The organism is Microbacterium sp. dk485 (genome assembly GCF_004570445.1).
GTDB lineage: Bacteria > Actinomycetota > Actinomycetes > Actinomycetales > Microbacteriaceae > Microbacterium > Microbacterium wangchenii.
In genome coordinates this window covers 721,887-779,557 of the sequence record NZ_SPQW01000001.1, presented here as the reverse complement: position 1 = coordinate 779,557, position 57,671 = coordinate 721,887, and the positions used below count along the sequence as shown (strand labels likewise).

At 67.4% G+C, this 57,671-nt stretch carries 48 protein-coding genes (2 of these 48 cut by a window edge); 18 read left to right on the top strand and 30 right to left on the bottom strand.

Features of this window, described 5'->3' with window-relative positions; translation table 11 throughout:
• Both E4V99_RS18690 and E4V99_RS03555 read right to left on the bottom strand, forming a co-directional pair.
• Nucleotides 1-20: the 5' portion of a hypothetical protein gene (locus tag E4V99_RS18690; RefSeq protein WP_280790766.1), read on the bottom strand. The gene continues 112 nt to the left of window position 1, outside the view; 20 of the gene's 132 nt are visible here — the first part of the coding sequence; it begins with the start codon at nt 18-20; the stop codon falls past the left edge of the window.
• Between the two features lie 125 nt (nt 21-145).
• Nucleotides 146-922 (bottom strand): helix-turn-helix domain-containing protein, encoded by a 777-nt coding sequence (locus tag E4V99_RS03555; RefSeq protein WP_209305583.1) that lies wholly within the window; start codon nt 920-922, stop codon nt 146-148.
• Nucleotides 923-1,033: 111 nt separating this feature from the next.
• Here E4V99_RS03555 and E4V99_RS03550 point away from each other — a divergent pair, with 111 nt between their 5' ends.
• Entirely contained in the window at nt 1,034-1,384 is a 351-nt protein-coding gene (locus E4V99_RS03550; RefSeq protein ID WP_135116465.1) for a nuclear transport factor 2 family protein, read from the top strand.
• Nucleotides 1,385-1,393: 9 nt separating this feature from the next.
• Here E4V99_RS03550 and E4V99_RS03545 read toward each other — a convergent pair whose 3' ends face one another.
• Genes E4V99_RS03545 through E4V99_RS03530 form a run of 4 tightly spaced genes read right to left on the bottom strand, consistent with a single transcriptional unit; the run spans nt 1,394 to nt 6,397 of the window.
• The gene (locus tag E4V99_RS03545) at nt 1,394-3,007 is read right to left on the bottom strand and encodes an ABC transporter ATP-binding protein (protein WP_135116464.1); all 1,614 of its coding nucleotides are present in this window, start codon (nt 3,005-3,007) and stop codon (nt 1,394-1,396) included.
• Nucleotides 3,004-3,906 (bottom strand): ABC transporter permease, encoded by a 903-nt coding sequence (locus E4V99_RS03540; protein WP_245233111.1) that lies wholly within the window; start codon nt 3,904-3,906, stop codon nt 3,004-3,006. Before E4V99_RS03540 ends, E4V99_RS03545 begins: the two co-directional genes overlap by 4 nt.
• Nucleotides 3,903-4,868, bottom strand: coding sequence for an ABC transporter permease (locus E4V99_RS03535; protein WP_209305582.1), 966 nt, complete (start codon nt 4,866-4,868; stop codon nt 3,903-3,905). Before E4V99_RS03535 ends, E4V99_RS03540 begins: the two co-directional genes overlap by 4 nt.
• Before the next feature lie 5 nt (nt 4,869-4,873).
• Nucleotides 4,874-6,397 (bottom strand): ABC transporter substrate-binding protein, encoded by a 1,524-nt coding sequence (locus E4V99_RS03530; RefSeq protein ID WP_167758066.1) that lies wholly within the window; start codon nt 6,395-6,397, stop codon nt 4,874-4,876.
• A gap of 137 nt (nt 6,398-6,534) precedes the next feature.
• Between E4V99_RS03530 and E4V99_RS03525 the strand changes: the two genes are divergently transcribed.
• The gene (locus tag E4V99_RS03525; RefSeq protein ID WP_135116462.1) at nt 6,535-7,194 is read left to right on the top strand and encodes a DUF1028 domain-containing protein; all 660 of its coding nucleotides are present in this window, start codon (nt 6,535-6,537) and stop codon (nt 7,192-7,194) included.
• On the opposite strand, the gene E4V99_RS03520 is transcribed toward E4V99_RS03525, so the two are convergent.
• A complete protein-coding gene (locus E4V99_RS03520) occupies nt 7,191-7,784 on the bottom strand; it encodes an XRE family transcriptional regulator (protein WP_135116461.1) in 594 nt (197 codons plus the stop codon). The two genes, E4V99_RS03525 and E4V99_RS03520, sit on opposite strands and share 4 nt — an antisense overlap.
• Nucleotides 7,785-7,941: 157 nt before the next feature.
• Here E4V99_RS03520 and E4V99_RS03515 point away from each other — a divergent pair, with 157 nt between their 5' ends.
• Nucleotides 7,942-10,197 carry a serine hydrolase gene (locus E4V99_RS03515; RefSeq protein WP_167758065.1) on the top strand — a complete coding sequence of 752 codons (2,256 nt, stop codon included), beginning with the start codon at nt 7,942-7,944 and terminating at the stop codon, nt 10,195-10,197.
• Nucleotides 10,198-10,267: 70 nt separating this feature from the next.
• Here E4V99_RS03515 and E4V99_RS03510 read toward each other — a convergent pair whose 3' ends face one another.
• Together E4V99_RS03510 and E4V99_RS03505 are read right to left on the bottom strand one after the other, a co-directional pair.
• Nucleotides 10,268-10,660: a PLD nuclease N-terminal domain-containing protein gene (locus E4V99_RS03510; protein ID WP_209305581.1), complete on the bottom strand. Its 393-nt coding sequence runs from the start codon at nt 10,658-10,660 to the stop codon at nt 10,268-10,270.
• Between the two features lie 56 nt (nt 10,661-10,716).
• Nucleotides 10,717-12,156 carry an HNH endonuclease signature motif containing protein gene (locus E4V99_RS03505; protein WP_135116458.1) on the bottom strand — a complete coding sequence of 480 codons (1,440 nt, stop codon included), beginning with the start codon at nt 12,154-12,156 and terminating at the stop codon, nt 10,717-10,719.
• 263 nt (nt 12,157-12,419) lie between these two features.
• On the opposite strand from E4V99_RS03505, the gene E4V99_RS03500 reads away from it, so the two are divergent.
• Entirely contained in the window at nt 12,420-13,457 is a 1,038-nt protein-coding gene (locus tag E4V99_RS03500) for an acyltransferase (protein ID WP_135116457.1), read from the top strand.
• A 263-nt stretch (nt 13,458-13,720) separates the two neighbouring features.
• On the opposite strand, the gene E4V99_RS03495 is transcribed toward E4V99_RS03500, so the two are convergent.
• Nucleotides 13,721-15,022, bottom strand: coding sequence for an O-antigen ligase family protein (locus E4V99_RS03495; RefSeq protein WP_135116456.1), 1,302 nt, complete (start codon nt 15,020-15,022; stop codon nt 13,721-13,723).
• A 2,035-nt stretch (nt 15,023-17,057) separates the two neighbouring features.
• Here E4V99_RS03495 and E4V99_RS03485 point away from each other — a divergent pair.
• The 3 genes from E4V99_RS03485 (at nt 17,058) to E4V99_RS03475 (ending at nt 20,661) form a co-directional block, all read left to right on the top strand.
• Nucleotides 17,058-17,993 (top strand): nitroreductase family protein, encoded by a 936-nt coding sequence (locus E4V99_RS03485; protein ID WP_167758063.1) that lies wholly within the window; start codon nt 17,058-17,060, stop codon nt 17,991-17,993.
• Nucleotides 17,994-18,007: 14 nt separating this feature from the next.
• The gene (locus tag E4V99_RS03480) at nt 18,008-19,120 is read left to right on the top strand and encodes a polysaccharide pyruvyl transferase family protein (protein ID WP_135116453.1); all 1,113 of its coding nucleotides are present in this window, start codon (nt 18,008-18,010) and stop codon (nt 19,118-19,120) included.
• Between the two features lie 137 nt (nt 19,121-19,257).
• Nucleotides 19,258-20,661 carry an oligosaccharide flippase family protein gene (locus E4V99_RS03475; protein WP_167758062.1) on the top strand — a complete coding sequence of 468 codons (1,404 nt, stop codon included), beginning with the start codon at nt 19,258-19,260 and terminating at the stop codon, nt 20,659-20,661.
• A gap of 33 nt (nt 20,662-20,694) precedes the next feature.
• Here the strand turns inward: E4V99_RS03475 and E4V99_RS03470 are convergent, their stop codons facing one another.
• The 7 genes from E4V99_RS03470 to E4V99_RS03440 all read right to left on the bottom strand — a co-directional run bounded on the left by E4V99_RS03470 (nt 20,695) and on the right by E4V99_RS03440 (nt 28,896).
• The gene (locus E4V99_RS03470) at nt 20,695-21,636 is read right to left on the bottom strand and encodes a glycosyltransferase family 2 protein (protein WP_135116451.1); all 942 of its coding nucleotides are present in this window, start codon (nt 21,634-21,636) and stop codon (nt 20,695-20,697) included.
• Nucleotides 21,629-22,645 carry a glycosyltransferase family 1 protein gene (locus tag E4V99_RS03465; RefSeq protein ID WP_167758061.1) on the bottom strand — a complete coding sequence of 339 codons (1,017 nt, stop codon included), beginning with the start codon at nt 22,643-22,645 and terminating at the stop codon, nt 21,629-21,631. The genes E4V99_RS03470 and E4V99_RS03465 overlap by 8 nt, the downstream gene beginning before the upstream one ends.
• Nucleotides 22,646-22,688: 43 nt before the next feature.
• Complete coding sequence (locus E4V99_RS03460) at nt 22,689-23,813, bottom strand: glycosyltransferase (RefSeq protein WP_135116449.1); 1,125 nt, start codon at nt 23,811-23,813, stop codon at nt 22,689-22,691.
• A gap of 43 nt (nt 23,814-23,856) precedes the next feature.
• Nucleotides 23,857-25,416 carry a sugar transferase gene (locus E4V99_RS03455; RefSeq protein ID WP_245233109.1) on the bottom strand — a complete coding sequence of 520 codons (1,560 nt, stop codon included), beginning with the start codon at nt 25,414-25,416 and terminating at the stop codon, nt 23,857-23,859.
• Between the two features lie 298 nt (nt 25,417-25,714).
• The gene (locus E4V99_RS03450; RefSeq protein ID WP_135116447.1) at nt 25,715-26,638 is read right to left on the bottom strand and encodes a hypothetical protein; all 924 of its coding nucleotides are present in this window, start codon (nt 26,636-26,638) and stop codon (nt 25,715-25,717) included.
• A gap of 12 nt (nt 26,639-26,650) precedes the next feature.
• Nucleotides 26,651-28,144, bottom strand: coding sequence for a polysaccharide biosynthesis tyrosine autokinase (locus E4V99_RS03445; RefSeq protein WP_135117211.1), 1,494 nt, complete (start codon nt 28,142-28,144; stop codon nt 26,651-26,653).
• A gap of 98 nt (nt 28,145-28,242) precedes the next feature.
• The gene (locus E4V99_RS03440) at nt 28,243-28,896 is read right to left on the bottom strand and encodes a low molecular weight phosphatase family protein (protein ID WP_135116446.1); all 654 of its coding nucleotides are present in this window, start codon (nt 28,894-28,896) and stop codon (nt 28,243-28,245) included.
• Between the two features lie 51 nt (nt 28,897-28,947).
• Here E4V99_RS03440 and E4V99_RS03435 point away from each other — a divergent pair, with 51 nt between their 5' ends.
• Complete coding sequence (locus tag E4V99_RS03435; RefSeq protein WP_135116445.1) at nt 28,948-29,802, top strand: type II CAAX endopeptidase family protein; 855 nt, start codon at nt 28,948-28,950, stop codon at nt 29,800-29,802.
• Here E4V99_RS03435 and E4V99_RS03430 read toward each other — a convergent pair.
• Entirely contained in the window at nt 29,727-30,254 is a 528-nt protein-coding gene (locus tag E4V99_RS03430) for a VanZ family protein (RefSeq protein WP_245233108.1), read from the bottom strand. The two genes, E4V99_RS03435 and E4V99_RS03430, sit on opposite strands and share 76 nt — an antisense overlap.
• A gap of 57 nt (nt 30,255-30,311) precedes the next feature.
• Nucleotides 30,312-31,964 carry an ABC transporter ATP-binding protein gene (locus E4V99_RS03425; protein ID WP_209305580.1) on the bottom strand — a complete coding sequence of 551 codons (1,653 nt, stop codon included), beginning with the start codon at nt 31,962-31,964 and terminating at the stop codon, nt 30,312-30,314.
• A gap of 176 nt (nt 31,965-32,140) precedes the next feature.
• On the opposite strand from E4V99_RS03425, the gene E4V99_RS03420 reads away from it, so the two are divergent.
• The 7 genes from E4V99_RS03420 to E4V99_RS03390 are packed head-to-tail and all read left to right on the top strand — an operon-like array spanning nt 32,141 to nt 40,005.
• On the top strand, nt 32,141-33,349 hold the full coding sequence (locus E4V99_RS03420) for a membrane dipeptidase (RefSeq protein ID WP_135116443.1): 1,209 nt from the start codon (nt 32,141-32,143) through the stop codon (nt 33,347-33,349).
• A complete protein-coding gene (locus tag E4V99_RS03415; protein WP_245233107.1) occupies nt 33,346-34,971 on the top strand; it encodes an ABC transporter substrate-binding protein in 1,626 nt (541 codons plus the stop codon). The genes E4V99_RS03420 and E4V99_RS03415 overlap by 4 nt, the downstream gene beginning before the upstream one ends.
• Nucleotides 34,972-34,997: 26 nt before the next feature.
• Nucleotides 34,998-35,960, top strand: a complete 963-nt coding sequence (locus tag E4V99_RS03410) for an ABC transporter permease (protein ID WP_135116441.1) — start codon at nt 34,998-35,000, stop codon at nt 35,958-35,960.
• Nucleotides 35,957-36,859, top strand: a complete 903-nt coding sequence (locus E4V99_RS03405; protein ID WP_135116440.1) for an ABC transporter permease — start codon at nt 35,957-35,959, stop codon at nt 36,857-36,859. Before E4V99_RS03410 ends, E4V99_RS03405 begins: the two co-directional genes overlap by 4 nt.
• Nucleotides 36,849-38,042 (top strand): Xaa-Pro peptidase family protein, encoded by a 1,194-nt coding sequence (locus tag E4V99_RS03400; RefSeq protein WP_135116439.1) that lies wholly within the window; start codon nt 36,849-36,851, stop codon nt 38,040-38,042. The genes E4V99_RS03405 and E4V99_RS03400 overlap by 11 nt, the downstream gene beginning before the upstream one ends.
• Before the next feature lie 20 nt (nt 38,043-38,062).
• Complete coding sequence (locus tag E4V99_RS03395; protein ID WP_135116438.1) at nt 38,063-38,968, top strand: alpha/beta hydrolase; 906 nt, start codon at nt 38,063-38,065, stop codon at nt 38,966-38,968.
• Nucleotides 38,968-40,005 (top strand): Lrp/AsnC family transcriptional regulator, encoded by a 1,038-nt coding sequence (locus E4V99_RS03390; RefSeq protein WP_135116437.1) that lies wholly within the window; start codon nt 38,968-38,970, stop codon nt 40,003-40,005. The genes E4V99_RS03395 and E4V99_RS03390 overlap by 1 nt, the downstream gene beginning before the upstream one ends.
• Nucleotides 40,006-40,204: 199 nt before the next feature.
• On the opposite strand, the gene E4V99_RS03385 is transcribed toward E4V99_RS03390, so the two are convergent.
• Genes E4V99_RS03385 through E4V99_RS03365 form a run of 5 tightly spaced genes read right to left on the bottom strand, consistent with a single transcriptional unit; the run spans nt 40,205 to nt 45,473 of the window.
• Nucleotides 40,205-41,848: an ABC transporter substrate-binding protein gene (locus tag E4V99_RS03385; RefSeq protein WP_135116436.1), complete on the bottom strand. Its 1,644-nt coding sequence runs from the start codon at nt 41,846-41,848 to the stop codon at nt 40,205-40,207.
• Nucleotides 41,849-41,904: 56 nt separating this feature from the next.
• A complete protein-coding gene (locus tag E4V99_RS03380) occupies nt 41,905-42,690 on the bottom strand; it encodes an ATP-binding cassette domain-containing protein (protein ID WP_135116435.1) in 786 nt (261 codons plus the stop codon).
• Nucleotides 42,680-43,588: an ABC transporter ATP-binding protein gene (locus E4V99_RS03375; RefSeq protein ID WP_135116434.1), complete on the bottom strand. Its 909-nt coding sequence runs from the start codon at nt 43,586-43,588 to the stop codon at nt 42,680-42,682. Before E4V99_RS03375 ends, E4V99_RS03380 begins: the two co-directional genes overlap by 11 nt.
• A complete protein-coding gene (locus tag E4V99_RS03370) occupies nt 43,585-44,493 on the bottom strand; it encodes an ABC transporter permease (protein ID WP_135116433.1) in 909 nt (302 codons plus the stop codon). The genes E4V99_RS03375 and E4V99_RS03370 overlap by 4 nt, the downstream gene beginning before the upstream one ends.
• A complete protein-coding gene (locus E4V99_RS03365) occupies nt 44,490-45,473 on the bottom strand; it encodes an ABC transporter permease (protein ID WP_135116432.1) in 984 nt (327 codons plus the stop codon). The genes E4V99_RS03370 and E4V99_RS03365 overlap by 4 nt, the downstream gene beginning before the upstream one ends.
• A 464-nt stretch (nt 45,474-45,937) precedes the next feature.
• Here E4V99_RS03365 and E4V99_RS03360 point away from each other — a divergent pair, with 464 nt between their 5' ends.
• Together E4V99_RS03360 and E4V99_RS03355 are read left to right on the top strand one after the other, a co-directional pair.
• Nucleotides 45,938-46,750 (top strand): helix-turn-helix domain-containing protein, encoded by an 813-nt coding sequence (locus tag E4V99_RS03360; protein WP_135116431.1) that lies wholly within the window; start codon nt 45,938-45,940, stop codon nt 46,748-46,750.
• A 4-nt stretch (nt 46,751-46,754) separates the two neighbouring features.
• Nucleotides 46,755-48,677: a nuclear transport factor 2 family protein gene (locus tag E4V99_RS03355; protein ID WP_135116430.1), complete on the top strand. Its 1,923-nt coding sequence runs from the start codon at nt 46,755-46,757 to the stop codon at nt 48,675-48,677.
• A gap of 53 nt (nt 48,678-48,730) precedes the next feature.
• Here the strand turns inward: E4V99_RS03355 and E4V99_RS03350 are convergent, their stop codons facing one another.
• From E4V99_RS03350 to E4V99_RS03325, 6 genes are all read right to left on the bottom strand, one after another.
• Nucleotides 48,731-49,612, bottom strand: a complete 882-nt coding sequence (locus E4V99_RS03350) for an ATP-binding cassette domain-containing protein (protein ID WP_135116429.1) — start codon at nt 49,610-49,612, stop codon at nt 48,731-48,733.
• Nucleotides 49,609-51,369: a dipeptide/oligopeptide/nickel ABC transporter permease/ATP-binding protein gene (locus tag E4V99_RS03345; protein WP_135116428.1), complete on the bottom strand. Its 1,761-nt coding sequence runs from the start codon at nt 51,367-51,369 to the stop codon at nt 49,609-49,611. The genes E4V99_RS03350 and E4V99_RS03345 overlap by 4 nt, the downstream gene beginning before the upstream one ends.
• Nucleotides 51,366-52,310: an ABC transporter permease gene (locus E4V99_RS03340; protein WP_135116427.1), complete on the bottom strand. Its 945-nt coding sequence runs from the start codon at nt 52,308-52,310 to the stop codon at nt 51,366-51,368. Before E4V99_RS03340 ends, E4V99_RS03345 begins: the two co-directional genes overlap by 4 nt.
• On the bottom strand, nt 52,307-53,866 hold the full coding sequence (locus tag E4V99_RS03335) for an ABC transporter substrate-binding protein (RefSeq protein ID WP_135116426.1): 1,560 nt from the start codon (nt 53,864-53,866) through the stop codon (nt 52,307-52,309). Before E4V99_RS03335 ends, E4V99_RS03340 begins: the two co-directional genes overlap by 4 nt.
• 81 nt (nt 53,867-53,947) lie before the next feature.
• A complete protein-coding gene (locus E4V99_RS03330) occupies nt 53,948-55,924 on the bottom strand; it encodes a nuclear transport factor 2 family protein (protein ID WP_167758060.1) in 1,977 nt (658 codons plus the stop codon).
• Nucleotides 55,925-55,968: 44 nt separating this feature from the next.
• Nucleotides 55,969-56,991 (bottom strand): cyclase family protein, encoded by a 1,023-nt coding sequence (locus E4V99_RS03325; protein ID WP_135116424.1) that lies wholly within the window; start codon nt 56,989-56,991, stop codon nt 55,969-55,971.
• Nucleotides 56,992-57,138: 147 nt separating this feature from the next.
• Here E4V99_RS03325 and E4V99_RS03320 point away from each other — a divergent pair, with 147 nt between their 5' ends.
• Nucleotides 57,139-57,671: the 5' portion of an SDR family NAD(P)-dependent oxidoreductase gene (locus tag E4V99_RS03320; protein WP_187270423.1), read on the top strand. It continues 235 nt past the right edge of the window; the window shows 533 of its 768 coding nt (coding positions 1-533); its start codon is at nt 57,139-57,141; its stop codon lies beyond the right edge, outside the window.

Below are 57,671 nucleotides of genomic sequence, written 5' to 3'. Positions count from 1 at the left end.
ACAATGGCGAGCGTGATCAACTGACTCCCCCTCGAGTGCAGGTGGTGCATAGAGCAACAGGTTGCGCCCACGGTAGCGGCGGGGGCGATCCGCGCAACGGCCTCTGTCGCCGGGGAGCTGGATGCGGTATCTTGCGCCCGAGCCGCTACGCCGTGAAGTACGCCCGGGTCGCGTCGTCGGCCGGCAGGAATGTCTCCAGGTGCAGACCCTCGAGCGCGACGTCGGTGGCAGTGGTCAACCGCCCCGTGGTGCTGAACATGCGGAGCACCGTGTCGCCGGCGCGGAGGTCCATCGTCAGCACCGGTCCGGTCGACGGCGACAGGCGCGGGACACCGCCGCGCTGTGCCGCTACCATGGCCGCCAGCTCATGGTGCCGTGGCCTGCCCGTGCGGTCGGCCCGGTGCGCGACCTGCCAGTACAGGTGCGCCGTCCACTCCTCGAGGTTCACGATCCGCTGCGCCAGCCCCTGCTCATCCACGGTCAGCCGCAGGACGTTGAGGGGCGGCTCGAGCAGCTCCGGGGCGCACCCGGCGAGGAGCGCGTCGACGGCGGCATTGGCATCCACGACATCCCAGTCGTCGTCGAGCAGCAGCGCCGGATAGGGGAGGTGCGCGTCCAGCAGGGAGCGAAGACCCGCCATGACGGATGCCACGGACGCGTCGCCGCGAGGCCGGTCGCTGTACCGCGGGGCGTAGCCGGCGGCCAGCAGCAGTCCGTTGCGCTCGCGCAGCGGCACTTCGAGGGTGTCGGCGAGGTGCAGGATCATCTCCGGCGTGGGGTGGGCTCGCCCGGTCTCGACGCGACTGAGGTGCCGGGTGGACACGCTCGAGACGTCGGAGAGATCCTGCTGGCTGAACCGGCGGCGCTGTCGCCACTCGCGCAGCATCGCGCCCACCGTCCGGTCGGGAGCGTAGGTCGACATGGCGTGAGCCTAAGCCGTGGCACGTCGCGACGTCATGACCTCGGAGGTCATGGCTCTGCTGCATCCGGTGGCCGAGTCTTGCCGTACCGACAACGGATGAAGGAGAACCCCATGAACGACATCGTCAACGGCTACCTCGCCGCGTGGAACGCCCGGGCAGAGGAGCGCAGCCGCCTGCTCGAGGAGCACTTCGCGCCCGCCGTGAGCTACACCGATCCTCTCGCCCAGGTGAGCGGGCGCGGCGAGCTCGACCGCCTCATCGACGGCGTGCAGGCGCAGTTCCCCGGCTTCGTGTTCACGCCGGTCGGCGCGCCCGACTCCCACCATGACCAGGTGCGGTTCCAGTGGGGTCTCGGACCCGACGGAGCCGAGCCGGCCGTGATCGGCTTCGACGTGGTCGTGCTCGACGCGGAGGGGCGGATCGCGGACGTGCGCGGCTTCCTCGACAAGGTGCCCGCCTGACCGCGGGCCTCAGGAGCGGACGGCCCGCGGGCGCTCCGGCGGCACGGCGGCGAGCAGCTGCCGCGTGTACGGCTCCCGCGGGTTCGCGAACAGCTCGCGGGCCGGCACGGCCTCCACGACGCGACCTTCCTTCAGCACGACGACGTCGTGGCTCATCTCCTGCACGATCGCGAGGTCGTGCGCGATGAAGAGGTAGGTCGTCCCGTGCTCGTCCTGCAGTCGGCGCAACAGCGTCAGCACGTGCGCCTGCACGGAGACGTCGAGGGATGCAGTGGCCTCATCGAGCACGATGACGTCGGGTTCGAGCGCCAGCGCGCGGGCGATCGACACACGCTGGCGCTCGCCGCCGGACAGCTCGTGCGGGAATCTCTCGTGGAACGCCGCGGGCAGTCCGACCAGGTCGAGCAGCTCGGCGACGCGGTCGCGGCGCTCGGCGCTGGTGCGGCCGCCCAGGCGGTGCACGCGCAGCGGCTCCGTGACGGCGTCGCCGACGCTGCGACGCGGGTCGAGCGAGGCGAAGGGGTCTTGGAACACCATCGCGACGCGACGCCGATCAGCGCGGCGGGCGCGCAGCAGGTCGGCGCCGTCGAGGGTGGCGGTGCCGGACTTGGGGGCGACGAGCCCCGTGAGCGCGTTGGCGATCGTGGACTTCCCCGACCCCGACTCGCCCACCAGCGCGAGCGTCGTGCCGCGACGGACGTGGAACGACACGTCGTCGACGGCGTGCACGACGCGGGGCCCGGTGGGCGTGGCGACGGTGAACCGCACGTCGAGCTCGGCGACATCCAGGAGCGGCGCCGCACCCGGACGCTGCGGCGGCCCGGCGTCGGCCCGGATGCGGGGGCGGGCGGCGAGCAGCTCGCGCGTGTACGCGTGCTCGGGTCGCGCATACACGTCGGCGATCGGCCGCTGCTCGACGGCGACACCCTGGCGCAGCACGAGCACGTCGTCGGCGACCTGACCGATGACGCCGAGGTCGTGGCTGATCCACACCACCGCGGTGCCGCGCTCGCGCTGCAGCGTCTGGACGAGATCGATGATCTGCGCCTGCGTCGTGACATCGAGCGCCGTCGTCGGCTCGTCGGCGATGAGCAGCGCCGGGTCGCACGCGAGCGCGACGGCGATCATGGCGCGCTGGCGCTGCCCGCCGGAGAACTGGTGCGGGTAGGCGTCGACGCGCTCGTCCGGATGCGGGATGCCGACGGCCTCCAGCAGGTCGATCGCGCGCGTGCGCGCGGCCCGGCCGGAGAGGCCGCGGTGCGTCTCGAGCGACTCGGTGATCTGCCGCCCGATCGTCAGGAGCGGGTTGAGCGATGTGCCGGGGTCTTGGAAGACGAAGCCCACCGCATCCCCGTGCACGCGGCGGAGCGTGCGATCGGATGCGCCGACGAGCTGCACCGCGTCATCCGTGCCGCGCTGCAGCACGGATGACCCCGACACCCGGCGCCCGGGCGCGTCGATGAGGCCGGTCGCCGCGAGCACCGTCATCGACTTGCCCGATCCGGATTCGCCGACGATGCCGAGGGTCTGCTCCGCCTCGACGGCGAAGCTCACGCCGCGGACGATGTCGGCGCGGCCGATCGAGACGCGGAGATCGTCCACGCGCAGCACGGGCCCGGTCATCGTGTCCTCCGAGCCTCGATGATGGTGCGTTGACGGGGGTCGAGCACGTCGCGCAGGCCGTCGCCGAAGAGGTTGAACGCCAGCGCCGTGACGAAGATCGCCGCTCCCGGGAACACGCTCATCCACCACGCCTGCGTGAGGAAGCCCTGCGCCGTGAACAGCATCCCGCCCCACGAGGGCGCGGGCGGCTGGATGCCGAGGCCGAGGAACGACAGCGCGGCCTCGGAGAGGATCGCGAACGCCAGCGACAGGGAGGTCTGGACCACCAGCGGCCCGGCGATGTTCGGCAGCACGTGGCGGCGCACGATCGACAGCCCCGGGGTGCCCATCGTCTGCGACACCTGCACGAAGGGGGAGACGCGCACCGACAGGGCGCTCGCGCGGGCGATGCGCGCGAAGATCGGCGTGTACACGACCCCGATCGCGATCATCGTCGTCACCATCCCGGGCTGGAAGATCGCGACGATCGCGAGCGCCAGCAGCAGCACGGGGAAGGCGAACATGACGTCGACCAGGCGCATCAACACCATGTCGAGCCATCCGCCGCGGTATCCGGCGGCCACCCCGAGGGTGAGCCCGACGACGAGCGCGAACGTCACCGCGACCACCGCGATCGACAACGACGTGCCGGCGGCGAGCATCACGCGGGAGAGCACGTCGCGGCCGAGCTCGTCGGTGCCGAACCAGTGCGCGGCGCTGGGCGGCTGCAGCTGCGCGCTGACGTCGATGGCGTTGACGCCGTACGGCGCGATCCACGGCGCCAGCACCGCGACGAGCACGACGACGGCGATGATCGCCGCGCTGACGACGGTGACCGGGTTGGCGGCGAGGATGCGCAGCGCCGACATCCGCGGCTGGGCGGCGGGGACGGCGGCGACGAGGGGGCGGTCGGTGCTCACGAGACGCGGATCCGAGGGTCGATGACGGCGTAGAGCACGTCGACGAGCAGGTTGACGAGCAGGAACATCACGGCGATCAGCAGCACCGCGCCCTGGATGAGCGGATAGTCCCGCGCGGCGACGGCGTCGTAGACGAGCCGTCCGAGCCCGGGCCACGCGAACACCACTTCGACCACGATCACGCCGCCGAGGATCGTGGCCAGCTGGATGCCCGCGATCGTGAGCACCGGCACGAGGGCGTTGCGCACGATGTGGCGGAAGGTCACGACACGGCGGGGGAGCCCTTTCGACACCGCGGTGCGCACGAAGCCGGCGGACGCCACATCCAGCACGGCCGCCCGGATGTAGCGGGTCATGATCGCCCCCGCGACAAGGCCGACGGTCAGCGCCGGCAGCGCCACGCGCCGCGCCCACTCCGCGGGGTTGTCGGTGATGGCGGTGTAGCCACTGGCCGGGAGCAGGCCGAGGGTCACCGAGAACAGCGAGATCAGCAGCATCCCGAGCCAGAAGTCGGGGACCGAGACGCCGAACTGGCTCGCGGTGCGCACGATGGCGTCGCTCACGCGCCCCTCGCGCAGCGCCGACCAGATGCCGGCGGGCACGGCGATCACCAGCGCGATCGCGAGCCCCGCCAGGGCGAGGGAGATCGTGGCCGGCAGGCGCGAGAGGAGCGTCGTGGTGACGGGTTCGCCGTTGCGGAAGCTCACGCCCAGGTCGCCCGTGAGGGCGCCGCCCACGTAGCCGACGAACTGCTCGGGGAGCGGACGGTCCAGGCCCGACGCCGCCCGTAGCGCCTCGTACGCCTCCGGCGTGTAACGCGTGCCGAGCGCGAGGCGCACGGGGTCTCCCGGCACGAGCTGCACGATCGCGAACACCACGACCAGCACGCCGAGGAGCACGACCGCCGACGACACGAACCGCACGCCGAGGAAGCGCAGCACGCGGCTGGGCTGCATCCTCATCGCGGTCAGCCGCTGAGAGCCGCGTCGCGGAAGCGGATGGCGCGGTCGGCGCGTGCCTCGTACCCGGTGATCGAGGGCGACCAGGCCTGGATCACCGACGGGTTGTAGAGGTAGATGTAGCTGGCCTCGTCGGCGATGATCGTCGCTGCCTGCGCGTAGAGGTCCTTGCGCGCCTCGGTGTCGGTCTCGACGCGGCCGGCGTCCAGCAGCTGGTCGACCTCGGGGTTGGCGTACTTCTGGGCATTGCTAGCCCCCGTGCTGTGGTGCTGGGAGTAGTAGAAGTCGTCGGGATCGATGTTGCCCAGCCATCCCATCATCAGCATGTCGAAGTTGCCGGAGTTCTGCTCGTCGAGCCACGTCGAGAAATCGGGCTGGCGGATGGCGACCTCGATGCCGAGGGGCTCGAGGTTCGCGGCGATGATCTGCGCCGCCGTGACGGTCTCGGGGTAGTCGCTCGTGGCGAGCAGGTCGAGTGTGCCGCCGGTGAACCCGGCCTCCGCCATCAGCTGCTGCGCGGTGTCCATGTCGGTGGAGTAGGTGTCGTACGGGGTGTACCAGACGCTCTGCTCAGGGATGGCGAGCTGGTTGAGCTCGGCGGTGCCGTAGCTGACGGCCTGCACGATCGCGTCGCGGTCGATGGCGTAGGCGATGGCCTGACGCACGCGCACGTCGCTCCACGGTTCGCGCGCCTCGTTCAGCGCCAGGTACCAGTAGTCGCTGGAGGGCGTGACGCCCAGCTCGAGCGCCTCGTCGGTCTCGAGCTCGCCCACCTGCTGCGGCGGCACGACGTCGGTCCACTGGATCTCCCCGCCGCGCAGGGCCGCGAGCGCCGTGGCCGGCTCGGAGATGAAGCGGTACTCCACCCCGCCGAGCTCGGGAGCCCCGCCCCAGTAGTCGGGGTTCGCGGTCAGGGTGATGTGGTCGCCGGAGACGTACTCCTCGACCGAGAACGGACCGGTGCCGACAGGAGCGGTGGTGATGTCGCCGGATGCGACGTTGTCCTCCTGCACGATGGCCATGCCCTTGAATCCGCCGAGGTTCGACAGCAGGTTCGGGGTGGGCTGGGCGACGGTGATCACGACGGTCTGGTCGTCGGGGGCGGTCACATCCGTGACGGATGCGAACTTCCACGCGTTGGAGAGCTCTTCGTCGATGATGCGGTCGTAGGAGTACATGACGTCGGCGCTGGTGAACTCGCTCCCGTCGTGGAAGGTCACTCCGTCGCGCAGGGTGAAGGTCCACTCGAGCTGGTCGTCGCTGACCTCCCAGCTCTCGGCGAGAGCCGGCTGCATCTGAAGATTCTCGTCGGGCTCGACGAGCGTGTCGAACACGTTCTCGAGCACCTCGAACGCGAAGTACGACGTGGTCTTCTGCGGGTCGAGCTGGTCGGGCTCCCCGCCGATCGCGGCGACGAGCACCTCGCCGTCGGCACCGGACGAATCGAGGTCGACGCCCTCGCCGGCGGAGCATCCGGCCACCAGCAGTGCGGTCACCGCCAGGGCGGCTCCGGACATGACGCGCTTTCCCATGGGGTCCCCCATCCGTGCGGATGCCGAGGCATCACTCTGATGATGATTCCATCAGTATGTGTGACTATGGAGGTCAGGACAAGCAGCGGGCGCAGACGAAACACGATCGTCACGTTCGCCCCGACCCGGAGGACTCTGTGACGTACACCGTGCTCGCGCGCGATCGGCGCGGCGGCCTGATCGGGGCGGCGACGGCGAGTCGCTCACTCGCGGTGGGCAACGCGGTGATCGCCGTCGACCCGCGAGTGGGGGCGGTGGCCAGTCAGGCGTGGACGAACCGGACGCTGCGCGGATTCCTGCTGGAGCGCCTTCGCGCCGGGGTTGCCGCGGCCGATGCGGTCGAGATGATCGGCGAGCAGGACGACCGTCCCGACCTGCGGCAGGTCGCCGCCCTTGCGTGGGAGGGCGCGCCGGCCGCGTTCACGGGCGCGCAGACCTCGGGGTGGGCGGGACACCTCGTGCTCGCCGACGCCGTGGTCGCCGGGAACCTGCTCACGGACGCCGAGGTGCTGCGCGCGATGGCGACCGAGCTGTCGTCACCGCCGGCAGAACCGGACGCCGTGGACTTCGCCCGCCACCTGGTGGCGGTCCTCGCCCGCGGGGAGCAGGCGGGTGGCGACCTCCGGGGCAAGCAGAGCGCCGCCGTCCTGGTCGCGCGCGCCGAGGGCGGCATCGTCGTCGACCTGCGCGTGGACGATCACCCCGATCCTGTGGCCGAGCTCGCGCGCTTGGTCGAGTTGCGGGCGGCGGATGCGGCGGACCTCTCCCGCTCCGGCGCCCTGCCGCCGCCGCGTTAGCGCTCGAAGGGTGTGACGGCGCCGAGGACGACGGTGACGTCGTCGTGCCCATTGGCCCACCAGTGCGCTTCGGAGCATCGGTAGGTCACGGTGTCGCCGGCGTGCAGTTCGACCCGGCGGTCGCCTTGGGCCACGACGAGCACGCCGGATTCGACGGTGACGCATTCGGTTCCGATGTGCCGGAACGGTCGCTGCTCGTTGCTGAACCCCGGCGGCAGGGTGGAGCGGATCAGCTGCAGCATGGCTTCGCCCCGGGGGGTGAGCAGCTCGCGCACCGACTGCTGATCGCGCGGCAGATCGGGCGCCGGCGGCACCATGTGCCGTCGTTCGGCCGGGACGACGGCGAGGTCGCCGGCGGGCTCGTCGAGGAGTTGCCCGGCCGGGACGCCCAGTGCACCGGCAAGGCGCTGGATCGACTGCAGCGACGGATTGCCGAGCCCCCGCTCGAGCTGGCTCACGAGGCCGAAGCTGACGCCGGCGCGTTCGGAGAGGGCCTGCACCGACAATCCGAGCCGCCGCCGTGCATCGCGCACCGCAGCGCCGAGGGTCTGGACCGCCCGCGACTCGTCGTGGTCGTCGTGGCGGGCCATGCGCTCACCCTACCTGCGGGGCGCGCCACCGGCGGTCGGCAGGTGGGTGGCGGTGGCGAGATCAGACGGAAACTCCGCCGAAATCCAAGGCTGGTTGATTTCCAGTGTTCCGGCTTTCCCCGGAACGACCGCATGTGACCGAAGGAACAAGACAACAGTGAGTAAGAGCAAGATCCGGCTGCGCGCAGGGGGAGCGAGCTCCGCGGCCATGATGGCAGTGGTCCTCGCCATCGCCCCCGCGAGCGCCGCCACGGCCGCCCCCGGTGACGTCGAAGACACGATCGCGGCAGCACTGGATGCACGCGGCATCCCCGGAGCCCAGGTCGTCCACCGCGTCGGCACCACGACGGAGAGCTACACGTTCGGGGTGCAGAGCACCGCCACCGGAGTTCCGGTCGCCGAAGACACGCTTTTCCAGGCGGCGTCGCTGAGCAAGGTGGTGGGAGCGTACGAATTCCTCAAGCGCGTGGACGCAGGTCAGATCGACCTCGACACTCCGCTGTGGGACTACTACCCCTCACCCCGCATCGCCGACAGCGCCGCAGCTCAGACGGTGACCGCCCGGATGGTCCTGAACCACACGACCGGATTCCCCAACTGGGCCGGCGCGGTCAACTCCGAGACGACGCTGCTCGTGCCCGGCACGACGCCGGGCACGTCGTTCAGCTACTCGGGTGACGGGTTCTTCCTCCTGCAGAGCGTCATCGAGCACCTCGATGGCCGCCCGTTCGACCAGATCCTGCACGACGAGGTCTTCGTGCCCTTCGGGATGACGAACACGACGCTGTCGTACCGCGCGGCCGATGCTCCCCGCACGATCGTCGGGCACGACGCATCCGGCACCCCCGGGGCGATGAGCACCTACACGCGCGGGAACACCGCGTACACGCTCCAGACCACCGGGCTGGATTACACGACCTTCCTGCAGCGTGCCGTCATCAACGGGGAGGGCCTCTCGCCCGCACTGCACGAGGAGTGGCTCGCCCCCTCCTCCGACGCCGTGCGAGACGCCGCCAACCCGGCCAACCCCTTCATCGACTGGGGCCTCGGCATCGGGCTGGAAGACAGCGAGCTCGGACAGGGCGTGTGGCACTGGGGTGACAACGGCTCGCGAAAGGCCTTCTTCCTCGCCTTCCCGGATCGCGACGAGAGCGTCGTCATGTTCTGGAACAGCAGCGAAGGACAGCGCTCCGCCGGCGACATCCTCCGTGCCTTCTACGGCGACATCACCTTCTCCGCGCTGACCTGGGTCGGCGGATACGATCCGACCCCCGCCCCGTCGGTGCCCGTCTCGACCGGCTGGCCCGAGCTCGAGGCCGCGATCACCCCCATCATCGACGAGGCGACCGCCGCGGGCGTCGACCTCGGGGTGGCGATCGAGGATCTCTCCGGTTACTACGACGGCCGGTCGCTGTTCGCCGGCAAGCAGGACCGGTCCACCACCGCCAGCACCATCAAGATGGCGCTCGCCGTCACCGTGATGCAACAGGTCGAAGCCGGGATGCTGACTCTCGACGACATCCGCACGATCCTTCCCGAGGAGCGCTACGAAGGCAGCGGCATCCTGAAAGACGGCACCTTCCCCCAGGACGTGTCGATCGGGCGGATGCTGGACCTCATGATCACGGTGAGCGACAACACCGCCACCAACAAGCTCGTGGATGTCGTCGGCGGTTTCGGCCCCATCAACGCGACGATCGAGTCGGCCGGCGTTCCGCGCACCGACCTGCACTTCGGGCGCAAGATGTTCGGTGGAATCGTGCCGCCCGACGGCGACCTCTGGCTCACGCCCTCGGGCATGAACGAGCTGCTCACGCGGATCTACGAAGCGGCGAACACGTCGCCGACCGCTCGCGCGACGTCGTTCCTGTCGGCGGCGTCGGCCGAGCACATCATCGATCTGATGCTCGCGCAGCAGGTGAAGACCAAGCTCGGTGCGACCGTTCCGGCCGGGATCCTGGCCCACAAGACGGGCGAGAACGCCGAGGTCAGCCACGACGTCGGCATGGTGCTCCTGCCCGGGCAGGAGATCACCCTGTCGGTGTTCTCGACCGTGCGGCCGGGTTTCACCGGCGATGTGCAGGCCGTCGCCAACCCGTTCCTCCAGCGCATCGGAACCGCCGTGCACGACTACCTGCTCGCGACGGCACCGACCGCCGGGACGCCGACGACCCCGGGAACGCCGACGACGCCGGCGACCCCGGGAACGCCGGGTGCTCCCGCCGCGCCGGGTGACCCGGCCGGGATCGCGGCGGGCTCCGGTGACCCTCGGAACGCCGGGGGTGCCCTCGCGAACAGCGGCCGCGACGGGAGTGTGGATCAGTTGGCGCTCACCGCAGGGATCGCGATGCTCGCCATGCTCGCCGGAGCGGCCGCGGTGCTGCGCGCCCGTCGCCGGCGCGCCCGGGTCTGATAGCAGCCGGGGCATCACGCCGAGCCCGGGGCGACCTGTCGTCCCGGGCTCGGCGCACCTGGCGGATGCGTCAGCTGCGGTGGCCGCCCGGCTCCGGGTCGAGAGGCTGGGTCGATGCCCGCCGCCGGCGGATCTCCTCTTCGAGCGCGGCGATCTCGATCTCGCGTTCGAGGGCGGCGAGCTGCGCCTCGGTGGAGTGCGGGGTGGATGGCGGGGACGGCTGGGCCGCCGCATCCGCCGCCCACCGGCGCGGGTCGCCGAAGCTCATCGGTTCGCGGCGGCTTCCCCACTCTCGCCCGACAGTGAACCACAGGATGGAGCCGATGACGGGGAGCAGGACGATGAGCAGCACCCACCCGAACTTGGGGAGGTGATTCACCTGGTCGTCACGGCGGCTGATGACGTCGATGAGCGCGATCACCAGGAGCGCGAAGAGCAGCAGGGGCAGCAGCAGCACGGTCATAGCGTGGCGGAACTCGCCCTTGCGCCGCAACGAAAACGTGGCGGAGGCGCGGAGCTCTAGAAGGGCGGCGGGTCGCCGTCGGGGATGAACATCACCCGTGGTGGTGGCTCGTCGGTGTAGACGTTGCCGAGGGGACTGGTGAACTCGAGGGAGCCGTCGCCGAGCTGCCGCACGGTCCAGGCGGTCTCCGTCTTGAGGGTGTGATGTCGCGTGCACAGGTGGGCGAGGTTGCCGATCGCGGTCGGGCCGCCCTCGTGGTGCTCGTGATTGTGGTCCACCTGACATCGGTGCGCGGGCTGGCGGCATCCGAATCCGCGGCAGTGCTGGTCGCGGGCACGGAGGAACCGCTGCTGGTCGGCGCGTGGCGTGTAGCGGTCGACTTCGAGGACCGTGCCGGTGATGGGATCGCACATCACCCGGTCCCACCCCGGTGCGTCGCCGGCGAGGCGCCGGGCGGTTTCAGGATCGATGGGGATCTGTCCGTGGAGACTTGCTCCCGAGTCGGTCTTGCCCGCGAGGGTCAGTACCGGCACGACCACCTGTACATGCGCCCGGATCGCGCCGAGCCCGCCGGCGCTGCGGTCGGTCACCGGATCGATGGCCGGAGCGCCGGTCAGCAGCATGTCGGCGACGAGGTCCGCGCCGATCTGCGCCATGGTGCGGGTGTCGTCGATCACCTCGGCGGGCGCGGTCTCGGCAGCTTCCCCGAAAGGCAGAGACATGAGGCCGTCGCGCAGCGAGTCCGCCGCATCCGTCGCGGTAGCAGCATCCGGGGCCGGCCCGTCGTCGGCGGCCGCCGCTTGGTCGGCGGCGCGGCGGGCGCGCTCGGCGTTGGCGGCGTCGCGGATGATGCGGGCCTGCTGGCGGATGCGGTCGCGGATGCCGTAGGCGAGGGCGGCGGGGAGTCGTACCTGGAGGAGCGCCATGCCGTCGTCGAGGTCGACGATGCTCACCCCGCGGGTCTCGCACGCCTCGGCGTGGCGTTCGGACATGCTCACGGGATTGACCGCCTCGGCCAGCTGCCGCGCGAATGCGCGCGTGCGGCCCGGGGTCTCGCGTGCCGCACGGTCGAGCACGGTGTGCTCCCACGCCTCGCGGACATCGACGTTGTCGATGGATGCGCCCACTTCGAGGATCACGTCGGCATGCCGCTTGGAGATGCGGGCTTCTTCGAGCGCGGTGAGCGTCGCGGCGAAGCAGGTGACGAACGCGTACGCGTCGTTGAGCTCCTTCTGCGCGGTGAGGTCGTGCACGTGCGTGGCGAAGGCCACTTCGGCCGCGAGCGACCGCATCGGCATCTCCCGCTCCCGCGAGGCCCGTGAGGTCATCCGTTCCATCTCGTCCAGCGCGATTGCGGCCAGCTCCGCCTGGTGGCGGATGAGGGCCGCCTGCGCGCGGGCAATGGCCGCTTTCTCTTCGAGCACCCCCGCCAGCCCGGCATGCATCCGGATGGCGTCGTCGGGCCTGAATTCACCAGGCCGGGGGTTGTTCTCCATGACCCGAAGCTACTCGGGGGTTCCGACATTCCCGGGCCGATCGCGAGGGGACCAGGAGAGCTCGTTGATAAGGCAAAGAAAGAGGGCATCGTAGAACGCATGGCCGTCGGTCGACAGGCGCAATATGTGCCCAATTGTGCTGCCGACCGCTAGGACATGTCGAGGGTGCGTGGGGCCTATCTTGCGAGCGCAGGAAGACCTTACTCGCGCGCAACAGTTCGAGCAGCGACCCCGGATAGGCTTCCTCCGAGCATCGGGGGATAATGACTGAGATTGTCACGCAGAGCAAGCGCGGGCGGATCGAGTACATCGACGGCATTCGGGGCGTCGGAGCGCTCATGGTCGCAGTGCAGCACCCTTTCGAGCGTGCCTTCCCGGCCTATCTGGAATGGTCCGCGCAGTATGTGAGCCTCGGCCGGGTCGGTATCGTAGCGTTCTTCCTCGTCAGCGGATATGTGGTCGGCTTGACGCTATCCGGACAGACCGCGAGGACCTTCACCGTGCGTCGTTTCTGGCGGCTCTACCCCACTTACTGGCTCGCGACCATCGCGTACGTCGTCGCTGCAGTCGCGACGGGTGAAGCGCAACTCGACTACTCCATCTTCGTCATTGCCGTCAACATCACAATGATCCAGGGGTTCGTCGGCATGACAAGCATCTTGGGCGTCGGGTGGACGCTCGGAATCGAGATCGCCTTCTACGCGCAGTCGGTCCTCGGGAAGCTCACACGACTCTTGGACAAGACCGTTTGGCTCGGACTTGCCTGGCTTGGCCTGTTCGTCGCGATGGGCATCGGAAACTTCGCCTTCGGAACGGACTTCTCGGCGGTCATGCCGCTGATGATGTACACGGGCAGCGTCGGCTTCGCGCTCTACCTCCGGGAGCGCAATCGATCTCGCGCGCTGACTACGCTCGTAATCGTTGGCCTAACCATCATGCCGGTCGCCGCCTGGCTCGTCGAAGGCGACTCTCGCGGCACAAGCGGAACAGTCATGTCGTTCCTCATTTCGTACTACGCGGGGGCCGCCGTGTTCGCAGTTTCCTACGCCCTCCGTTCCCGCGAGACCCCGAAATTGTTGCTCTCGCTCGGAGCGACCAGCTATGCACTGTATTTGTTTCACGAGGTCGTGATGGCTGCGCTTGCGCCACTGGTCGGCGCGCCCCTCCTGTACGTGCCGCTCAACGTCACCGCGTCGCTGGCGATCGCATGGGCGATTCACTTGCTCGTCGAGAAACCGTCAATCACGCGAGGGCGGAAGCTGACTCCGACGCGGCGAGAGCAAACCGTCCTCGTAGAGTGAGCCGCTGTGGCCGAAAGACAGTTACGTCGGCCACAGCAGTGAGATTGGAATGCTCACCTCTAGCAGGTCCCCATGACGCTGATGATCGTCTCCGCCGTGTCTTCGTCGCTGCGTTGTTGGCGCTTGTCGGCGCACGGTCATACCGCTCCGGTACGAGTACGCGCCAGTCCGCGAGGCGCGCCCTGCGGATCCAACGCGTGCAGCCGCACGTCCCTGGTAGCTGGCGCGTTTCGAGACACGCCGTATCCGGTGCGAGTGGCTCGCTAGCCCGCCCGGTACCCGGTTCGGAGTGATTGTTGGCGGTGGGTTCGGGGTAGCCGCGGTCGCCTTGTTGTACTTCTCTCCGTGGCCAAACTGATATCTCCTGGCTGAACGCCGCGCGAGAGGAAGGCCACGCTGAGCGCGATGATGACACCGGCCAAGAGTCGTCCCAGGTCGGCCATCGGCGAGAACAAGAGATCCCAGAACGCCATCAGCATCAGGAAGATCCCGCCCATCCCGAGCGTCGCAGCGGTTGCGCTTGAGTCGCGGATGCCGCGGAGAAGGATGACGGCGAGGAGAATGGCGACAGCGATACCAGCGAGTCCAAAATGGAACCAGAGGTTGGCGGCCGTGGAGTGCAGGTCGACGCGGTCGCCGAGTACGACCTGACTGAAGTAGGCGGCCGTGTAATCACCGCCGGCTGCTTGCACGGCCCCGATCGCCCCGCCAGCGTCAGACGGCGAGGGTTGCACGCCGATGCCGAACCCGAGGGGGCGCTGCTGTAGCAACTCAATGGTGGCCGCCCACTCGGCGCGGACGCCGAAGATCAGGTTTCCTCGGCTTAGCTGGTCGAGGGTGCGCGCCTGGGTGGCCGCGCCGGCAATACCCGAGGTCAGCAGCCGCGGTGCGATGAGCAGCGCAGCGCCAATCCCAGCGGCGAGGGCCGCGGCACGCCAGAACGCGCGTCGCCGGACGCCCTTGGCCGAGAGGATCACCTGAACAATCAGTGCCGCTACGGCAGCCACCGCCATCGAGCGCGCATCGCTGAGGAAGCTGGCGATGACGACGAGGAAGAGCGCGGCGAACGATAGGAAGGCATGTCGGGCGAGGAGGATGAGGAGGAAGCCGGTCACAAAGATGCCGAGCGTGCCCTTCCAGGCAAACCCTGCGTTGAGGAGCGTGCTGACGATCCCACCGCCGAGCATCAAGAGAATGGCGGTCCGCGGGCGTATCCGCTTCATGGACCACATCGCAGCAGCGGGAAGTAGCGGGATGGCGACGATCCACAGCGCCACCGACGCCCATGTGTCGAACCTCGGCGCCGGGAGGCCCGAGCTCACCGAGACCCAGAGCGATATGCCACCTGTCGCAACGGCGGCCGCGGTCCAAAAAGAGAGGCGGCGGATCGCCTTACCTGCGGTGGAGAGCATCGGAATCGCCAGAAACAGTGCTGGCGGGACGGAGGCAGGGACGAGGGAGAGGCCCGGGAGGTGCACGAGCAGCAGGGACATAAATACCCCAGCGAGCAGACGCTCGCTCGCTGCGACTTCCCTTACTACGGGATCCGCGGCGGGCGAGGTCATATCCCGATGCTATCTGCTGGGCTTCTCGTGCCGGTCCCCGTCGCGAGGTGGGAGGATAACTGTGGGAGTGCTGACGAATACGGTGGCGAATGTCACCGCGGACATGCTGTGCCCAGGTCTGTTTGCACCGCCTGAAACGAACCGAACTGGACTGTTGTCCAAGCAACGGGATCCGCTTTCGCGCCTCCGCAACTCCGACCCTCGACCGTGTCACGTCCCCGTTTCACGCCTTGTTCGTCCGTGACACGGCTGCAACTGCTTCTGCAACGTCATCGGTGAACACCGAAGTCGGTCGCGATCTGCTCGATCGTGGCTCTGGGCTCGCGGTACCTGGCGACGCGCGACGTCGTCACGGAACTAGCTCGGTTAGGGCTTGGGTGCGATGGCATCCCCCAGGGCCCACCCTCCCAGGCAGGCAGCGCCTGACCTCGAGCGCTCCCAACACGACCGCGGGTGGTTGACGCTGCGCCGGTTGGGCCTCGTAGCGTGAGGGTTACCAAGGGTTCGCGATCAAGATAACGTGTGTGCGTTCGGGTGTGGGACCCGGACGGGTGGGAACAACGATGTTCGCTCTATTAGGTAGGGGACTCCGCCGGGGCGCGTGGTGGGTTGTTGAGCGGGTGATCCTGTTAATTATTCTTGCGTACGGTGAAGTCGCTCTACATTGGCCCGCAGTGGTCAGGGCGCGGCCGGGGGAGCGCTGAGGCTAAGGCCACCCGCCAGGGAGGCGGCCTCGTTGCGACCATTACGAAGGTCGGGGTGGGGGCACATGGCGAAAGTCATGAACCTCCGGAGGGAGCTTGGCAGCGTGAAGCAAGTCCAGCGTGCACCACACGAGGCGCCACACGTACTGCTCTTGTGAGAGCCCTCGCTCGAAGAGACGCGCACGTAGTTCTGGGCTCGCATCTTGAACCTCCGTGCTTAGGGCGTCCCCAATCGACCGCGCAAGTTCATGCGCGTCGCCGGGGGGTGTTAACAGACAACCTGGGCCTGACACATAGTCGGAGATGCCGCCGGTATCACTTGCCACGAGAGGCACTCCGGATGCCATTGCCTCCATTGCGACGGTGATGCCCGAGGCATGGAGATTCTCGACTAAGGGCACTACCGCGACGTTCGCTTCCGCATACGACGCAAGCACGTCGGTGGTGACCGAGTGCCGTCTCAGGTCCACGTTGCGCGGCCAACGAACATTCAAGGCCGCCGCGGCACTGGAGTGCACAATGAAGTCGACATCCTCCATCTGGCGCGCGGCCGCCGCGAGTGTAGCCCAGTCGCGGTGCTTATCGTTTCCCACAGCGACTACGACTGGCCGGCGGTCCTGCCTGCCAATTCGCTTCACAGTGGGCAGTTCAGTGCCGAACGGCACGATGCTGACGACTCGGTTCGGAACGGCTGCCACCGAAACCATGTGGTTCGCACGGCTGAGCACCAGCTCCTTGTCGTGGCGGCGCAGCAGTCGAGCGAGAAGGGCTCGCCGCAGCCGGGAGTAGCTCCCCCACGAGTCCCACAGCCAAACGGTCTGAGCGAGCGTCACGAACGACGGTCTGCTCAATCGCAATGCCTTTAGCGCTGCTACAGCGAGGTGCTCGAACTCGGTGTGTGTCCACACCGCGTCCGCCTCATATATGGCACGTCGGTTATGCCAAGCGTGCATGAGGTCAAAGCCGAGGACCCTTCTAAGTGCCCTGCGGGCGAATCGGCCCGTGCGCGAATCCTGGCGGTCTCGCGACCAATGCAAATCAAACCACTTGGCAGCTCGTCCGTACCCGTAGGGAGATTCCTCCCACGCAACGCCAGCCTCCCGCATGCTTTCCCACGCCGTTTCGCCTAACCCATGCCGCAGGAAGACGAAAACGCGGGGCTTTGGCTCGTGTGCCGATGTCGGGGAACTCATGGAGGGCGTGACCGAGGTCTACTTCCTGACCGGGAGGGGGGCGTCGCGGGCGACGCTCCTGCGTGCGCGCCAACAGTGTTCACATACTAGTGCGAACTCCCGTAACAAAGCGTCCGTTAGGCTCGTCCGGTGTCAAGAGTGAGCAACTGGGTTCAGAACAGTCAAGTTCCGGTTCTTGGGACGGTAGGACGATCTCTTCTCTCGCGACTCCGGATCTACCGCGAGTACACGGTCGATCGAAGGGCATACGTCAGATCCAGTTCGTGGACAGCGCCCAGGAGGCAGCTCGCGGCGCAACGGCAACGAGATCTCACCTTCTGGTACCACCAAGTTGAGAAGGCACTCACTTTCCCAGAGGTGCGGCGACCCTTCGGCGCCGCTGCTGAAGCGAACTTGAACCGAATTCTGAGCGAGGCTGGGGTCGAGGACGTCGATCCGGTCGTCCGCGAGTCGGCCTCCAGGGCCCGTGAGGCGCTCGCCCTCTGGAACGACCGCGGCATCATCAGCGAAGCGGCCTCCCCACTCATCGATTCGACGGCCCCTCTTGGGCCCGCCCCCGAGTTCTTCCTGACTCGCAGTTCGTGCCGCAACTTCGACCCGAATAGGAAGATCGATCGCCAGGAGGTCCGATCGATCGTAGCCCTCGCCCAGCGGTCCCCTTCGGTGTGCAACCGTCAAGGTGCACGAGTTCACTATCTCAGTGACCGTGCTGACATAGCGGCCGCTCTCGCCTTGCAAAGCGGGAACCGCGGCTTTGGTCAGACGGTTTCTCATCTAGCAATCGTGACCGCGGACCGCCGCGCCTTCAGCGAATCGACGGAGCGGAACCAAGGATGGATCGATGGAGCTCTCTTCGCTATGACCTTCGTTTGGGCACTACATGCACACGCTATTGCTTCGTGCATGCTCAACTGGTCTATGGGGGTCACGGCGACTAGGAAGCTTCGCGCCACGGTCGGCATCCCGGAGCACGAGGATGTCATTTGCATGATCGCATTCGGCTACCCCGCGCCCAACTCGAGGCGCGCGCGCTCCGAGCGGCTTGATCTCGACGCTGTCCTGACTGAGCACTGAGGCCGCAAGAAGAAATGAATGCACCTAAGGTCTCTCTCATCACGCTCCACCGAGTCAAGAATTACGGGTCAGTCCTGCAGGCCTTCGCCACTCAGGAGCTATTGCGTCAAACTGGTGCTCAGGTTGAAGTCGTAGACTACTGGCGGCCTGATCTGGCCGACGGCGTAGATGACTACTTCGACCGTTCGCGGTGGGCACGCTATCCGTTCATGCGCCTTCCCTTCCGCGCGCTTAAGTCACGGTGGGTAAAGCGGAACCGGATTGTCTTCAACGACTTCATCGAGGAGTCCTTCTCCCTTTCGGGGACGAGGTACATGTCGCCGATCGAACTCGAGCGAAATCCTCCCGTGGCGGATGTTTTCTGCGTGGGCAGTGATCAAGTATGGAACGGCGACTATAACGTTGGTGGCTCTATGCCGTTCTTTCTCACGTTCGCTCCGGCTAGTGCACGCCGGATCTCTTTCTCGTCGTCGTTCGGGCGTAGCAACCTTGACGACGCGACGAGCGCGCTGGCCAGGGCAGAACTCCCCAAATTCGCCGCAGTGTCTGTGCGCGAACGTTCAGGTGTGGAGATGCTCGCCGAGATGGGAGTCGAAAGCACGCACACGCTCGACCCCGTCCTTGCGGTAAACCCCTGCTTCTGGAGGGATTTCGCGACCGCGCCGAAAGACAACAGCCGTCGGCTGGTCGTCTACCAACTCAACCAGAGCCCGCAGTTTGATGCGGTGGTAGCACGAGCAGAGAAGAAGTTGGGAGTGCAGGCCACCCGAATTGATATCCGGGGCTCGAGACCTTCGAGTAGACACCGGGTAACGCAGCCGACGCTGCGTGAGTGGGTGTCGTTGTTCCGCCATTCTGAATATGTGATAACGGACTCGTTTCATGGGACTGCGTTCAGCTTGATCTTCAATGTTCCGTTCTCCGTTGTGCTGCCCGGAACATACGGCGACCGGTTACGGAGTGTGCTCGAAGTAGCCGGACTGGCCGACCGTTTGGTCAGTGACGGAGTCTCTTGTGACTCGTCGGCAATAAACTGGTCGCTCGTAAACTCGCGATTGGACGCGGCCCGAGGAGCGTCTAGGGAGTATCTTGACCGGGCGGTCAATGCTCTCCGAGGCCAGCGGTGAGTCCTTCTCTATCCAGACGGGGTTAGTCGATGGGGACGGGCGAACACAGCGCGCGCGCGGGCGTCTTGACGAGCGCCATTACAGGGTCCTCGTCACTGCTTGCCGGCTTGCTACTCTTGCCGCTGATCCTGGCCACGGTGGGAAGCGGTCCCTACGGCGTATGGCTCGTGCTCTTCACGGCTGTGGCACTGTCGCAGTACTCGGATCTCGGGGTCGGCGCCGCCATCGTGTTCTTCTCCGCCCAATCGCGAGCGGGCAACGCCAAGGGGGCGCCCGCGCGCTTCCTCTCTGCGGGCCTGCTCTGGAACAGCAGCGCCTGCTTGCTCCTCATCCCGCTGTATTTCGTCCTAGCGCTGCTATACGTCACATCTGATGAAGTCGCCCAAGCGTTGCCGGAGTCGGACGGCTTCTGGCTCGCGGTGCTGGCGACCTGCGCACTCCTATCGATTCTCCTACGGCCATTCATGTCAACGTTGGTGGGCGCCGGACTGATGCCCGTTGACCAGCGTAATCAGCTGATCGGGACGCTGGTGCGCGTGCTCGGGACGTTGGCGGTGTGCCTTCTTGCGCCGAGTGCTGTCGCGCTCGCCATGGTCGAAGTGGCATGGGTCGTTTTGCCGGGGGTACTCGCACTATTCTCGTCTGCTCGCCGCGGGCTGGTGCGCATTCGCTGGGACTCTCAGGCCCGCACCACGTTGACCATGATGCTCCGGTATAGCGTCAGGTCCTTTGGGGCGTCGCTGATGGGGGCCATTACATTGCAGTCAGGAGTCATCATCGCGGGGCTCCTTCTCGGGCCCAGTGCCGCCTCGTACTACTCAGCAGCCTTCAGGGTATACACGGCGGCGCGCCAGGTTCTTAGCTGGCTCATTGAACCGTTCCGATCCGCGCTCAGCCGTCTTTACCTGTCCGACCCTCAAGTCGCACAGCGCACGCTTCTTGCGCTCTGCTTCCTGGTGACCGCTGCGGCGTCCGTAATCTCAGTAACCGGCCTTCTTGCGGCTCCGTGGCTCATCCCGGCGTGGCTGGGGGACAGCGCGCCCGTGACGACGGTCTCCTGGACCCTTACCGCGTTTTTGGCCGGTCTTGCGGTCAACTCCCTGTACATCCCCCTCGCCATGGCGGCAGACTCCCGCGGTATCCCGGGCCTTTACCTAGTGAGTAATGCAGTGTGGATGGTAAGCGCCATTTGCCTTTCCGTCGTCTTGGCGGGACAGCTCGGCATAGTAGGCATCGCCGTCGGTTTGAGCGCGCCGCTAATCATCGTCGTGCCGCTCAACATCGTAATAGCGCGTCGACGACTCGGGTTGTCCCTTCGGAGCTGGGTAGAGGTGTGCGCGCGCCCCGTTCTTGTTCTCGTGCTTCCACCGGCGGTCCTCGTTGCGATGGTAAGTGCTGTTCTGAACCGGTCCTTCGGGGGTGAAAATCTTCCCGTCATCGTCGCGGGTGTCTACGTCCTACTTCAAGCTTTGACAGCGATAATCCTTCGCCGACACCTACCTTTTGACCAGGTGAGAGATCTCGCGCGGGCACGGCTTTGACGTATGCCTCGCCGCGCGCCTCGCCTCGGTTGGTTAGCGACCCGCCGAGAGGGCTGCGCGTGCGTACGCTGTGAAACGCATTCGGTCGTGCACACGGGCCTCGCGGGACGCCGCGGGACGGAGAGCAGTGGCAATTGCTCGAGTGGCAAAGCCGCCGCCGACAATGAGGCGCCACAGTGCGCTGCGGGCCCACCCAGCGGCGTAGTGGCTGCGGTACAGGTCAAAGAGATTCTCGAGCCACACCGTCTTGATTTGCAGTTCGCCTGCGCTGCTTTCGCCAACGGCGTGGTGCGCCATAAGCCCTGGCGCCATGACCACTCGCCAGCCAGCGTCTCGCGCCCGCAGGCAAAACTCGACATCCTCCGCGTACATGAACCAGCGTTCGCTTAGCCCGCCAAGCTCGGACCACACCCTTCGACGAATGAACATGCAGCCGCCGCTGACCCAATCCACGTCAAGGAGACCGTCTTTCGGCATCGCATTTCTCAGGAGGTAGTGCCCGCGAAGGAGAGGAAGCCAGCGCGCGAGTCGGGAGAGGCCAGTTGCGTGGGTGAGCATTCTCCAGATGGTCGGAGGAAAGCCGCCGGCCGCAGTAGATAGCGTGCCGTCGCCCTCCACAACTTGCGGGCTGAGGATCCCGATGTTCTTGTTCAGTTGGAGGGCGTTCACCGCGCCGGAAATAGAGTCGTTTCCAATTACCGCGTCGGGATTCAACAGGAGAACATACTCAGCATCCGCGCTAGCGATTCCGGCATTCACGGCAACCGCGAAGCCGTCGTTGGAATCGCGCTCGATCAGATCAGCTGAAGGGCGGGTAGCCCGGACGACGTCGAGTGTGTCGTCGCTCGAAGCGTTGTCCACGATAACCAAACGGGCGTCGGGCGGCAGCGCGTGAATCGCATCGCGAATGACATGGCTGCTGTTGTAGGTGACTATGACGACCGCGAACGAGTCGACTCCGATTGGTTCAGTCATTCTGCTGGCCTCTCCCGGAGGTGCGAAGGACGGCAGCCCTCATAAGCCCCGCAGCGCGCTCCCAAGCGTTCTCCGGGTGTTCGTCATTCGGCAACGAGAAGAGGCGGACCTTGTCAATGGCTCGGGCCACGGCGTCGGGGGAGTCCGGGTCAACAAAGACCCCGCTCTCCCCGACGACCTCCCGCATCACGGCAATATCGGAGGCGATCACAGGCGTTCCAAAATACTGAGATTCGACGGGCGGTAATCCGAAGCCTTCGTCCCTTGAGAGGAACAGTAGGAAGTCGGCGTTTTCGTACGTCCAACGGAGTTCGGCGTCGGAAATGTGTCCCAAGAAGATCAGCCGTCCGTCATTTATGCCGTTGCGTACAGAGGGTGGCAGCTCTGCACCGACGCCTGAATACCCAGAGCTTCCCACAATCACGAGCGGACGGTCGCTTGTGATTCGTTGCGATCGGAGCGCGCCCTCCAGGGCAACCCCGAGGTTCTTTCGTCGATTCAGCCTGCCCACTGACACGGCGAAGGCATCAACAGTGTCCAGCTGGCTGGGCCTCTGCGCTGGGCTTCGCGCTAGTTGGGTCGATACTCCCAAACCAACGGCGGCTACAGGGGCAAGCCGAGAGTGAAGTCGTTCGATGCGGAGGGATTCAGTGCGGGACGAGGTCGCGACGACGTGGGCTCGGTGTGCCATCAGTGCCATGGGAGAGAAGTAGAGGCGCTCCTTCCATGAGAACCACTCGGGATGCTCTTCGAATAGAAGGTCGTGAATGAACACCAGGGACTTACCGAAGAGTGGGGTGTAGTTGTGAGCGATCGCCACGTCGGCCCCGAGACGCTTCGCCAACACAGGAATTTCGAGGGAGTTAGCGAGAGCTTGGGGCGCGAGCCGAGTGTGAGTCAGCTTGATTCCTGTGGGCATTTCGATCGACGTCAGGTGCTTTCGTCTTACGGCCACGACGAGTTCGTCGCCCGGGAACGCCCGATGCCAGCCGAGGACGAATTCACGCATCACGGTCTGGTTCGCGGTCGGCCCTTTCGCCCACCAAAATCCGTCAAAGAGCACGCGCATTGATTAGCTTCCTCAGGGCTCGCTCATACGCCGCGCAGACCGATTCCCACGTGTAGAGTTCCGCACTCCGCGCGAGTGCGTTTTGACGGGCCAACGCTCGAGAATGGGGTGATGTAATCATGGCTTCCAAACCCGCTGCGATCGCGTGCGGGGTTGGCTCCACGAAGACGCCGGCATCGCCGAGGACTTCGCGATTGTAAATTGTGTCGCGCGCGACGATCGGTGCACCGCAGGCCATCGCCTGAACCAGTGCCGGGTTGGTGCCTCCCACGCTGTGACCGTGGAAGTACACGCCGGCGTTACGCAGGAGTGCGAATAGCAAGGTGTCGTCGCTGACGTGTCCCAACCAGTGGACGTTGGGCTCCGAATCGACGAGCGCCTGCGCCCGGGCGTCCAGATCCCCCCCGTAGCCGGTAGAGCCCACTATGACGACGGGGTGATTCTTGGCGAGGATTGTCGCTGCTTCCAAGAATTCCGGAATGGTGTTTTCAGGAACGAAACGCGCGACTGCGAGTGCATATGTGCCAGCAGCGAACTGCGGCACAGGCTCAAGCTCGCCCGGCGCAGTCCCCCCATAGGGGATGAACACGCCATCTCGACCAAATTCTGACCTCCAGCGGTCGCCGATGGCTTTCGCGTCAAAGACGAGTTCGGTACCGTATCGCGCCGTGAGTTTGGCGCCGACGCGAAACATCGATTTTGCGAGCCGCCCCCATTTCTGTCGCTCCCACTCGATCCCGTCGACGTTGACAAGCGTTGGGATGTTCTTCGCGCTGAGCAAGGGAAGGAAGAACCCGTTCGCCACATTCATTACGAGGGCGGCGCTCGGAGGTCGCCGTATGGCCGCGTCCCATGATGCGGTTAGCCCGTAGCTCAAGGTGCTGAGTGAACTTGACTCGACGCCCCTCGTCAATACGCTCTGGACGCGTTCGTCGCGCGCCGAATCCTCAGGTTTCGTGGCTCCCCGGCGCCCATACACAGTGACATCCCAGCCGGACTCCGCCAAGTACGGAGCCAAGTGGCGAACTGCCGTCTCGAAGCCGCCATAGTAGCTGGGGTACCCGCGTGTACCAATGATCGCGACGGACGGCCGTGTAGAGGGTTGCATTACGTGTCTTTCGTCGGGCGGGCGGTGTGAGGAGGGAAGTCGCTCAAGCCGCCGTATCTCCAGGTTTGAGCGTCGCTCGCGCCGTCTTCGCGAGGATTACCATGTCGCCAAGCAGCGTCCAGTTCTCCACGTATGACAGATCGAGTCGCACCGTCTCCTCCCATGACAGAGACGACCGTCCGCTGACCTGCCAGAGTCCGGTAATCCCAGGCTTGACGAGGAACCGGCGGTGCACGTGGTCCGCATACTGAGCGACCTCGGTGGGAAGCGGGGGGCGAGGGCCGACGAGAGACATCGACCCGTTGATCACGTTGAAAAGCTGGGGAAGTTCGTCGAGACTGAACCTGCGCATGACGCGTCCGACGCGGGTCACCCGCGGATCGTTCCGCATCTTGAACATCACCTCGTTGCCAGCGTCGCGGTTCTGTTTTTCAAGATGCTTGAGCAGGTCCTCAGCGTTGACGACCATCGAGCGGAATTTGAACATCGTGATCTCGCGTCCGCGCAGCCCGATACGCGTTTGCCTGAAGAGAATCGGGCCCTCGCTGGTGAGCCGGACCGTCACCGCAAGGAATAGCAGGAGCGGGCTCAGAACGACAACCCCCAGCAGGCTTCCTGCGAGGTCTACGCTGCGCTTCAGGAAAAGCTGGCCTTTGCTGAAGCGGGGAGTCTCAACGTGAATGAGGGGCAGGCCGGCGACCGGACGCGTATGAAGACGAGGCCCGGCGACGTCGATGATGCTGGGGGCCAGCACGAGGTGTTGGCGGCCCGCCTCGAGGCTCCATGAGATCTGCTTCACCTTGTCGGGTGGCAACTCGTCAGTGCTAGTCACGGCGACCGTATCTGCGCCGGTGGTTGCGACGGCGCGCTCCACAGCGTCAACGGACCCCATGATCGGGATAGCGGTCCCGGGTACGGTGCCCGCGATCTTCCCCGTAGGAACGCAGGCGCCCACCACCCGGTACCCCGCGCTGGGGGAGCGATCGAGCTCGCGTGCGATCTGCGTGACAGATGCGAGCGAACCGACGAGCAGGACTTTCGCAGAGTATTCACCGGTCTGACGCTTCATGATGAGCCACTGGCGCCACACCCATCGGCCGAGAACCAGGGTAGCGACGCCTAGCGGCAGACTGATGAGCAAATAGCCACGTGCGATCTCGATTTGAGTAAGGAAGGCGATGATCGCGATCAGCCCGAACAAGCGAAAGCTCGCGTCGATCACCCGGATGTACTCCTGCGCCCCTGTTCCGATGACACGTTCGCTTCGGGAGTCGATCAGCGAGAGCGCCCACATCCAGGCGACGATCAGAACCGCCGAGAATCCCCAGTACGACAGATCGGTAATCCGGGCGTCGTGGGCCATGGCGACTGTCGCATTCCCTGTTCCAAACCAGGCGATCTGAGCACCATAAACGACCCAGACCAGCACTAGGAAGTCGGTCACGATGAGGCGGCGGCTATACGCACGACGCCATCGCGGAGCCTTCGGACTCGCAAGAGGGCCAGTGAGGGACTCGGTTGCCGAGGCTGTCGCCGCTTTAGGTGAGCCAGCGTGCGCGGTCTGCGACGTCGATGTCGCGCCGACCCTCAGGTCAGACGTCACAGTGGATGGTTCCTTCCGTCGTTCAGCACCCCAACGGATCTTGATTCCCAATTTCAAGCTAGCACCGGTTTGTGTCACCCGAATTTCGGAATGGGGGACAAACGGGGGACAAAGCGGCCCGTCTCGCCAGGCGGCAGAAGGGCTGAAACTGGGGTCGTCAGTTGGGTTGCCACGGCGTGTCGCCGCTTCGGGTGCGGCGCGGGGTGTGGTCCCGTTGGGCACGAGCATAGGGCGTAACGGGCGTTCGGCGATGTGCGGCCGGACGAATCCGGACGCCTCGACGGCTCCGCGACCGGGGCTAGGGGAGGCGGGTGAGGGAGTCGCCGGACCAGACGAAGGTGGTGTCACCGGAGGCGGCGAGGGCGACGGGAGCGGCGGGATCCACGGCCGCGCATCCGAGAGCCGCGGGATCCGTGAAGCCCTCGCCCGACAGGCGCGTGACCGCGAGACCCTCGCATCCGGCCGCGCGACTTGCGATGAGGATGGTCTCTGCGGAGATCGCCACCGCCGCGGCATCCGGCGTCGCCAGCGGCGTCCACTGGCCGTCGGAGCCGAGGACGTGCGCGGTGCCTTCGCACACGAGCGCGGTCGTCGGTCCGACCGAACGGACACTGCGCGGATCGGCGCACGGGGTCTCGATCGGGCCCCGGGGCGTCACGAGGACCGCGGGGTCGGCGGGGTCGAGGTATCGCGACGCGGCCAGCACCTCGGGGTAGGGCTCCCAGAAGCGGCCCTGCGTGAAGGTGCGGAGCGCCTCGGTCTCGCACTCGTCGCCCATGCGGGCGATCGCTTCGGCCTCGGTGCCGGCAAAGGCGTCGAGGGAGATCAGCTGGCCGATGCCGCGGTACAGGGGAGTGACGTCGGTCCACGTCTGGCCGCCGTCGGTCGAGCGCTCGATGAGCGGGTCGGTGACGCCGCACTCGCCGGCGACTCCGCGCCACATGCCGCCTGAGCCGACTGAGAGGAAACGCTCCTCCGCGCGCGGGTACGCCGGGCCCGGGGCTGGAACCGGCGTCGCCGAGGGGGTGGCGGTTGGGTCAGGCGTCGCCGGCGATCCGAACGTGAAGGACGGGACCGGTTCGGGCTGCGTCGCGGCGGGTCGGGATGCGACGTGCTGGAGCGCCATCACGGCCAGGACGATCGCGGCGACGGCCACGACGGCCACCGCTACCCCCGCGAGCCAGCGCGCGGAGGTGCGGACGCCCGGCGGACGACGAGCCATCACACTCCAGGGTCAGGGCAGCAGATTGGATGCTTCGGGTGCGGGCGTCGACTGGCGGGCAGGTTCCGCGGAGCGCCGGCTGCGGCGCGCCTTCGGGGCGGGCTGCGGCGTGGCCGCGGGCTTCGCGGGCTGTTGCGACGACACGTACGTGCCGTATCCGCCGTAGCCGTAGCCGTACCCATAGCCGTAGGCGTCGGGGCCGCGCGTGGGCACCATCGTCATCACGATGCCGGCGACCTTCGCGCCCACCGTCTCCAGCGCATCCAGTGCGCCGTTCAGTTGATGGGTCGTGGTGCGGCCCGCGGAGACGATGACGATCGAGCCGGACGTGGAGCGCGAGAGGATCGCGGCATCCGTCACCGGGAGAAGCGGGGGAGCGTCGCACAGCACGACGTCGAACTCGTTGGAGAGGGCCTCCAGGAGCTGGCCCATCTGCTTCGACCCGAGCAGCTCGCTGGGGTTCGGCGGGATCTTGCCGGCCGGCAGCACGTACAGCGGGCGCTTGCCCCACGGGAACATCACATCGGCCACGCGCGCGCGCCCGATGAGGACGTCGGTCAGGCCCGCGCCGCCCTCGATGTTGAGGTACTCCGACACCTTGGGCTTGCGAAGGTCGCAGTCCAGCAGCGCGACGCGCTTGCCGGCATCGGCGAGGGCGACGGCGAGGTTGATCGCGGTCGTCGACTTGCCCTCGCTGGGCAGGCTGGAGGTGACGACGAAGCTGTGTCCGCCGTCCATCTCGAGGAACTGCAGGTTGGTGCGCAGCGAGCGGAACGCCTCGGAACGGGTGTTGTGCGGGTCGGCCTCGAGGATGAGCGGCCGCTCCTTGGCCTTCGGGTCGAAGGGGATCGCTCCGATGAGCGGGCGGTCGGTGAGCGCCTCGACGTCGCGTGCGTTGCGCACCTTGGTGTCGAGCACGGCGCGCAGCACGGCGATGCCGAGGCCCGCGGCGAGACCCACGAGGGCGCCGAGGGCGAGGTTCAGCGGAACGTTCGGGCTCACGGCCTTCGTCGGCGGCAGCGCATCCTTCACGCGGCTGAGCTGGACGGGGCTGGCCGCCTGCTCATCGCGCATCTCGATGCTCTCCACGGCGGTGGTCAGGCTCGCGGCGATCGCGTTGGCGAGGTCGGCCGCCATCACGGGGTCGGCGTCTTCGACGGCGATGTCGATGAGGAAGGAGTTCAGCGGGCTCGACGCGGAGATCTGCTCGGCAAGGCTGTCGGCGGTGCCCTCGAGGTCGAGCTCGGCGATCACGGGGTTCAGCACGAGCGGGCTCTCGGCCAGCTGCACGTAGGTTCCCACGCGCTGCAGCGCGAAGCTGCCGCCCTGCTGCAGCTCGGCAACGCTCCCGCCGGCCTGCGTCGACACGAAGACGCGGCTGGATGCCTCGTACATCGGCGTGCGGGTGAGGGAGTAACCCGCGGCCACCGAGATGCCGATGAGCGTCGTCGCGACGATCACGAGCCAGTTCTTGCGGAGGATGCGGATGTAGTCGCTGAGCTCCATGAGGCCTCTCGGGGGGTCGCGGCTGTACGCGATCATCCTGCCATAGGAAGTGTTACCGGCCCGTGTCGGCGCGGCAGGCGGCGTCGCTGGTGTATGGGTCAGTTCAAGACGACGCGGAGCACGCGCACGACCTCGGTGAGCCCGGGCAGGAGTTGCGCCGTGGAACGCTGATACGTCTCCCACGAGCGGCGGTACGGGTCGATGACGTCGTCGTCGCTCGCGGCAGTGGGGGCGGGCGCGACGCCCCGGCGCGAGGTGAGCAGGGCCAGGGCGGCACGGACGCGGGCGTGCGGGTCGGTGCCCGCCGCATCCGCCGCCTGCCGCAGCTCGGCCTCGGGAAGCCCCGTCGCGAGGCGCTCGAACTCGCGCACCGTGAACGTCGACCGCACGCGCGCCGGCGCCAGTTCGACGACGTCGCGGCGGTGCTCGCGCGTCATCGCGATCACGAGGTCGGGGGACACGAGCTCGCGTTCGCTGAGCCACCGGCCGCGGTGGGTGGCGCTGTCATCGGCGGCGACGCCGAGGGATGCGGCCATCCGCGCCGCCTCGGGCGTCATGGGCGAATCGATCATCGCGTGGGTGCCGGCGCTGGCGACTCGGACGTCGAGGGGGCGCAGGCGCGTGCGCAGCACCTGTTCGGCCAGCGGCGAGCGGCAGATGTTGCCGGTGCAGACGGTGAGGATCTCGATCGTCGGAGACGACGGCTGGTCGCCTCTCGGAGCGAACAAGCCGCTCAGGTCCAGGTCGAGCATCCCGTCCTCAGTGTCGGCGGCGGCGACGGCCCGCCGGTAACGTGGGCGTCGATGACCGAGTCTACCGACGCCGCGCGCCGCGACCTCCTCCTGCCCGACGTGGAGTTCGAGGCGCAGGACGCGGCGGTTGACGGGCCCGCCGAGCGGCCCCGCCGGCCCCGGTCGCCGCGGCGCCGCCGCACGTGGATCGAGGGCGGCACCTCGGTGCAGCACTGGGGCTGGGAACTGCTCGGATGGGCCGTGCTCGCCCTCGGCGCGGGGCTGGTCGCCGGTGCCGCGCTCAACGAATTCCTGCCGCAGCCGATCGGGCCGACCCTGTCGCTGCTCGCGCTGTGGGTCGCGTTCGCCGTGCCCGTGCTGCTGGCCTTCCGCCGGTCGGTGCCGCGCGCGCTGCTGCGCTTCCGCCCGCTCGACCTGCTCTACGCCCTGGCCCTCGGCATCCTGCTGCGCATCGTGCAGGGATGGCTCGACATGGCCGCCGGGGGCACCGGCGCGTGGCCGTCGTACCCGACCGCGGGCGGCGCGCTCCCGGCGGGATGGCTGTTCGACGAACTCGTCGCCGCCACCGTGGTCGGACCCGTGCTGGAGGAGTTCTTCTTCCGCGGCCTCATCCTCGTCGCCGCCTACACGGCGGTGCGCCGCCTGGCCGGGCGCGGGGTCGCGGGGTTTGCCGCGACCCTCGTCTCCACGGGCCTGTTCGTCGCCGCGCACGCCCTGCTGGTGCCGGCGGCGTGGGACCAGGCGCTGTCGCTCGCACTCGTCGGGATCGTCGCGAGCCTCCTCGTGCTGCTCACGGGGCGCATCTGGGCCGCCGTGCTGATGCACGTCGTCTACAACGGCCTGTGGGTCGCCCTCGCCACCGTGGGGACGCTGCTCGGCGGCTCCTCCGGGGCCACCCTCGGCTGACGTAGGCCGGTGGCACTGTCGCCTTCGGATGCGGCGTCCCTGCGCTTGCGTGACGCGCGACGTGCGATGAGCGCGATACCGACGCCCGCGGCCGTGCCGAGTGCGTTGGCGAGCACGTCCAGCACGCTCGCCGTGCGCCCCGGCAGTGCCACCTCCTGCACGAACTCGATCGCGAGGGATGCGGCGACGCCCGAGCACAGCGCGAGCGGCCACGAGCGCATCAGGAGGGTCAGCAGCATCCCGAACGGGACGAACAGGGCGACGTTCGCGGAGAACTCGATGCGCCGGTAGGTGGCCCACGGGAAGGCGCGCTCGATCGCCGCCAGGAGCGGGCCCGCGTCGCGGTCCACGTGCGTCGGCCAGAACGCGATGAGCGCGAGCGTCGCGACGTACGCGACGAGCAGCGCCAGCAGCAGCAGGCGCAGGCGCGGGTCGCGGGCGGAACGGAGCATCCGGCCAGGGTACGTCGGAACGGTTACCGCGACGTTTCCCCTGGCGCCTGGGCGGGGTCAGGCAGGGGCGCCGACGAGGCGGCCGCGCTCGGCGCGCGTGAGCGGGGGGATCGAATCCAGCAGGCGCCGCGTGTAGTCGTGCTGCGGACGGTCGAAGATCTGCTCCACATCCCCGGTCTCCACGCACTCACCGTGGTACATCACGAGCACGCGGTGGGCGAGGTTGCGCACGACCGACAGGTCGTGGGAGATGAACAGGATGCTGACCCCCAGGCGGTCCTGGAGCTCCACCAGCAGATCGACCACCTGCGCCTGGATCGTGACGTCGAGCGCCGAGACCGGCTCGTCGCACACGAGCACGTCGGGATCGCGCATGAGCGAGCGCGCGATGCCGATGCGCTGGCGCTGCCCGCCGGAGAACTGGTGCGGGAAGCGGTACATCGCATCCGCCCGCATCCCGACGAGTTCCAGCAGCTCCGCCACGCGGTCTCGGCGGTCGCCGGCCGATCCGGTGCGGGTCACGGCGAGGGGCTCCGCGATGACGTCGCGCACCCGCATCCGGGGATCCAGCGACGCGTACGGATCCTGGAACACCATCTGGATGCCCGGCTGCGCAGGCGGGCGCCGGCCGCGCGTACGCCGCGTGATGTCGGCGCCGCGGTAGTGGACGGTGCCCTCGTCGATGCTCTCCAGGCCCACGATCATGCGCGCGAGCGTCGACTTGCCGCTGCCGGACTCGCCAACGATGCCCAGGGTCTCCCCGCGGCGCAGCACGAGGTCGACGCCGTCGACGGCGTGCACCGTGCGCCGCGCGAACGCGGGACCGGTGCGGAAGGTTCGGCGGACGCCGGAGACCTCGAGGACCCGCTCCTCCTGCTCCATCGGGTCGAGCACGCGCGCGGGCGCCGGATGCGGCGCCGACGCGAGCAGCTCACGGGTGTACGGCATCTCCGGCGCGGTGAACACGCGGTCGGCATCACCGGCTTCCACGACGGCGCCGTGGCGCATCACCACGACGCGATCGGCGACCTCGGTGACGACGCCGATGTCGTGGGTGATGAGGAGGACGGCCATGCCCAGGCGGCGGCGGAGGTCGTGCAGCAGGCGGAGGATCTGGGCCTGCACCGTGACGTCCAGCGCCGTGGTGGGCTCGTCGGCGATGAGCAGGTCGGGTTCGAGCGCGATCGCCATCGCGATGAGGATGCGCTGCCGCATCCCGCCGGAGAACTGGTGCGGGTAGTCGTCGATGCGCGTCTCGGGGGAGGAGATGCCGACGAGTTCGAGCAGTTCGAGGCAGCGCGCGCGCACCTGCTTGCGCGACATCTTGCGGTGCACGCGGATGACTTCGCCGAGCTGATCTCCGATGGTGAGCACCGGGTTCAGCGCCGACAGGGCGTCCTGCAGCACCATGCTCATGCGATCGCCCCGGATGCGGCGGAACTCCTCGGCGTCCAGGGACAGCAGGTCGATGTCGCCCAGGCGCACCTCGTCGGCGGAGACGACGGCCGCCGAGTCCTGGATGCCCATGATGGCGCGCGCGGTGACCGTCTTGCCCGAGCCGGACTCGCCCAGCAGGGCCACCAGTTCGCCGGGACGCACGTCGAGGTCGATGCCCTCCACAGCGGGCACGACGGTGCCCTCCGAGCGGAAGCCGATCGTCAGTCCTCGCACGCGGAGCGCGGCGGCGGCGGTGTTCTCGTTCGTCTGCACGAGTCCAGTCTTACCGGAAAATGCTTCGGAAATGTTTCGTAATGGAAAACTGTGTGCCGAAATCGCTCACTCAACTTGACATGCGCGCCGGAATAGCGCGAGAGTCACTCTCGACACCCCGATCTTCGGTCCCCCACGGGCAGTCGGTGGTGCGCTGTCGTCACAGAGGAGGAAACGTGCTCGAACCTGCTGAGCGCTACACCGGCTACAAGGCCTACGACTATCTCGAGCCCGGCGTCGACTATCGCGTCTTCGACTACGCGAAGCAGATCGGCCGCGTGCCCGAGTACGCCGGTCTCGAGCTCACCACCGCCGAGGCGGAGCGGGCCGACCGCCTGCTGCGCGAGGAGATGGTGATCTCGCTGCACGAGCACGTGCAGGTCTTCCCCGAGAACATGGACCTCCTCAAGGACCACATCCGCCAGGGCCGCGAACCCACGGGCTACGAGGGCCTCGCCCGCTCGGGCCTGACCGTCGTCTTCGACAACGGCATGGACGGCACGTGCTGCATCTCCAGCGACGCCGGCTGGAAGTACCAGGACGTGCTGTTCGACCTCGGCGTGCGGATGGCCGACCTCGCCCACCAGGACTTCGTCATCAAGGCGGAGACCCTCAAAGACATCCACTACGCGCACGAGACCGGCCGCATCGCGCACGTGTTCGCCCTCGAGGCGGCCACGATGATCGAGAACGAGGTCGATCGCCTCGACGTGCTGTACGGATTCGGCGTGCGCCAGATGGGCATCGCGTACTCCGAGGCCAACACCCTCGGCAGCGGCCTGAAGGAACGCGGGGACGGCGGCCTGACCTACTTCGGCGAGCGGGCCGTCGCACGCATGAACAAGCTCGGGATCGCGATCGACATCTCCCACTCGGGCGACCGCACGTGCGTCGACGTCATCAAGGCCTCGACCAAGCCCGTCTTCATCACGCACGCCGGCGCCCGCACCGTGTGGCCGACCAACCGCATGAAGACCGACGAGACGATCATCGAGTGCGCGCGCCGCGGCGGCGTCATCGGCATCGAGGCGGCCCCGCACACGACGCTCTCGCCCGATCACCCGAAGCACTCGCTGGAGTCGGTCATGGACCACTTCACGTACTGCGTCGACCTCGTCGGCCTGGAGCACGTCAGCTTCGGCCCCGACACGCTCTTCGGCGACCACGTGGGCCTGCACCACGCGTTCTCGTCGCAGCTGTCGCTCGGCCAGGCCCACGGCCGGGTCGAGTTCGACGAGGTGCCCTACGTCGACGGTGTCGAGAACCCCGCCGAGGCGATGGGCAACATCATCGGCTGGCTCGTCAAGCACGGCTACTCCGACGACGAGATCCGCGCCGTCGTCGGTGGCAACACCATGCGGGTCCTCGAGGAGGTATGGGTGTGAAATCACACAGCAGATTCGCCGCCATCGGCGTCTTCGCGGCATCCGCCGCACTCGCCCTGAGCGCCTGCGCGCCGCAGGCGCCGGAAGCCAGCAGCACGGGGTCGGCCGAGGCCGGCAACGACACGCTCACGATCGCCACCACCACGGACGTCGTGAACTACAACCCGCTCATCGGCAACAGCCGCAGCGACTACTGGGTCACGAACCTCATGTACCCGCACCTGCTCACGATCGACGAGGACGGCTCCAAGTCGGCCGAGCTCGCCGTGGAGTGGGGCTACGTCGACGACACGACGGGGTACTACGAGATCCGTGACGACATGACGTGGAGCGACGGCGAGCCCCTCACCGCCGACGACGTCGCGTACACGATGAACGCGGTCAAGCAGGATGCTCCGTCCGGCACCTACTACGGCCAGATGACGAACTTCGAATCGGCCGAGGCGGTCTCCGACACGCGCGTGGAGATCACCCTCACCAAGCCCGACTCGTCGATCGTCGAGGAGATCGGGTTCTGGGGCAACGTCGTGCCACAGCACGTGTTCGAGCCGGCCGGCTCGGTTGCGGAGTTCGCCAACGACGGCTCCGACGGCGGCTGGGTCAGCGCCGGTCCGTACGAACTGACCACCGTGCAGGTCGGCCAGTCGTACACGATGGAGCGCGTCGAGGACTACCCGCTCGTGGAGGGCGGCACGCCCATCCCGGCGAAGGTCGTCTACCGCGTCTACCCCGACGTCAACACCGAGATCCTCGCGCTGCAGAGCGGTGAGGTGGATGTCATCGCCAACGCGCTGCCGCCGGCCCAGGTCGAGCAGCTGCGCAACACCGACGGCATCGAGGTGGTCGAGGTCGCCGGCCTGGGGTACGCCCACATGACGTACAACATGACCCAGCCCGACCTCGCCAAGACCGAGGTGCGTCAGGCGCTCGCCCACGCCGCCGACTACGAGGCGATCCGCTCGGTCGTGCTGCAGGGGCAGGCGGTGTCGACCGGCTCGAGCCCGCTCATGCCGGTGCTGTCGAAGTACTACGACGACTCGATCACCGAGTACGAGTACGACCCGGAGCTCTCGCGCGAGCTGATGGAGAAGGCCGGCTACACCGCCGACGCCAGCGGGAAGTTCCCGGTGTCGTTCCGCCTCATCTACTCGCTGCAGGACCCGGTGACCAGCCAGTGGGCCCAGCTCGTCAAGGACGGGGCGGCCGAGGCCGGCATCACGATCGAGCTGCAGGGCATGGAGCGCAACACCTACCTCGCCAAGACGAACGAGGGCGACTACGACATCTATGCGGGCAACTTCGCCATCATGGACGACCCGGTCACCAACTTCGCCCTGTCGTACCTGCCGGGTGCCGCGATCAACTACACGTTCGTCGACGATCCCGAGCTGAACGCCCTGGTCGACGAGGCCACGGCCACGTTCGATGAGGACAAGAAGATCGAGCTCATGCGGGAGGCTGCACGCCTCGTGCACGAGCAGGTCTACGACAACGTGATGTACACGCAGAACCTGTACGTCGCGCACAGCTCGGACTGGACCGGGTTCATCTCCAAGCCGAGTGAGCTGCTGTCCATCGTCAACCCCGTGTCGATCGCCGGCGCCTCCAAGGTCGCCGAGTAACAGGCACACGAGAAGGGCCGCCCGTCATGTCCATCGCTCTGTTCGCACTCCGCCGGCTCGGCAGAGGCGTGTTCACGATCCTGTTCGCAGTGACCGTGACGTTCCTCCTGCTGCGTCTGCTGCCCGGCGACCCGGCACTCGCCATCGCCAGCCCGAACATGACCGAAGAGACACGGGCGGCCCTTCTCACCCAGTACGGCCTGGATCAGCCGCTGATCGTGCAGTACGTGCTGTACCTCGGGCAGCTGATCCAGGGCAACCTCGGCACGAGCTTCACCCAGTCCATCCCCGTGGCAGACGTGCTGCTGCAGCGGCTGCCGTGGACGCTGCTGCTGACCCTCTCGGCCCTCGTGCTCACGATCGTCATCGGCATCCCGCTCGGGGTCATCGCCGCATCCCACAAGAACCGCTTCCTCGACAAGCTCGTCCAGGTCTTCGGCGTCACCGGGCAATCGCTGTTCGTCCCCTCCATCGGCATCGTGCTGCTGTTCGTCTTCGGGCTGAACCTGCGCTGGTTCCCCATCGGCGGCGCCTACGACGAGGGCGTGTACGGACTGGAGTGGTACGGCTCGGTGCTCTCGCACCTCGTCCTCCCCGTCATCTCCCTCACCCTCATCCAGCTCGGCTCCTACGTGCTGACGATGCGCGCGACGCTCATCGACGCGCTGGGGGAGGACTACACGACCCTCGCCAAGGCCAAGGGCGTGCCGCCGCGCACGATCCTGTGGAAGCACGCGGTGCGCAACGCCATGCTCCCCGCCACGACCCTCATCGGCCTCCAGCTCGGCTTCCTCGTGGGCGGTGCCGTGCTCACCGAGACCGTCTTCGCCTACCCCGGCATCGGCCGCGGCATCTACGAGGCCGTCACCCAGCTCGACTTCCCCGTCCTGCAGGGCGCCTTCCTCCTGCTGGCGGCGACCGTCGTGGTGGCGAACCTCCTCACCGACATCGCCTACGGATTCCTCGACCCGAGAGTGAAGACCGCATGACCGCTCCGCTCCCCGAGACCGAGCTGCTCGCCCCTGTCGTCGACCCCGCCGGCGACGACGGCAAGCGGGCCAGCCGCCAGACGTGGCGCGCCTTCCGGCGTCAGCCGCTCGGGATGATCTCGCTGGTCATCCTCCTGCTGCTGGTCGTCATCGCCGTCGCCGCGCCGCTGCTGGCCCCCTACCCGGCCAGCTACGGCACGGATGTGCTCAAGCCGCCCAGCGGCGCGCACTGGTTCGGCACCGACGCGCTGGGCCGCGACGTGTACGCCGAGGTCATCTGGGGCACGCAGCAGTCGGTGCTCGTCGCCGTCGCCGCATCCGCCATCGCCATCGTCTTCGGAACGCTCATCGCCGTCGTCGGGGCGTACTGGCGCCGGATCGACTCGGTCGTCAGCGTCCTGGTCGACCTGACGCTGTCGCTGCCGGTGCTGCCGCTGATGATCCTCGTCGCCGCGCTCGTCGGCCCCTCCACCTCGACCCTCATCCTCGTCGTGGCGGCGTTCTCGTGGCCCGAGGTCACGCGCCTCGTGCGCTCGCAGGCGCTCGCCGTCGTGCAGCTGCCCTACATCGACGCCGCGCGCCTGATGACCCGCAACTCCGCGTGGATCCTCGGCCGCCACGTGCTGCCGGCCGTGACGCCCGTGGTCGTCGTCTCGGTCGTGGTCACCGCATCCCGCGCCGTCCTCTCCGCGGCGGGCCTGTCGTTCCTCGGCCTCGGCGACCCGACGACGTGGTCGTGGGGGCGCGTGCTGTACGAGGCGCAGCAGTCGGGCGCGATGGTCAACGCGTGGTGGCTGACCCTGTTCCCCTCGCTGGCGATCCTCGCCCTCGTCCTGTCCGCCACCCTTCTGTCCATCGCCTACAACGACGCACGAAACCCCCGGAGCCATGAACGCTGATCCCGTACCCGCCTTCAGCCAGCGGCTCGCCCCCGAGGTGTACGACCGCATCCAGGAGCGCGTGCGCGCACACCTGGATGCGGCGGGCCTGCCCGCGATCCTCACCGACGACCCCGAAGACGTCTCCTACCTCACGGGCTTCTTCCACCACCCGGGGGAGCGCCCCGTCGCGGTCTACCTCGACGCCTCCCGCGCCGTGCTGCTCGTGCCCGCCCTCGAGCGTCAGCACGCCGAGGAGCAGCACGCGCACGCCGAGATCGTCGACTTCGCCGAGTACCCCGGCGTGGAGAACCCGTTCGCACCTCTCGTGCGGGCTCTCGGCACGACGCCCGAGCGCATCGGCATCACGACGCTCATGACGCAGCACCGACTCGCGATGCTCACCCGTGCCCTGCCGCACGGCGTGTTCGAGCCGACCGAGCTGATCACCCAGGCGCGCTACATCAAGTTCCCGGAGGAGATCGCGCAGCACCGCGAGGCCGCGCGCATCACCGACCTCATGCTGGAGGCAGGCGTCGCGCTCGTCCGCGACGCCGTCGCATCCGGCGGCGAGCTGCCCACCGAGGCCGAACTGGCCGCGCACGTGGGCCGCGACGGGCTCGGGCGCATGTACCGCGAGCACTCCGACGTCGTCGTCATCTCCTTCATGGCCGGCGGGCTCGTGTACGCGGGGGCCAACTCCGCCATCCCGCACGGACTGCCCTCCTCGTACCGGCTGCGCCCCGGCGACACCTTCATGCTCTCCCTCGGTGCCGCCGTCGGCGGCCGGTTCGTGGAGGGGGAGCGGACCTTCGTCCTCGGCGAGCCCACCGCGGACCAGCGTCGCTACCACGACGCCGTCCGCCTCGCGCAGGCGACGGGGACCGCGGCGATCGCACCCGGGGTGCGCTGCGCCGACAGCAACAAGGCGTGCCTCGACGTCATCCGCGACGCCGGCCTCGGTCAGTACCTGCGCCACCGCCAGGGGCACGGCATCGGCTTGGGCATGCACGAGCCGCCGTGGCTGGAGGACGGCGACCCGACGCCGCTTCAGGCCGGGATGATCGTCTCCAACGAGCCCGGGATCTACATCCCCGGGCATGCCGGCTACCGCATCTCCGACAGCATGCTCGTCACCGACTCCGGCGCCGAGCCCCTCACCTCCTTCCCGCGGTCGCTCGACGACTGCGTCATCCCCGTCTGACCCTCGAAAGGAACCGCTTCATGGCCGAAGAGACCGTGTCCCCCGAATTCGCCCGCGCCACCACCACCGCCCAGCGGGTGCGCATCAACGGCAACGAGCTCGCCGTCGAGGTGCTCGGACCCGAGGGGGCGCCGGTTATCATCACGCACCACGGCGCGCCGGGGCTGGGCTCCCGCGCGGAACCGCGCGCGAGCTTCGGCCGCCTCGCGGACGAGTACCGCGTCGTCGTGTTCGACGCGCGCGGCAGCGGCGAGAGCGAAGGGGCGGGCGTCTTCAGCCACGAGCAGTGGGCGGCCGACATCGACGGCCTGCGCGAATGGATCGGCGCGGACAAGATCGTCATGGCGGGCGGTTCGTACGGCGGTTTCATGGCGATGGAGTACGCCATCCGCTACCCCGACCGGGTGGCCGCGCTCGTGCTGCGCGACACCGCGGCCGACAACTCCCACGCCGCCCTCGCCCGCGAGAACGCGCTGGCCAGTGACCGCGTGACGATCGACATGGAGAAGTTCGACCGCATCGACGAGGGCCGCGTCCGCGACAACGCGGACCTCAGGGACTGCTGGCGCGAGATCCTCCCGCTGTACGACTTCCACTACGATCCCGAGGCCACCGAACGCAAGGTGCAGGCGACGCCGTACCGCTACGAGGCGCACAACTACGCGTTCTCGGTGAACCTGCCCGGGTGGGACATCAAGCCGCAGCTGCCGTCGATCCCGGTCCCGACTCTCGTGACCGTCGGGCGCACGGACTGGATCACCCCGGTATCGTGCAGTGAGACCATCGCGGAGCTCATCCCCGATGCCCGGCTCGAGATCTTCGAGGAGTCGGGACACTCTCCTCAGATCGAGCAGGCGGAGGAATGGACGGCAACGGTGCGCGACTTCCTGCACGAGGTGTTCCCGGCGACGGTCTCTCCCCGTTGATGGGGTCGGGGACCCTCGACCAGCTTTCCGATCTCGACAAGCGCATCGTCGTCGCGCTCCAGCACGATGGCCGTGCCAGTTGGCGGGCGATCGCCGACCGCATCGGCGCATCCGTCTCGACCGTGTCGCGCCGCGGGCAGCAGCTCCTGGCCGACGGTCTCGTGCGCGTTGTCGCGGTGCCGGCGCTGGGAGCCGACGGACCGCATTCGCAGTTCCTCGTCCGCATCAACTGCCAGCCGGGCACCCACATGGAGGTGGCCGAGGAGCTCGTCCGCAACCCCTTCGTGCGGTTCTGCACGATCGTCACCGGCAGCTACGACATCATCGCGGAGCTCGTCGTGCGCGGCGCGGCGACCCGGTACCCGCAGGTGATCGTCGACCTGCAGCCCATCGCGGGCGTGCAGCGCTGGCGCAGCGACCTCATCATGCACGTCTACAAGGTCAGCTACGACTGGGGCCGCCAGCTGTACGGCGGGATGCTCGATGTCCCTCCGCCGCCGCCGGCGACGGAGGGGGAGGAGATCCCGGCCGAGGGGTGCTCGCCCGATCACCTCGACGACCTCGACCGGCAGATCCTGGCGGTGCTCCGCGAAGACGGGCGCGAGTCGTTCCAGAGCGTCGGGGAGAAGCTGGGGCTCAACGAATCCAGCGTGCGGCGCCGGTTCGACCGCCTCCGCTCGCACCGGTGCGTCGACATCCTCACCCTCGTGCAGTCGGCGGCGCTGGGCATGGAGTCGGAGACGTTCCTCACCGTCACCGTCGAGCCCTCGCGCATGGATGCCGTCGCCCGCGAGCTCGCGACGTATCCGTTCGTGCGCTACCTCGCCGCGCTGCTGGATGAGAACGCCCTGCTGTGCGAGGTCATCACGACGTCGGTGGACGAGCTGTACGGTTTCGTCACCGACTCGCTCGCCCGCCTCGACGGCGTGCAGGGGTGGACCGCGAACATGGAGCTGCTCTTCCTCAAGCGCGGATTCGTCGAGACCCCGTGGTGGCGCATGCAGATCGAGCAGTCCCGCACGACGCTTCCGTCCTGAGCCCGGGTCCGTCTTCTCCGGTGCGGCGCCGGGCACTTCGTGCAGAACTCAGGTGATTCGGCATCCGGGAGGCCGCTGGCGGGGCGCCGCTCGGCGTGTCGCCTGAATTCTGCACGGGACCGACTGGGCTGTCGGGGTGAACAGAGCGTCGGCCTGGGGTCCGCAGCAGTCGGGCTGCGGACCCCAGGCCGGGGTCAGACTATTCCACGGGCTGCATCGTGGTCCACGAGAGCCGTTCGCGGTACTCCTTCGGCTCGACACCGGTCCAACGGGTGGTGTTGACCACCGGGTTGGCGTTCAGGTTCCAGTACAGCGGCACGTAGTACATCAGCTCGGCCGCCCGCTCCTGCACCTTCCGGTAGTACTCCGCTCGCTCGTCCCGATCGGTGGTGCTGAGCGCCAGAGCCGCCGCCTCGTCGATCTCGGGATCGCAGATACCGGTGGGGTTGGCGTTCTTCCTGGCGTCCGGGTTGCACGTGAACCAGCGCATCATCCCGACGGAGGGCTCGGGCCCGAGGTTCTGGATGGTGACCCCGAGGTCGTAGTCGAACGTGGTGTAGATGCCCTCGAGATAGAGCTGCGAGGTCGTGCCGAGCAGCTCGACGCCGATGCCGACCTCCGCGAGCTGGGACTGCATCATGTCGACCGTAGCCGCGAGATCCGCCACGCTCTGGATGTAGCGGAGCCGGAGAGTGAATCGCTTGCCGTCGTCGCCGACCGGGAAGCCCGCCTCGTCCAGCGCTTTGTTGATGGCGCGGACGTCGCGCGGGAAGTCGGCCGAGAAGTCGACCTCGTCGCTTGCCGCCCACTCCCATGCGTCGGGCATGAAGCCATTGGCGGTCTTTCCGCCGATGCCGTACATCGCGGTGTCGACGATCGCTTCTCGATCGAGTGCGGCGAACACGGCGCGGCGAACGGCAGGGTCCGACAGGTACTCGCTGCGCGTGTTCAGGAACATCGGAACGATCCCGGGGTAGTAGCCGGTGGGGCGGAAGTCGGTGTCGGGGGAGTCCCGGACACGTTCCAGCGCCGACGCAGCGACGAGAGTCTCGTCCAGCTCCCCAGCGAACAGGGATTCCTGGCGGGTGTTCTCATCGGCCATCTGCACGAAGTAGGCGCGGTCGACCTGCGACTCGCCACCCCAGTAATCGGGGTTCTTCACCAGCACGATCTCCGACCCGGGCTTGTACTCGCCGAACTGCATGGGGCCGGTGCCGATGATGCCCGCGTAGTTCGCCTCGTTGGTGACGAAATCGGTGCCTTCATACAGATGCTTGGGGAGGATGTACTGCTCGGCGATCGTCTCCAGGATCGGACCGAGGGGTTCGCTCATCTTCATGGCGACGGTGTGGTCGTCGATGATGTCCACCGAGTCGAGCCGCTTGGTGATCTCGGCTCCCATGATGGCGAGCGGCACGATCTCATCGAAGTTGAACTTGACGTCCTCTGCCGTGAACGGCTCGCCATCGTGCCACGTGACGCCCTCCCGCAGGTTGAGAGTCAGCGTGAGCGCGTCGTCGCTGAGTTCCCAGTCCGTCGCGAGGCCGGGGCTCACTTCGCCGGTCCCCGACGCGAAGATGAGCGGCTCGAGGATCTGGGCGCTGAACGCGGTCGCGGCGTTCCCGGAAGCGAACTGAGCATTCAGTCCGATGCCCATCGGGTCGCCGTTGGTGACCCACTTCACGTAGGTGCGTTCGACGTCGTCGGCTTCGGCGCTGCCACCGCCGTCGCCGGCGGCAGCGCATCCCGTCACCGCGAGCGCGGCCGCCAGGCCCATCGCGAGCAATGCGCCCAATCGCCTCGTCGTGTGACCCGGAGCGGATCCTGTGTTTCTGATCTTCATTTCCTGCCTCTCTGCATGGATATTCAGTTCGAAAGCTCGTCTCGCCGTGGCTGTCGTCACTTCAGCGGCGGCAGAACGGGCGTGGCTGCCAGAAGTGTTCGTGTGTACTCGTGAGCCGGGTTCGCGAAGACTGCTTCCGTCGTGCCTTCCTCGACGACCTCGCCCGCCCGCATGACATAGACGCGGTCGGCGACCTTCTCGACGATCGCCAGGTCATGCGTGATGAACACGTATCCGACGCCGAGGCTGTCCTTGAGATCGGCCATCACCCGGAGGACGCCCGCCTTGACCGACGCGTCCAGGGCCGAGACCGCTTCGTCGGCCACGATGATGCTCGGATTGAGCACGAGGGCGCGGGCGATGAGGACTCGCTGTCTCTGCCCACCGCTCAGTTCATGCGGGAAGCGGTCGAGCAACGGCTCGGCCGGGCTGAGTCCCACCTGGTGCAGTGCCTCCACGGCGAGCGCACGAACATCGGACGGGCGCGACGCGAGACCATGGAACCGGATGACCTCCCCGAGGGCCTGCTGGACGCGTTTGCGAGGATTGAGCGACCCGGCGGGATCCTGAAGGACCGCTTGGACGCTCCTGCGGTAGGCCCACCGCTCCCGTCGGTTCATGGATGCGATCCGGATGCCGTCCAGTTCGACCGTGCCGGATGTCACCGGGATGAGATCGAGCAGCATCCGAGCGACCGTGCTCTTGCCGCTTCCGCTCTCTCCCACGATGGCGACGAACTCGCCGGGTCGTGCATGCAGACTCACGTCCTTCACCGCATGCACCGGCGTCGCACGCTGCCTCCCAGGGAACGTCTTGGAGATGTTCCGCGCCTCAAGAAGCATCCGAGACCTCCTCGTTCAAGCTGCGACGGAGTTCCCGTGGCATCGAATACAGTTCTTCGCCGCGCACGGTGAGACTCCGTACGCTTCGCAGAAGAGCCTTGGTGTAGGAATGCTGCGGATCGGTGATCACACGTTCGGTGGGTCCTTCTTCGACGATCCGCCCGTTGTACATGACGTACACGCGGTCGGTCATCCCCGCGACGACTGCGAGGTCGTGGGAGATGAGGATGAGCGATGTGTCCAGATCACGCACCGTCGCGTCGAGTGTCTTGAGGACGCGCTGCTGGACCGTCACATCGAGCGCCGTGGTCGGCTCGTCCGCGAGGATGAGTTGGGGACGCTTCGCGATGGCGATCGCGACCAGCACTCGCTGGCGCATGCCCCCACTCAGTTCGTGCGGGAAACTGCCGGCGACCTGCTGCGGCTTGTCCAGACCGGCTTGCTCCAGGAAGCCCAGCACCGCCTCCCGACGGGCGGACCCCTTGCGGATCCGGTCGGCGGGAATGGACTCAGCGACCTGACGCCCGATCCGCATGGTCGGGTTCAGGAACGACATCGGGTCCTGAAAGATCATCCCGACCCGCCGACGACGGACCTCAGCCCACTCCGAAGCGGGTGCGCCCAGCATCTCGTTGCCCTGGATCCGAAGGGATCCGGTGACCTGGACGCGCGGCGATGTCGGAAGCAGGCCGGCAATGGCACGACCCGTGATCGACTTGCCCGACCCCGACTCGCCGACGATGCCGACTCGCTCACCGTCACGGACGATCAGGTCAACGCTGCGCACGGCCTCGACGGAGCTGCGGGGTCCGGTCGGGAGTATGACGCGAAGGCGCTCCACTTCGATCAGCGGTGGCCGACTCTCGGTGGAGACGACCGTGTCGGTGTAGGCGCTCATTTGACCCGTCCGATCATCGGGTTGAACGAGTCGTTCAGCGCGTCTCCGAGCAGATTGACCGCGAGCACCACCGCGAAGATGCACGCTCCCGGGATGACAGCGAGCCACCAGCCATCCCGCATGTGCCCCTGTGCGTCGGCGAGCAGCGTCCCCCAACTGGGGTTGTTCGGGTCGCCGATCCCGATGTAGGCGAGGCCCGATTCGATCAGGATCGCACGCCCGACCGTGAGGGTCGTGGCCACCAGGACAGGCGGCATCAGGTTCGGAATGACATCCGACAGGATGATCCGGAACCCGGGGATCCCGACCGCGCGGGCGGACTCCACATATCCCATCTGCGAGATGCGCATCGCTTCGGCGCGGACGATTCGCGCGACCGCCGGCCACATCGTTACGGCGAGGATGACGACGACGAGCCACATGCCGTCGCCGAGCAGCGCCACGGCGACGAGCGCGAGCACGATGGCGGGCAGGACCTGGAAGAACTCCGCGATCTTCACCAGGCCGAGGTCCACGACTCCCCGGTAATAACCGGCAGCCCCTCCCACGACGAGTCCGATGGTCATGCACAGCAGCGCGACTGCGAAGCCGACCATCAGCGAGACTCGGCCCCCATTGGCCACTCGGACGAGGAAATCACGTCCCAGTTGATCCGTGCCCAGCATGTGGTCCGGGTTGGGTGGCGACATCACCGGGAACACCGTCAGGATCGGGCTCGGGCCGAAGAAGGGCACGGCCACCACGAACAGGACCATCAGGATCAGCAGAGGAGCGAACACCATCGTCGTCGGCTTGCGGAGGAATGTGGCCCACGCCATCCGTTGGGCGCTCGTTCCGCGGCTCGGAGCGACCGGCGCGACCACCGCAGGGCCGGCCGGGGCGACCGGCTGCTGGTCGATTGTCATGAGGAGACCTCTCTCTTGCTGGATGCGAGGCTCTCGCGCACCCGTGGGTCCACCAGCCCGTAAACCATGTCCGTGAGGATGTTGACGACGATGATCGTGAAGGTGAGCACGACGACGATTCCCAGGACGAGTTGGTTGTTGCCGCGCTGCACCGATTCAACGAACATCAGTCCCATACCCGGCCAGCCGAAGACCTGCTCGATGACGACGGACCCGGCGACCAGTGAGCCCAGGCTGTAACCGGCCACTGTGACCATGGGCAGGAGTGCGTTGGGCAGCGCATGCCGCCAGAGGGTCTCCCGCTCCGTCAAGCCCTTGGACCGTGCCGTGTCGATGTAGTCCTGCCCGAGCGCTTCGATGACGGACGCCCGCATGATCCGCGTCTTGTAGGCGAGCTCGGTGGTCGCCATCGCGAGCACCGGCAGGATGAGGTACTGCAATTGGATGCCTGACTGGCCGCGCGGACTCGTGCCCTGAATCGGCAACCATCCGAGTTCGATCGAGAAGGTCAGCAGGAGGAGCATTCCCAGCCAGAAGTTGGGAACCGAGAACAGTGCGATCGCGGAACCGGAGATGAGGCTGTCGAGCCAGCGCTTACGCGTGCGGGCGGCGATCGCGCCGAACACCAGCCCGCCGGCCGTCGAAATCAGGAACGCGGGGATCGCGAGCGCCAGCGTGGGTCCCATACGGTCCAGAACCAGCGTCAGGACGGGCTGGCCGGCGTGCAGATACGAATAGCCGAGATTCCCTGTGAGGACGTTACCCACGTAGATGAGGTAGCGCTCCCACACAGGTCGATCGAGCCCGTACGTCTGTCGCATCAGCTCGACGAACTCCTCCGTCACAGGCGACTCTCCCAGAATCGCGAGCACCGGATCGCCGGGGGCGGCTTCGAGCAGCAGGAAGAGGACGCTGATCACCACGAGGAACAAAACGAATGACGACAACAGCAACTTGCCGTAATGGATCAATCGCTTCATTGGAGCGTGCTCCGGGTGGGTGACACCGCGGGCAGCGGTGCGACTGCTCGTGCTCGAGACATGTGACTTCCTTGTCGAGGGCTCGGGGCCGCGGACCGCTCGGGAGGAGCACGGTCCGACTAGCGCATGCGTTTGCAGGCTAGCTGATACCGCCGGCACAACCAAGATTTCCTTCACATCTTGATCTTGGTTTTCACGATGTGGAACACAATCCTGCTTCCCGACCTGGGCGGATGGTGCCGGGAGGTGGGCGATCGTGAGGGAAAGAGGAAGGGTCGGTTGGGGTCGTCCGTGCCGCGTGCCGCTCTCTAGTCAGAAGGATCCCGGATGGGGCACCGCGCCCGTGGCGATGGCGTCTGCTGGCCGAGCGGGCACCCATCCCGTATGGTGGCTGTCATGAGCCTGCGGGAGGGTCGCCCCGAACTTGCATACCGCATGATGAATCGCATGCTTATAATACGAACATGACGGTGGAAGACCCGCGGGACGGGATGGAGCAGTCGTCGGAGGTCGAGCCGGGAAACGACAGGGCGACCCCGCAGAGCCGCGTGGACGCTTCGATCGAGCAGGGGCCTATCCAGTCGATCGACCGAGCCGCGAATGTGCTCTCCCTCTTCGACGGGCAGGTTCGCACCCTGACCGCAGCTTTCGTCTCGGAGCGTCTGGGACTGAACAGGACCACTGCCCACCGATACCTGCAGGCCTTGCAGATCTCTGGATTCCTCTCGCCCACGTACGGACCGGGCCCGCTGCTGGACCAGTTGTCCGGGTTGGTCTCCAGCCGCCAGCAGATACTGACCCTGGCGCCGCCCATCATGCGGCAGCTGTCGGACAGCGTCGGGCTCACGGTGGCGCTGAGCTTTCTCGGTCGCTCGGGTGCCGTGGTCACGCTCGTGGAAGAGGTGATGGAGGGCACCATCATCCTCACCATCAGGGTGGGAACCCTCCTGGAAATCCGCGCAGCCCAGTCCCGGTGCCTGCTGGCCTTCAATTCCGATCCCGCCGTGGTCACGCGCGTTCTTTCCAGCCTCAGCCCCGCCGAGCGACGAGCCGAGCAGACAGAGCTGGCGAAGGTCCGCCAGGAGAATGTCGCATGGGCCGACCTCAGGCGCACGGGCCTGGCTTCCGTGGCGGCACCGGTCTTCAGCGGGCCTCATGTGCAGGCGGCGATCGCCCTGCTCGGCACCGAAGAACTCCTCACCGGCTCGGAAGGTCAGCGCCGAGTCGAGCTCCTCAGCGACGCAGCCGCCGAGCTGAGCGCACTGGTCACGGGCTGACCGGATGTCGGCCCCGTCGATCTCCCGCCTCGCCGACGATGTCGACCGCCTTCGCGCGCTACGCGACGTGAAGGACCTGCACCGCCGCTACGCGCACCTCGGCCTGCTCGGGAGATGGGACGAGGCTGCGGACCTGTTCGCCGACGATGCGGAACTGCGCAGCGGCGAGCAGACGACCGTCGGGCGTGTCGACATCGCCGAACAGCTGCGGACCCAGATCGGCGCCGGCGCGGACCCGGGCGCGTTCCGGGCCGAATTCATCGATGAACCGCTCGCGCATCTTTCACAGGATGCGCGCACTGCCCGGATCCGATGGTCCACGATCTGCTTCAGCGCCGACGGCCACGGCGGAACGGGCATCGCCGGAGGTCTGTACGAGAACGTCTACCGCAGGACGCCCGAAGGGTGGCGGATCGCCGTGCAGGAGTCCTTCCGGCAGTTCGAGGGCGATCACCCGACGGGCTGGACCAATGTGGACGGCGCAGATCTGCCGATCGTGCCCTACCACTGCAGTGTCGACGAGGTCGGAATCCCGCTACCCCTGCCCGACACGCCTCCGCACACCACGGCCTCGGTGGCCGAGCTCGCTCGTCGCATCGATGAGCTGTGCGCCGAGGACGCCGTGCGCAACCTCGTGCACACGTACGGGTATTACGTCGACCGGCGGATGTGGACCGACGTGGTGGACCTGTTCACGGAGGACGCGCGCGTGGAACTATCGCCGGGAGGAACCTTCCACGCAGCGGAGGGGGTGCGCGCCGCGATGCTCACGATGGGCCCGGAAGGGCTCGAGGAGGGCCAGCTGAACGATCGGCCCTTGTTCGACACGTTGGTCCGCGTCCTGCCCGGGGGTCGGGCGACCACGCGCAGCATCGAACTCGGGATGCTGGGTGACGCCGGTCGGGGAGAAGCAGCCTGGGAGATCCGAGTGGTCACGACGGTCTGCATCAGAATCGACGGCCTCTGGCGGATAAGGGATCTGCACGTGGCGCGCGCGATGAAAGCGGACTACTTCGCCGGCTGGGGGAACGCCGAACTGCCCGCGCTGCCCGTTCCCACGGATCAGGATCCGCTGGGTCCCGACGGCGACGCCGCGGTGCCCGCTGCCGATGCCGTCGAGCTGTCAGCGGATCCGCTCGTGCTGCGGACCCGACTGGACCGGGCTCTGGCGTACGACGGCGCCGAGAACGTCTCGGCCGCCTACGGGTACTACATCGACGACTTCCGATGGCCCGAGATGGGGGCTCTGTTCGCAGAGAAGGGGAACAAGCAGTCGCCCTTCGCCGGCTACTACCTCGGTCGCGATCGCATCATGGGTGCCACGACCGCCACGTGGGGTGATCCGCCGCTCACGCGTCCCGGCATCTCCTACCACTGGCGCACGCAACCGGTGATCTCGGTGTCCGCGGACGGGCGCTCTGCCCACGTGCGTGTCCGGCTGTTCCAGCCACGCACCCACAAGCATCCCAGCAAAGCGGGGGACTTCTACGCCGCAGGCTTCCACGGTGGCATGTACCCCAACGACCAGGTGGTGCTCGAGGACGGGTCGTGGCGGCTCTGGAGCCTCACCATCGATGAGCCCTACTTCGTCTCGCCCGACTGGAGCGGGGGGTGGTCATCCGTGCCCCCGGCAGACGAACAGCCGACGCCTCGACCCAGCCCGCTGCTGACCGTCTATCCGCCGGACATCCCGATGACGGCGCTGGGAAGGCGGGAGGAGCACTTCCGCGGCGGGACGGGCACCCTGATCCAGTGGCCGGGGATCCTCCCGATGTGGTTCCACTACCGCAACCCGGTCAGCGGCCGCGAACCCGAGAACTTCTGGCCGGACTGCGTGCCGAGCGAGATCCTCCCGGAGTCCCGAATGACCCACCATGGCTACCAGATGCCACCCAACGGACCCGAGATCGACGGCGTGGAAGTCTGACGTGGATCACGGCCTCGGGCGGCACCCCGCGCCCGCCACCGGCTGAGCGGTGCTCACGCGTCGATGGTGGTCGGCGGCATCTGGACGCCGGTGTCGTCGTCCCGCCACGTCACCGGAGGCAGGGCCCGCAGAACTGCACGCCGCCGGGCCTGCTCGTCCGGATCCGCGACCGGCGATGACATGAACAAGCGCTTCGCGTAGTCGTGTCGCGGCGCCGACGTCACCTGCGCCACCGGACCGGCCTCCACGATCCGGCCGTTCAGCAGCACGACCACGTTGTGGCTGATGCGGCGGATCACGCTGAGATCGTGCGAGACGAACAGATAGGCGACGCCGGTGCGCTGCTGGAGCTCATGCAAGAGGTCGAGCACCCGCGCCTGGGTCTTCAGATCGAGCCCGGACACCGGTTCGTCGCACACGATCAGCCGAGGCTCGGTGGCGATACTCCGCGCGATGGCGATGCGCTGCCGCTGGCCCCCGGAGAACTCGCTCGCCATGCGCCGAGCGGCATCGGACGGGAGGTGCACCGCGTCCAGCAGTGTGCGGATGTGCGCCCGCGCGTCGCGCGGCGAGCGGCCCTGTGCGATGAGCGGTTCCGCCAGGATGTCCTGGATCTGCATCGCGGGGTTCAGCGACGAGTACGGATCCTGGAAGATCACCTGGATGTCCCGCGCGAGCGGTCGCCGGTCGCGTCGAGAGAGTCTCGTGATGTCCCGACCCGCGAGCCGGATGGTGCCTCCGACAGGATTGGCCAGGCCGAGGATGGCTCGGCCGATGGTCGATTTGCCGGATCCGGACTCACCGACGAGGCCGAGCGTGCGGTGCTCGGCCACCTCGAAGCTGACGTTGTGCACGACGGGCTTCGGATGCCGGTCCCTGCGTGCACCGTAGGCGACCGACAGGTCTTCGACCTGCAGGAGGGGTTGGGTGGTCACCGCACCTTCTCCTTCGCGTCGAGTTCCGCATCCTCATGCGCCGGAGGTTCGCTCAGCATCGAGTCCAGAAGTGAGATCGTGTACGGGTGCTCGGGCTCGCGTAGAACCCGCCGCACCTCGCCGCTCTCCACGATCCGGCCCTCGGACATCACCGCGACCCGGTCGCAGATGTCCGCGACGACCCCGAAGTCGTGCGTCACGATGAGAACGGACATCCCGGTATCGCGCTGCAGGTTCCGGAAGATCTCGAGGACTTCCGCCTGCACAGTGACGTCCAGCGCCGTGGTCGGCTCGTCGGCGATGAGGAGCCGCGGCCGGCACGAGACGGCTCCTGCGATCAGCACGCGTTGCGCCATCCCGCCGGATAGCTGGAAGGGGTACGACGTCAGCACCTTCTCAGGATCTTTGATCCCCACCTGCGTCAGCAGCGTGAGCGCCCGTTCCCGCGCGGCTGCCCGCGACAGCCCGAGCTTCTTGCGCATCGGCACGATCAGCTGGCCGCCGACCGTGAAGGTGGGGTCCAGATTCGACATCGGCTCCTGGGGGACGTAAGCGATCTCGGTGCCGCGGATGCCGGCGAAGGCTCGTTCGCCAAGTCCGCTGATCTCCCTGCCCGCGAGTCGGATCGAGCCCGCGGTGATCCGACCGCTCTGTGGCAGCAGTCCCAGGACGGCCAGCGCCGTCTGGGACTTTCCCGAGCCCGACTCACCGACCAGGCCCAGCGTTTCCCCCTCGCGCACGTCGAAGGAGATGTCGTGGACCACCTCGACGTCGCCCGTCCGATAACCGTGGCCTACTCGCAGTCCACGCACCGAGAGTGCGATCCCCGGCTCGAGGACGCGATCTGCCGGAGCGGACTCGATGCGCCGCCCGCGCGCGGGCGACGCGCGCCGCCGGCGGAGGGCGGGTGCGCGTTCCTCGAGCGCGTCACGGAGCGCGTTGGCGAGGAGCACCAGCGCGATACTGACGATCCCGATGGCGATGCTGGGCCACATGATCAGCGCGGGGGCGTCGTACACGCGGCGGAATCCTTCATTGAGCATGCCGCCCCACGACGGAACGCTCAGGTCTCCGATGCCCAGGAACTCCAGGCCGGCCTGGATCGCGATCGCGATCACGGCAAGACGTGCTCCCTGGATGAGGATCGGTGCGCGCACGACCGCCAGGACATGCCGGAACAGGATGCGCATGTCCGAGAGGCCCGCGACCACCGCCGCATCGACGTAGAGCTCGCCGCGCACCGCGAGGACGGCTGCGCGGACGATTCTGAAGTATGCGGGTGCGAGCATCACCCCGAAGATCGCCATCGCGAGCCAGATCGACGGGCCGACCACCGCGCTGACGGCCAGCAGCACGATGATGCCCGGCAGTGCCATCACGAGGTCATTCACCCAGCTCGTCGCGGAGTCGACCCAGCCCCGGTAGTACCCGGCCGCGATGCCGGCGGGCACACCGAGCGCGAGTGCGACGATGACGGCCAGTGCCGCCCCGGCGAGGTTGACACGTGCTCCCCAGACCAATCGACTGAGGATGTCTCGCCCCGTCGTGTCGGTTCCGAGCCAGTGTGCGGGGCTCGGGCCCTGCATCGCACTGCCGAGGTTGCCGGCGTCGGGCGACGGCAGCGGCAGGATCGGCGCCAGCACGGCGATCGCCACGACGAGGGCGAAGGCGATCGCGGAAGCAGGCCCGAGCGGGTTGCCGGCGAATCGACGGGCGACACCCGTGGTCGGGATGAGGGAGGTGGTTGGGGCGGTCACGCGCCGAACCTCACTTTCGGGTTCACCCAAGCGATGAGAAGGTCCACGAGAAGATTCACGACGACCACGATCAGAACGAAGGTCATCAGAACGCCGAGGATGATCGGGATGTCTGAGCGCAGCGCGGCCTGCACGACGAGTGATCCCATCCCGGGCAGCGCGAAGACCATCTCGATCACCACGGACGCGCCCAGCAATCCGACGATCTGCACCGCAAGGGCAGCGAGGCCGGGGGTCGCAGCGTTGCGCAGCACGGTGGTGAGGAGCAGGTACCTGCTCGACAGGCCGCGACTCCTGCGGGTGCGCAGATAGTCGCTCTTCAGCACGGTGATGGCGGACGAGCGCACGTGCTGTGAAACTCCGACCACACCGGAGATCGTCATCGCAGCGACCGGCAGGACCAGCGCCGCGATCCAACCGGGAGGCGACTGCTCGAACGGGACGTAGCCCGTTGCCGGGAACCAGTGCAGCTGCACCGCGAACAGCGTCGCGAAGAACATTCCGATCACGAACGCCGGCAGCGCGTCTCCGACGGTCACCAGAAGCTGCACTGAGCGATCGACTGCGCCGCGCGACACGGCGGAAGCGATTCCCAGTGCGAAGGCGATGAGAGCGGTCATCGCCGTCACCAGCACGACGAGCGACATGGTGACCGGCAGTCGCGAGGCGATGGCATCCGTGACGGATTGGGTCGTGTAGAAGGAACTTCCCAGGTCGCCCTGGACCGCACTCCCCAGCCAATCCGCGTAGCGGACGAGGAGGGGGCGGTCCAGGCCGAGTTCGTGCGCCTTCTGGGCGACCTGCGCGTCCGTGGCGAGTTCGCCCAGGACGTTGCGTGCGATGTTGTCCAGCCCGGGCAGCACGAGCAGTTGCGCGAGAAACGAGATCACCAGCACAAGGGCGATGCCGGACGCCCCGCGCTTCAGAAGTACGGTCTTCACTTCGCGGGTGCGAACGCCCAGATCGGCGGCTGCACGTAGCCGGGATGTACGGTCAGCTCGACGTCCGGTGCCGTCAGGTAGAACATCGCGGGGCGATAGAGCGGTCCGTACCAGAAGTTGTCCACCAGGTACTCGTTCACTGCCTTGCCGGCGGCGGCACGCTCATCCTCGCCGGCGTTCTGGAGTTCCAGGATGAGTGCGTCCAGCTCTTCGGTCTGGGAATTGAACGGGTTGTACTGCGTCTTCGGTGCGACCGACAGCTGAATGACCGACCATGTGTCGAGAAGCTGGAGGTTGGAGAAGTACACCAGCCCGTAGTCGCCGGCCTGTATCGACTTGACCGCTTGGCCGGGCGCCCATTGCACGTCCTCCGTGGTGACGCCGATCTCGCTCCAGTACTGAGAGATGGCGGTATAGATCTCGGGGAGGATCGTCCCGGTCCGGGGCCACGGCACCGTGAAGCCGTCCGGATATCCGGCGTCCGCGAGCAGTTCCCGGGCGCGCTCGGGGTCGTAGTCGTACCGGCCCTCGAGTGACTCGTCGAACGCGTCCATCCGGGGCGAGAAGACCTGGTTCGTCGCCTCTCCGAAACCGCCACGGATCGTCTTGATCATCGCCTTCGCGTCGATCGCGGTGATGAGCGCCTCGCGAACCCGCTTGTCCTTCAACTCCGGCAGAAGTACCCCGTCGCGGTCGAGGAAGAACAGACCCTCCCACGTCGAGGAGGACTCGTGCATCGTGGAGCCGCTGAGAGCATTCTTGGCGTCTGTCGCAGCCGACGCAGTCGTCGTGTGCGCGTACTGGATCTGGCCCGACTTGAACGCGTTCAGGCGCGCTGTCTCATCCGGGAACACCGAGTACGTCACGGTCGAATAGGGGTAGTGCTGACCCCAGTAGTCGTCCTTGCGCACGAAGGTGTACTGCGATCCCGGCACGGACTTCGCCGTGTCGAGGGTGTACGGACCGCTGCCGTCGGGGGTCTTGGCGATCGCATCCGTGCCCAGTGACTTCGGGTTCCCCATCAGGCCGGCGGCCTGCGTGAGAGAGAAGAGCAATCCAGGGTCGGGCTGTGAGAGCGTGAACGTCACGGTGTCTTCGTCGACGACCTCGGTTTCGGCGATGAACCGCAGCAGCGGGCCGGCGGGGGTGGCGAAGTTCTGGAAGTGCTCGATATTCGCCTTGACCGCATCGGCGTCGAACGGGGTGCCGTCCTCGAACTCGACGCCGTTCTGCAGGTCCACGGTCAGTTCGAGCAGATCGTCGCTGTAGGTGTAGCCCGTGGCCAGGCTCGGTGTGACTTGTCCTTCCTCGTCGAGGATGAACAGCGAGTCGTACACGGCGAGTGCATAAGGGAGGAAGGGGCTCTCGCCGAAACCTGCCGGATCCCAGCTCGTCGGCTCCGTGAAGGAGTACAGATGCAGGGTGCCGGCATCCTCCGACGAGGTGTCTCCCGAGGGTTCGGAGGTGCCAGGTCCGGCACCACCGGCGCACGCGGCCAACGAACCGACGATGAGCGCGACCGCGCCCACTGTTGCTATACGTCGTAGTCCAGTCATGTGACTTCCTTGTCAGTGCGAAGGTGGAACGCTCGCGTCGCGCCGGGTGGCGTGTCCGCGAGCCGGTTTCACGTCAAGCATTTATTTCACATTTTGATCTCTGTGTCCACATAGCGAAGGGACTTCGTTCGGGAGATCCGCCGGTTGTGGCCCGTTCGGGGGGTGCTGGTACCCGTGAGCGGTCATCCGCGTCTCCGGGGCGACCGCGCTCGGGACGCAATCCGGCCAGAAGTGCTCAGGGATGCGTCCGCTCACCGGATTGCGGTAGTGGAACCACATCGGAAGGATCTCGGGCCATTCGATCAGACGTCCGGGCCCGCCCCGGAAACCGACTTCCCGCGGGACGATATCGCGCAGGAGAATGTGCGGTGGATAGCGGTCCAGGACGATGCTTCGGCGTGGTGCCTCGCCGGGGGGACGAGGCGCCACGCCGCTCCAGCCGCCCTTCCAGCTGTGCGACGCGAAGTAGTGCTCGTCCACGGCAAGACTCCACAGTCGCCATGCGCCTTCCTCGAGTACCGCCTGGTCGTTCGGGTACATGCCGGAATGGAGCCCACCCATATAGAAGTCGTGCGGGGTCGCATCCGGCGTGATCGCGGTACGAGGCTGGAACAAGCGCGTGCGCAGGTTCGCGGAGCGCGCGTCAGGGGAGACGTGGATGACGGGCTGGGTCCGCCAATGGAAGCTGACCGCCGTGCGGAAGGGGCGCGTCGGTCCATAGCACGCGATCGCCGTGCCCAGGATCGCCTCGCGGCCGACTGCGTATCCCGCGAACGCCGATTGCTTGTGGCCTCCGTGTGCGAACAGGGCGGCCATGTCGGCCCACCGGAAGTCATCGAGGAAGTACCCGTACGCCCCGGAGACGTTCTCGATGCCGTCGTATGCCGCCGATCGTCGAAACCGGCGTTCCAGGTCCGCAAGGTCGGTGCGGGGGTCGTCGAACCCATGAGCTGGGGGCCCCCCGGTCTCGGCCGCCGTCTGACGCCAGTGCGGGTCCACCCCGGGCGGCAACGGGCGCCCCCGCGCAAGCGTGCCGATGCTCGCGGCGATTCCGCCCGAGCCCCAGCCCTCTGCGTACGACGCGCGCAGCAGCAGCGCCACCTCGAGGTGCCCGATACGCCAACGGTCATCGTCCGACTTGCGAAGCCGCATCGAGAGCACGCCGAACTCCCAATGCGCCTCACCCGCCGTGACGTCGCCGAGGATGCCCAGCTGGATGCCGCGGGCAGTGGCTTCGCGGCCGTCCGGCGCGATCTCGACCATCAGATCGAACTGCGGGCGCTCGTTGACCTCGCCGTACCGCAGGCCCGGTGGGCCGAGGCGCTCGTGGGCGTGGCGCACCCCCTCCACGCCGTGGAATTCGAGGCCTTCGAGTGTCACGGTCGCCACTGTGTCGAACAGGTCGACGACGTCGTCCCACATGCGCCGGTCGACATAGTAGCCATACGCATGTGCCAGGTTGCGCACGTCGTCTTCGGCGTTGAGGCGGTCGATGCGGGCCGCGATGTCGTCCGCGTCGGCGGGCTGTGCGCCCTCGATGTGGTCGCCCACGGGTGCCATGAGCGGGATCCCCGCGTCGAAGGCCCCGAAATGCGTGGGCACGATGGCCAGCTCGCGGCCCCCTGCATTGGTCCACCCGGTCGCGTAGGGCCCATCGAACTGCGGGAAGTAGCGCAGGGAGGCGATCAGCCATCGTCCGTCCCGGAGGACGTATTCGTTCTCGTAGACGCCGCCCTCGATCAGCGCCTGTCCCGCGCCATCGCCCCGGAAGGCCATCCCTGCCCAGCGCGCATAGACCACGCTGGAATGCGGCGAGATGTGCGCGACCGGCTCATCGATGATCTCCGTGTTCAGCCAACCCTGTGCGGCCGCACCCTTCAGCCGGTCCTGCAGCCAGGCTCCGATACGAGCGCGCCCATGGATCTCCTGAGCGCCCCAGTGCACCGTGGCGTCCGTTGCGAACAGTGCAGCAGCCTCTGCCCAACGTCCCGCCTGGATGAAGTGTGCGTACGCACGTTGCACATCCTTGGCCGTGCGCAGGCTCTCGAGCCGCGTCACGTCCCGGATGAGTACCGCGAGCGGTTGCGGGCGAGGCGTGCCCGTCACTTCACCGCCATCGCATTGGCGGGTGATCCCGCACCGCCCGGAAGGTTCAGCGGCTTCGCCGTGAGAAGGAAGTCGTAGACACCGTCGTCGGCGCAGCTTTCGGCGATCTCCTCCAGTGCCCACATCTCACCCAGTGCGAATCCCAGCATCGTCAGAAGCGGGCGGTGGATCCCGCCGTTGTGGTCGACGCCCCGCTCCGGTGGCTCGACGTCGGCGAGGAAGAGGTCGCTTCCGGCGGTGTAGGGGAAGCACTCCACGCCGAGGTTGTCCACCGCGACGAGCGAGAAGTGGCGGTCCCAGAGCCACTCGACCACTGCCCTGGTCGTCGCGAGCCCCGGGACACGCATGCGGGCGACGAAGGCGGTTCGGGCGGCGGCATCCATCCCGGTGCGGCAGTACTCCGCCCATCCCGTGCGGATGAGGAGGATGTCACCGTCGGCGAACTCGACGTTCTGCCGACGGGCCGTTGCCTCCAGGTCTTCCACGCCGATCTCGTATGAGGTCCGTGGGTCGATGGGTCGCCCCTCGGCCTCGAGGTGGCGAGCGACGTCCAGCAGCACTCCTCTGCCGACGATGCCGGCCTCGGCGTAGGTCTGGATGCCCAGCGTCGTGGTGTCCGCAGAGATGTCATCGCGGGTGCGCCACGCGTAGAAGCCGTGCTCGGGGTGACCGATGTGCCGCAATGCGTCGATCTGCGTGGTGGCCTGCAGGTAGAACGAGTCGAGCCAGTCGTCGAAATGCCACGGGTTGTTGCTGAACATCCGGTGCCCCGCTGCGGGGCGCGTGCCCGTGGGGAACGGATCGAACGCCCCGATGGGATAGTCCAGATTGAAGGTGCGGCCCGTGCGTACGAGCCCCGCCGCGCGGCGCCGGACCTCGGGAGTGAGGAAATTGATCGTCCCCAACTCGTCTCCGGCGCCGAACAGCTCCCAGGAGGACTCGGCTGGGTCGGCGTCGCCGAGGTCGCGGAAGGAGGGCCACCGGGGCCCTTCGGCGCTGGCGTCCGGTTGCATCATCATGTGTCCATCGCTCCTCCGGCGACGTCGCCGGTTTCATCTCGCGGATGTTCCGCTTCAGTGCGGTTCACAATATAGTCATAGTGTTCGGGTTACGAACAGCCTGATATTCGTTCGATGACCCGCCTGCGTGGCGGGAGAGGAGTTCGCATGGACGCGAAACCGTACGGTCTGCTTCAGGACAAGGTCATCCTCGTGGTGGGTGCCAGCACCGGGATCGGCGCCGATGCAGCCCGTCTGTTCGCTCGCGAGGGTGCATCGGTGATGCTCGCCGCGCGTAGCGAAGACCTCCTCCACGACCTTCTCGACGAACTGCACGGCGCAGGTCTGGATGCCGCGGCCGTCCGCTGCGATGTCACCGTGCCTGCCGACGTGGCGCACATGGTGGACGCGGTGGTCGATCGATACGGACGCATCGACGGCGCGTTGAACAATGCCGCTATAACTCAGGCGGGGCTGCTCGAGGACCTCAGTGAGGAGGAGTTCGACCGCATCATGGCCGTCAACGTCAAGGGAGTATGGCTCTGCATGCGGGCCGAGCTCGCGGCGATGAGAAAGGCCGGGCGAGGGTCGATCGTCAACGTCACCAGCGTCGGCGCACTCCGGGCGAGCAGCGGCATGGGAGCGTACCAGGCGACCAAACACGCCGTGGCGGGTCTCACCGGAACGGCAGCTCACGATGC

Excerpts from the sequence above, each read along its gene's own strand:
- E4V99_RS03555 (WP_209305583.1), bottom strand. The coding sequence starts at position 922 with ATGTCGACCTACGCTCCCGACCGGACGGTGGGCGCGATGCTGCGCGAG.
- E4V99_RS03550 (WP_135116465.1), top strand. The coding sequence starts at position 1,034 with ATGAACGACATCGTCAACGGCTACCTCGCCGCGTGGAACGCCCGGGCA.
- E4V99_RS03545 (WP_135116464.1), bottom strand. The coding sequence starts at position 3,007 with ATGACCGGGCCCGTGCTGCGCGTGGACGATCTCCGCGTCTCGATCGGC.
- E4V99_RS03535 (WP_209305582.1), bottom strand. The coding sequence starts at position 4,868 with ATGAGGATGCAGCCCAGCCGCGTGCTGCGCTTCCTCGGCGTGCGGTTC.
- E4V99_RS03530 (WP_167758066.1), bottom strand. The coding sequence starts at position 6,397 with ATGGGAAAGCGCGTCATGTCCGGAGCCGCCCTGGCGGTGACCGCACTG.
- E4V99_RS03520 (WP_135116461.1), bottom strand. The coding sequence starts at position 7,784 with ATGGCCCGCCACGACGACCACGACGAGTCGCGGGCGGTCCAGACCCTC.
- E4V99_RS03510 (WP_209305581.1), bottom strand. The coding sequence starts at position 10,660 with ATGACCGTGCTGCTGCTGCCCCTGCTGCTCTTCGCGCTCCTGGTGATC.
- E4V99_RS03505 (WP_135116458.1), bottom strand. The coding sequence starts at position 12,156 with ATGGAGAACAACCCCCGGCCTGGTGAATTCAGGCCCGACGACGCCATC.
- E4V99_RS03500 (WP_135116457.1), top strand. The coding sequence starts at position 12,420 with ATGACTGAGATTGTCACGCAGAGCAAGCGCGGGCGGATCGAGTACATC.
- E4V99_RS03495 (WP_135116456.1), bottom strand. The coding sequence starts at position 15,022 with ATGACCTCGCCCGCCGCGGATCCCGTAGTAAGGGAAGTCGCAGCGAGC.
- E4V99_RS03480 (WP_135116453.1), top strand. The coding sequence starts at position 18,008 with ATGAATGCACCTAAGGTCTCTCTCATCACGCTCCACCGAGTCAAGAAT.
- E4V99_RS03470 (WP_135116451.1), bottom strand. The coding sequence starts at position 21,636 with ATGACTGAACCAATCGGAGTCGACTCGTTCGCGGTCGTCATAGTCACC.
- E4V99_RS03465 (WP_167758061.1), bottom strand. The coding sequence starts at position 22,645 with ATGCGTGAATTCGTCCTCGGCTGGCATCGGGCGTTCCCGGGCGACGAA.
- E4V99_RS03460 (WP_135116449.1), bottom strand. The coding sequence starts at position 23,813 with ATGCAACCCTCTACACGGCCGTCCGTCGCGATCATTGGTACACGCGGG.
- E4V99_RS03450 (WP_135116447.1), bottom strand. The coding sequence starts at position 26,638 with ATGGCTCGTCGTCCGCCGGGCGTCCGCACCTCCGCGCGCTGGCTCGCG.
- E4V99_RS03445 (WP_135117211.1), bottom strand. The coding sequence starts at position 28,144 with ATGGAGCTCAGCGACTACATCCGCATCCTCCGCAAGAACTGGCTCGTG.
- E4V99_RS03440 (WP_135116446.1), bottom strand. The coding sequence starts at position 28,896 with ATGCTCGACCTGGACCTGAGCGGCTTGTTCGCTCCGAGAGGCGACCAG.
- E4V99_RS03435 (WP_135116445.1), top strand. The coding sequence starts at position 28,948 with ATGACCGAGTCTACCGACGCCGCGCGCCGCGACCTCCTCCTGCCCGAC.
- E4V99_RS03430 (WP_245233108.1), bottom strand. The coding sequence starts at position 30,254 with ATGCTCCGTTCCGCCCGCGACCCGCGCCTGCGCCTGCTGCTGCTGGCG.
- E4V99_RS03410 (WP_135116441.1), top strand. The coding sequence starts at position 34,998 with ATGTCCATCGCTCTGTTCGCACTCCGCCGGCTCGGCAGAGGCGTGTTC.
- E4V99_RS03405 (WP_135116440.1), top strand. The coding sequence starts at position 35,957 with ATGACCGCTCCGCTCCCCGAGACCGAGCTGCTCGCCCCTGTCGTCGAC.
- E4V99_RS03400 (WP_135116439.1), top strand. The coding sequence starts at position 36,849 with ATGAACGCTGATCCCGTACCCGCCTTCAGCCAGCGGCTCGCCCCCGAG.
- E4V99_RS03395 (WP_135116438.1), top strand. The coding sequence starts at position 38,063 with ATGGCCGAAGAGACCGTGTCCCCCGAATTCGCCCGCGCCACCACCACC.
- E4V99_RS03390 (WP_135116437.1), top strand. The coding sequence starts at position 38,968 with ATGGGGTCGGGGACCCTCGACCAGCTTTCCGATCTCGACAAGCGCATC.
- E4V99_RS03385 (WP_135116436.1), bottom strand. The coding sequence starts at position 41,848 with ATGAAGATCAGAAACACAGGATCCGCTCCGGGTCACACGACGAGGCGA.
- E4V99_RS03380 (WP_135116435.1), bottom strand. The coding sequence starts at position 42,690 with ATGCTTCTTGAGGCGCGGAACATCTCCAAGACGTTCCCTGGGAGGCAG.
- E4V99_RS03375 (WP_135116434.1), bottom strand. The coding sequence starts at position 43,588 with ATGAGCGCCTACACCGACACGGTCGTCTCCACCGAGAGTCGGCCACCG.
- E4V99_RS03370 (WP_135116433.1), bottom strand. The coding sequence starts at position 44,493 with ATGACAATCGACCAGCAGCCGGTCGCCCCGGCCGGCCCTGCGGTGGTC.
- E4V99_RS03365 (WP_135116432.1), bottom strand. The coding sequence starts at position 45,473 with ATGAAGCGATTGATCCATTACGGCAAGTTGCTGTTGTCGTCATTCGTT.
- E4V99_RS03360 (WP_135116431.1), top strand. The coding sequence starts at position 45,938 with ATGACGGTGGAAGACCCGCGGGACGGGATGGAGCAGTCGTCGGAGGTC.
- E4V99_RS03355 (WP_135116430.1), top strand. The coding sequence starts at position 46,755 with ATGTCGGCCCCGTCGATCTCCCGCCTCGCCGACGATGTCGACCGCCTT.
- E4V99_RS03335 (WP_135116426.1), bottom strand. The coding sequence starts at position 53,866 with ATGACTGGACTACGACGTATAGCAACAGTGGGCGCGGTCGCGCTCATC.
- E4V99_RS03325 (WP_135116424.1), bottom strand. The coding sequence starts at position 56,991 with ATGATGATGCAACCGGACGCCAGCGCCGAAGGGCCCCGGTGGCCCTCC.